This window comes from Rahnella sp. BCC 1045 (assembly GCF_019049615.1).
Taxonomy (GTDB): Bacteria; Pseudomonadota; Gammaproteobacteria; order Enterobacterales; family Enterobacteriaceae; genus Rahnella; species Rahnella contaminans.
In genome coordinates, this window is sequence record NZ_JAFMOZ010000131.1 from 1 (window position 1) to 57,671 (window position 57,671).

The window sequence follows — 57,671 nt, forward strand, 5'->3', positions numbered from 1 at the left end:
AAAGTTCGATTTGCTTAAACACGTTAAGCGGTGCTCAAAGTTTACTTTCGTAATAATTCAACTAAATGAATTACTGCTTGGTCACTCTAAGACTTGATATTTTTTGCCACCGAAGTGGCTGATATCGTCTTGTGAGTGCCCACACAGATTGTCTGATAAATTGTTAAAGAGCAGTGAGTTACGCGCTTTCGCTTGCTAACTCGAGGTGGCGCATATTACGCTTTCCTCATTCAGTGTCAACCGTTTATTTCATCCGGTTGCCGCTGTTTTTAATCTTTCCGACCCGGTCACTTCGTGATGTTGTTCACGTTGTTCCCTGTCGATGGAGCGGCATTATAGGGAGTTCGATTTTAATGGCAAGCGAATAAATACAGTTTTATTTCGTTTGCCGTTTTTTTATCCAAAGACAGTTATTTTTGCGCTTTTGCTATAAAGGAAGGCAATGCAGCAAAGCTTTCCAGTACGGCGTCGGCTGCACTTTCACCCTGTTCGGTAACCGGCTTGCCGGTGCGTACTAAAATCTTATGGCCGACACCCGCCGCCGCAGCTGCCTGCATGTCTTCGAGTTTATCGCCCACCATATAAGATGAAGCCATATCAATATTGAGTTCCTCTTTGGCTGTCATAAACATACCTGGCAGAGGCTTACGGCAATCGCAAACCTGAGTAAACTCTTTAACGGTACCTTCGGGATGATGCGGGCAGAAATAGATGCCGTCGAGATCGACGCCTCTGTCGGCAAGCGACCAGTCCATCCACTCCGTCAGCGTCATAAACTGATCTTCGGTAAACTTGCCGCGTGCGATACCGGACTGATTGGTAACTAATACCAATAAGAAGCCCATCTCTTTGAGTTTAAGGCAGGCATCAATAACACCATCGATAAACTGGAAATCATCGATTTCATGTACATAGCCGTGATCGACATTCAAAGTCCCATCACGGTCAAGAAAGATTGCTGAAACTGGTTGTGCCACGAATTTGCTCCTGATGGCGGGTTAACGGCATCAGTATCGCATGTTTTCACTGCTCGTGAGAACGCTAACCTGGTTGACTTAGACGTCTAGACGCCTTAGCATCCACGACATGCTTCGGGGAAGTGCTCCCGCAGAGTTAATTTCACCACGTCACGGCAAAAAGACAGAATAAAAAAAATATGATTAAACTTTCAAACATCACCAAGGTTTTCCAGCAGGGTTCGCGCCAGATCGTCGCGCTCTCTGACGTGAGTCTTCACGTCCCTGCCGGGCAAATTTATGGCGTAATCGGCTCATCTGGCGCGGGGAAAAGTACATTAATCCGCTGCGTCAATTTGCTGGAACGTCCGACCAAAGGCCAGGTACTGGTTGATGGTCAGGATTTGATGTCCTTCTCCGAGAAAGCGCTGACCCGCGCACGCCGACAGATTGGTATGATTTTTCAGCACTTTAATTTGCTGTCGTCACGTACTGTCTTTGGCAATGTGGCACTGCCGCTGGAGCTGGATAACCTTTCTTCTGCAGAAATCAAAAAACGTGTTTCCGAGTTGCTGAGCCTTGTGGGCCTGGAAGATAAACATGATGCTTACCCGGCCAATCTTTCCGGCGGTCAAAAACAGCGTGTGGCGATTGCGCGCGCTCTGGCCAGCAATCCTAAAGTCTTGTTGTGCGATGAAGCGACCAGTGCTCTTGACCCGGCGACCACCCGCGCAATTCTTGAATTGCTGAAAGATATCAACCGTCGCCTTGGATTAACTATTTTGTTGATCACGCACGAGATGGATGTCGTTAAGCGCATTTGCGATCAGGTTGCGGTGATCAGCGATGGCAAATTAATCGAGCAGGATAAAGTGAGTGAGATGTTCTCACACCCTAAAACCCCGCTGGCGCAGCAGTTTATTCAGTCAACGCTGCACCTGGATGTCCCGGAAGATTACGCCGTACGTCTGGTTCCTGAACCTGAAGCCGGTCGGGTACCTTTGTTACGTCTGGAATTCACCGGCCAGTCCGTTGATGCGCCTTTGCTTTCAGAGGCCGTGCGCCGTTTCGACGTAAACAATAATATTATCAGTGCTCAGATGGATTATGCCGGCGGCGTGAAGTTCGGGATTATGCTGACAGAAATGCACGGTGCAGAAGAAAACACTCAGGCAGCAATTCAGTTCCTGCATGAAAATCAGGTAAAAGTAGAGGTACTCGGTTATGTCTGAGCCAATGATGTGGTTAATGGGTCGGGGGATTTGGGAAACTGTCATCATGACACTGACCTCTGGCTTCTTCGGTTTCGTTCTGGGTCTGCCTTTTGGCGTGCTGCTTTACGTCACCCGTCCGGGGCAGATTGCAGAGAACAAAAACGTCTATCGCGTGATGTCTGCGCTGGTTAACATTTTCCGTTCTATACCTTTTATTATTCTGCTCGTCTGGATGATTCCGTTCACACGTCTGATCGTCGGGACTTCAATCGGTTTACAGGCGGCAATTGTCCCCCTGACCGTTGGCGCGGCGCCATTTATCGCGCGTATGGTTGAGAATGCGTTGCTGGAAATCCCAAGCGGTCTGGTTGAAGCCTCACGCGCCATGGGCGCCACGCCAATGCAAATCATCCGTAAAATCTTGTTGCCGGAAGCTTTGCCGGGTCTGGTCAACGCAGCCACTATCACGCTGATCACTCTGGTGGGTTATTCTGCTATGGGCGGTGCTGTCGGTGCCGGTGGATTAGGGCAAATCGGTTATCAGTACGGTTACATTGGTTATGACGCAACTGTAATGAATACGGTATTAGTCCTGTTAGTCGTTTTGGTGTATTTAATTCAGTTTTGCGGCGACCGCATCGTAAAAGCAGTCACGCATAAATAATGAAACAACAGCTGTAATAGCTAACCCTGCGAATAATTTTTATCCGCTTATTGAGGAAAGGACATGTCTAATAAATTTAAATCCATTGCAGTTGTCGGCGCGCTTCTGGGAACGCTGGCTTTAGTTGGTTGCGGGCCGAAAGAACAGGATCCTAACCATATTAAAGTGGGTGTGATTGTCGGTTCTGAACAGCAGGTTGCTGAAGTTGCACAGAAAGTCGCTAAAGAAAAATACGGTCTTGACGTAGAGCTGGTGACTTTCAACGACTACGTGCTGCCAAACGAAGCGCTGAGCAAAGGCGATATCGATGTTAACGCCTTCCAGCATAAACCTTACCTGGATCAGCAGATTAAAGATCGTGGTTATAAACTGGTTCCGGTCGGCAATACTTTCGTCTACCCAATCGCCGGTTATTCTAAAAAAATTAAATCTATCGATGAGCTGAAAGATGGCGATCAGGTTGCACTGCCAAACGACCCGACTAACCTGGGCCGTTCATTACTGCTGCTGCAAAAACAAGGTTTAATCAAACTGAAAGACGGTGTTGGCTTGCTGCCGACTGTTCTGGATGTCACTGAGAACCCTAAAAACCTGAAACTGGTTGAGCTGGAAGCACCACAACTGCCACGTTCACTGGATGATGCAAAAATTGCACTGGCTGTAATCAACACCACTTACGCCAGCCAGATTAACCTGACGCCAGAGAAAGACGGCATCTTCGTTGAAGATAAAGAATCTCCGTACGTTAACCTGATCGTTGCGCGTGAAGACAATAAAGATGCTGAAAACGTGAAGAAATTCGTTCAGGCTTACCAGTCTGACGAAGTTAACGCCGCAGCGAACAAGATCTTCAACGGCGGCGCGGTGAAAGGCTGGTAATTCGCGAATGTCAGGAACTCAGTATTTATCCTGATAATTACTCTCGCAAATATTCCTTTCACAAATAAATTCAAGGCGGGCTTATGCCCGCCTTGTTATTTCCTCAATACCTTGGTTCAATAACGCCACATTCTTTCCTGTAAACATATTAAAAAAGCAGAGGACATACCATGCGTGCTTTACCTCTCTGTTTGTCGGCACTTTTGCTGGCGGGTTGTTCCCTGACTCAACACACACAGCCAACAACCACTGCACCTGTTGTTAAAGAAGAGCCAAAACCTGTCAAACCAAAACCGGCTCCGGTTCGCCCTGCCCCCGTCAAACTGTATAAAGATGCTGAAGCTCTGGTCGGAACACCTTTCCGCGACCTGGGTGAAGTTTCTGGCGAGTCTTGCCAGAGCGATCAAAACGATACGCCACCAAGCCTTGCGGCTGCGCGTAAAAGAATGCTGACCCGTGCCTCTTATATGAAAGCAAATGCGGTGCTGTTACATCAGTGCGAGATCGTCGGCGGCGTCCCTGGCTGTTTCCAGCAGGCAATTTGTCAGGGTTCGGCTCTGAATGTCACCTTTAAATGACCTCATTTTCTTTTGAGCAAATAGGGACCATTCATTCTCCCTACAAAGAGAAGTTTGCTGTTCCGCGCCAGCCGGGGTTAGTTCAGGATGGAGGCGGCGAATTACATCTTCATGCTCCTTATAACCAGCCCGAGGCCGTACGCGGGCTGGAAGATTTCAGTCATTTATGGGTGATGTTCATCTTTCATCAGACGATGGACGGGGGGTGGCGCCCGACGGTGCGTCCGCCGCGCCTTGGTGGCAATATTCGTACTGGCGTGTTTGCTACACGTTCAACTTTTCGCCCCAATCCGCTGGGCATGTCGCTGGTTGAACTAAAAGGCATTCACTGTCAGGGGCAGAGTGTGATTCTGCAACTCGGCAGTCTCGACCTCGTCGATGGCACCCCTGTTGTTGATATCAAACCTTATCTGCCGTTTGCAGAAAGCCATCCTGAAGCCCGTGCGGGTTTTGCCCAACATGCGCCGCAAGCCGATATGCCCGTGGAATTTCTCCCTCAGGCAGAATCTCAACTGGCAAAACATGCAGGAAAATATCCGCATCTGCGCCGCTTTATTACACAGGTATTAGGGCAGGATCCGCGTCCTGCTTACCGCAAAGGTGAATCTGCTGAACGGGATTACGCCGTTCGTCTGCTGGAATTTAATGTCCGCTGGCGGGTTGTAGGTTCCCTGAATCAGGTAATGTCCCTCGACGAAGACTAAATTTCCTTTGCGTCTCTTTTGGCAACACCAACTCGCTGGTAAACTAAGCCACTTTTCACGTTTTGGCTGCCGCTGGCAGCCCGATTGCAATTTGCAGTGCTAACGGAACCAACACATCATGCGTACTACTCAATATCTGCTCTCTACACTGAAAGAGACGCCAGCCGACGCAGAAGTCATCAGCCACCAGCTGATGCTTCGCGCTGGTATGATCCGTAAACTGGCCTCCGGCCTGTACACCTGGCTGCCAACCGGCTTACGTGTTCTCAAAAAAGTTGAAAACATCGTACGCGAAGAAATGAACAACGCGAACGCCATTGAAGTGTCTATGCCGGTAGTTCAGCCCGCTGATTTATGGCAGGAGAGCGGACGTTGGGAACAATACGGCCCGGAACTGCTGCGTTTCGTTGACCGTGGCGAGCGTCCGTTCGTACTGGGTCCAACCCACGAAGAAGTCATTACGGATTTGATCCGTAATGAAGTCAGTTCCTACAAACAATTGCCGCTGAACTTCTTCCAGATCCAGACCAAATTCCGCGATGAAGTTCGTCCGCGCTTTGGTGTGATGCGTTCACGTGAATTCCTGATGAAAGATGCCTACTCGTTCCACACGACGCAGGAATCCCTTCAGGAAACTTACGATGCGATGTATGCGGCTTACAGCCAAATTTTCAACCGCATGGGTCTGGATTTCCGTGCTGTGCTGGCAGATACCGGTTCTATCGGCGGCAGCGCATCACATGAATTCCAGGTTCTGGCACAGAGCGGCGAAGATGATGTCGTGTTCTCTGATTCTTCTGATTTCGCGGCTAACATTGAGTTCGCTGAAGCATTAGCGCCAACGACGCCACGCGCTGCAGCATCTGAAGAAATGCGTGTTGTTGAAACACCAGATGCTAAAACCATCGCTGAACTGACTGAACAGTTCCAGGTGCCGGTTGAGAAAACCGTGAAGACCCTGATGGTTCACGCTACCCCGGAAAGCGGCCATAAACTGGTTGCCCTGCTGGTTCGCGGTGACCATGAACTGAACGAGATCAAAGCCGAAAAACTGCCACAAATTGCTGCTCCGCTGACTTTCGCAACAGAAGCTGAAATCCGCGAAATCGTTGCAGCAGGCCCGGGGTCACTCGGCCCGGTTAATCTGCCAATGCCAGTTGTTGCTGACCGCACCGTTGCCGCTATGAGCGATTTCAGCGCTGGCGCAAACATCGACGGTAAACATTACTTTGGTATTAACTGGGATCGCGATGTTGCGCTGCCAGAAGTGGCAGACATCCGTAACGTGGTTGCCGGCGATCCAAGCCCGGACGGTCAGGGTACTCTGGTTATCAAGCGCGGTATCGAAGTTGGCCACATCTTCCAGCTGGGTACTAAATACTCAGAAGCGATGAATGCAACAGTTCAGGGCGAAGATGGCCGTAATCAGGTCATGACCATGGGCTGTTACGGCATCGGAGTGACCCGCGTGGTCGCTGCGGCTATCGAACAAAACCACGATGACCGTGGAATTATCTGGCCGGACGCCATTGCCCCGTTCCAGGTTGCGATTCTGCCAATGAACATGCACAAATCTTTCCGCGTGAAAGATGCGGCGGAAGCGTTGTACAAAGAACTGCGTTCACACGGTATCGATGTGATTCTCGACGATCGTAAAGAGCGTCCGGGCGTCATGTTTGCAGACATGGAACTGATCGGTGTTCCACACCACGTTGTGATTGGTGATCGTAATCTGGACGCTGAAGAGCTGGAATACAAAAACCGTCGCAGCGGTGAAAAACAAATGATTAAGCAAGGCGATATTGTTGAATATCTGCTGAGCCAGATCCCGCGTTAATATTTTAGCGACAGACGTTCGCCCATTAAAATGCCCGCATTGCGCGGGCATTTTTGTTTGTACAATCCGATAAAAGCTTAAAGGCTAAGGGCAAACTTTATTGGCATCAAAGCTGATATTCTTATCCGCAACAACCGCCCGTTGCATTTGCCCCTCTTCCATTGAAGGTTCTGTCATAAAGTGGCCGTCCATCGAGATGAAGACCAGCTGGTTCGGCGCTTTACGCGCAGCAAGGTAGCCAGCTTCCAGCGTTTTATTGGCAGACATCGGGAAAATATTACCCGTTGCGCAATCTTTAAAAGAGGCCGCATCGGCGCTGTATTGCATCATGCCGGTCAGTGCCATTGGCGTTTTAGGCAGGCTCTGCTGCACAGGTTTCAGCGTGTAGTTGAAGGAAGAAACGATCGGCTCACCGCTGTGATCAAGCATTTCCAGATTTTCATCTTTTGGATGGAAATAGCGCTTCTCGCCATGGCTGTCAGTCAGAACCAGTTTATCTGCCGTACGCGCCCAACGGCCGTAGCTGGCGAAGCTCTGATCGCCCTCTTTGCTGCCCTGATACACTTCCTGCAAGATGTAAGTCCCGTCCTGTTGCAGGAACAATGAGGTTTTTAAGCCGCTGCAATCTGCGCAAGGCAAAACACCACTGTAACTTTGCTGCATCGCCTGAAGCGGTTTTTCATGATTGAAGGCAGCGGTGTGGCAGCCGAACAGTGACAGCGCCCCGAGCGCCAGCACTGCCGTGATAATGATTTTTTTCACAGTTTCTCCCCTACTGCTTTTTCCTTGTGCTGCGATAAAGATTGTCCTGCAACACGATTTAAGGCTGACGAATTTTGCCTCGTAATGCTTTTGTGGCACCTTTGCGCACTTTACTTTCTACACGACGAATTTTTGACCCTTTGGTCAGCTTCGTCGCCCGGCGAGGTTTTTCTACCACCATCGCCTGCGAAATCAATGTACTCAGCCGGGCTACAGCGGCTTCGCGGTTCTGCTCCTGACTCCGGTATTCCTGGGCTTTAATGATTACCCAACCGTCGGCAGTAATAGAATGGTGATTGAATGCCAGTAACCGCTCTTTGTAATATTCTGGCAAACTTGACGCTTTAATATCAAAGCGTAAATGAATCGCCGTTGATGTTTTATTGACGTTCTGACCACCATTTCCCTGCGCGCGGATCGCCGTTAATTCGATTTCGCTGTCAGGGATTTCCAGTTTTCCGGAAAGGATTAGCACGCTGATTACCTTCCGTCATTTCCGGCAAACTCTTTCCATTCAGAAAAATGAATTTCCAAATTACTCTGAGCATCGGAAAGCCAAATAGTTCCGTCCTGTAAAGTTGCCTGTAAATCCATGGTCCTGCCGCCAAAAGCGGTCAGCTGATTCAGAAGCTCATCTTCTAAATATCGAATGCGAAGGTTGTTAAAACCTCTGACCTTCCCTTCAATTTGTGACCACCAGACTTTTGCCGCTCTCTCACCATAAGCGTAAAGCACGACTTCGCGCGATTGGTTACAGGCCTTTTTCAGACGCTTCTCATCCGGCAACCCTAATTCAACCCATAATTCGATGCCGTTATGATCGTTTTTACGCCAGATTTCAGGTTCGTCTTCCGCACTTAATCCACGGGTAAAAGTCAGGCGTTCATCTGCATGATAAATCCATGCCAGCAAACGCAGCATCATTCGTTGTTCTGTTTCTGAGGGATGCTGGGCCAAAGTCAGGTTGGCGTCATGAAAGAAATTACGATCCATATCAGCAATATTGATTGCTGCTTTATAAATTGTTGCTTTTAGCGCCATGGGAAACCTCTTGATATCAGACGCACAGTGTACTTGAAAGCGTCCTGCCTAAACCAGTTTTCCCCCGATGGACCTTCTGAATAAAGGCTGTACGCAAACGATTTACCTTTACAGGCCTGCTAATAACTCACACTCTCCTGTGCTATAGTCGTTAAATACTGAGAGTTTATCTTTCTGCGCTTTCCTCAGAGGGATACGCTTTTTAGGGAGAACTTATGCAACAATACTGTGAGTTGGTACGCCGTAAATATTCTGAAATCGCCAGCGGCGATCTCGGATATGTGCCCGATGCGTTGGGTTGTGTATTGAAAGCATTGGACGAAGTGGCAGCGAATGCTGAGCTTCCGTCTTCCGTTAGGGACCAGGCGGCCTACGCCGCCGCTAACTTATTGGTGAGCGATTATGTCGATGAATGATGAGTACCAACCCATCAATTGTGATGACTACGATAATCTCGAGCTCGCCTGCCAGCATCACCTGGTTTTGACGCTGAAGCTGCGTAGCGGAGAAGTCGTTGAGGCAAAAGCCAAAGATTTGTTAATGCGTAAGAAAGTGGAGTATCTGGTGGTCGAGGCCAGCGGAGAACAACGCGATCTGCGGCTTGATCATATAGAAAGCTTTAGCCATCCGGAAATTGGCACGGTGGTCGTGAGCGCAGAATAAGCGAAAACCTCCGTGACTATGACTAACGGGCAATCTCAGGGTTGCCCGTTTGCATTTCTGCAACCACCCCATTTCCTATTTAAGCGGCGTCAGACTGGCATAGTAAGCTGCCAGATCACTGACATCCTGCTCAGACAGTGATGACGTAAATGCCTGCATGACACCCGCATGCCCGCCGCTGCGTTCTCCTTTCTGATAAGCACGCAACGCCAGTGCAAGATAATCTTCATTTTGCCCGGCCAGATTTGGGTAAATAGCATTAACCGCTTTTCCCTTTGCGCCGTGGCATGCAGCACAACTTGCCGATTTAGACTGACCATCTGCACTGTTTCCCTGAGCCAGAACCGGTGAACTCAGCAATATCAGCGGCAATAACCCTGCCATTGCCCGCAACAAAATTCTCAGCATTACAACTCCCAAAATTAACCGCTTTCTATTTTATTGAGCAACCGGACCATAACAGCCGCCATTGTCCTTCGTTATTTTCAGCCAGTGCCTGACGGGTGATAAACCAGCCAGGTGCAGCAATAAGCTGTTCATTGTAATAAACCAGCGGAATGCGATCCCGTTGCCAGGGCGGCACGCCTAACTCAGACCACAACTTTTTCGCCTGACGGGCACGATCGCGCCCAACCTTTTCAATCATCCCGGAAGCATGAAAGCGAACGGTGATCGTTTCTCCCGCGCGCGGCTGACGGATGACACAGCTTTCATCACCCGCATCACGAATTGCAGAAACTGATAAAACACCCAGAGCGTCAGGCAACAGAAGTTTGTCAGCAGGATCCCAGCTGATGACCTGATCCTTGAGGGATGAATATTGGGGCAACAGATACAGACGCTGGCGATAACGTCGCACAACAAAACTCCCAAGCTGAAGCTGCGCCTGTGCATCTTCACGGCTTAACGCCACTTCATCCCAAATTCTCTGGAGCTGTTCGCGGGAAGGCATTTTTGCTTCACGGCCAGCCAGCCAGCGGCGCAGCAGCGCGGAACGTCTTGCCGCCGAGAAACTCCCCATGCCCTCAACAGATAAACTTCCCCGTTCATCTGTTAACGCCGTCAGGGACTCACTGAGCAGTTCATCAAGCAGGGATTCCTGTTCCGCACATAACGAAGCGCTGCGGGCGGTGGATTGCGCGAAATGCGGCCAGCGCGCATAGAGCGAAGGAAGAATATTGAGTCGCAAAAAATTACGATCGAAACGGGCATCACAATTGCTGTCATCCTCGATCCACGTCAGCTGATGTTGATCTGCGTATTCCTCAAGCTGATCCCGGCTGAGATCGAGCAACGGCCGCATCAGCCGATAACCCAGTCCCATACTGTTCGCGCTCATCGCCGACAAACCCGCAGGGCCACTACCGCGTTTGAGCGCCAGCAAAAACGTTTCACACTGATCGTTAAGATGTTGCGCTGTCAGTAAGACTTCGCCTTCTTCCAGCTGTGTTGAAAATGCCTGATAGCGCGCAGCTCTTGCTGCCGCTTCAATCCCGCCATCACGGGCATTTACCTGAACCTTGATGACCGACAGCCCGATATTCCTCAGCTGACAAAAATCATGGCAATGTATCGCCCAGCCATCCGCAAACGGGCTTAATCCGTGATGCACATGTAATGCCCGCAGCCGTAAGTCCGGGATCTGGTTGTCCCGCAACTGCGCAAGACCAGCCAGCAAAACGGTTGAATCCAGACCGCCGCTAAATGCCACGCAAAGTTTTCGCGCAGACCCAATTTTGCTGCGCAGATGTTCAGTCAGAAACAGTGCTGACGGATGACGATTCATGAGATTACCGGGATTCGTAAAGCTCTAACGGCAGGCCGTCGGGATCGGTGAAAAAAGTAAACTGTTTGCCGGTATAAGGATCTGTTCTCACCGGTTCGCAAAAGACACCGGCGGCTTCCAGTGCACTGACGGACTGCCCGATATCTTCAACGCTGAACGCCAGATGGCGCAAACCGCAGGATTCAGGCCGGCTTGGACGGGCAGGTGGATTCGGGAAGCTGAACAACTCAATCGTATACTGGCCGTTCAGTGCCAGATTGGCTTTCCATGAATCACGTTCTTCGCGGTAAAACTCGCCAAGTAAGGTAAACCCGAGAATATCGCAATAGAAATGTTTACTGGCCTGATAATCAGAACCAATGACCGCGATGTGATGAACCTGGCGAAGATTAAGCATGATGATTTCCTGTTAATTCCTGCTGTGCACGTTACTCAGGGTGTTCGCAGACGTCAATAAAAAGCCCTCACGAAGAGGGCGGTTTGTTAACCCGCTTCCGGGAGTTTTAAAACTTTTACCAGATAGCGCCCGTCTTCTGTGAGACGGGTTCCATGAATATCCGTTTCAAATCCCGGATAACGCTCACCGATAGAACACAGCATGATCAGAAAATCGAGAACGGCCCGGCTCTCTTGCGTAATCATCTCACCGGGCATCACCACGGGCACGCCCGGTGGATACGGCAGAATCATATTGGCAGAGACTTTGCCAATCAGTTCGTCAATGTCACACTCATCGATATGCCCGCGCACCTGATGCTGGAACATTTCATATGGCGTCATTTTCATTTCCGGCAACACATCAAAAGCCTCGATCATCAGACGTGGAAGATCATGGCGGACAATCAGTTTGTGGATCCCCTGAGCCAGATCCTGAATGCGCATATTACGGTAGAAATCCGGATCTTCTGCATAAAGGTCCGGAAGCATATTTTTGACCCGAAGATTAAGATCATAGCTGCGTTTGAAGTCCGTCAGCCCGCGCATCAGACTCATGGATTTGGTTTTATCAATACCAATGCTGAACAGGAAAAGCAGATTGTACGGACCCGTTTTTTCCACTACCACGCCGCGCTCATCAAGGAATTTCGCCACCAGTGCCGCCGGGATCCCCTCTTCTTCGAGTTTGCCCATTTCATTCATGCCGGGCGTCAGGATCGTCACTTTGATCGGATCCAGATACATATGATTGGTATCGGCATCAGCAAAACCATGCCAGTTTTGATCCGGATTCAGCGGCCAGCACTCTGCTTCATCAATATGCTCAGGTTGCCAGATACCGAAGAACCAGCCGTCAGTTTCCTCACGCAGCCGTTGTATCTCATTACGGAAATGCAGCGCACGTTCCACAGAACGGTTGATGAGCCGCCGTCCGGGGTTTCCGCGCAACATAGCCGCCGCAGTTTCTGCCGACGCCACAATGCCGTAGTTCGGCGATGTGGTGGTGTGCATCATGTAGGCTTCATTAAAGGTGCTTTCGTTATAGTCGCCTTTAATGTGAATCATGGAAGCCTGTGAGAAAGCCGCCAGCAATTTATGCGTCGACTGCGTTTCATAAATCACTTTGCCGGGAACCCGCTCGCCACTCATTCCACTTTTGCCATCATAAATCGGATGGAAATTGGTGTACGGCACCCACGCGGAATCAAAGTGAATCGACGGTACATCCAGCGTATTTTTGATGTAATCCGTGTTGTAAAGCAGCCCGTCGTAGGTGGAATTGGTGATCACCGCATGCACGGGCCAGGTGGCATTTTCGGTCTGCGCGATCTTCTCTTCAATGCTTTCACGTGTGAATTCCCGTTGCGGGATCCCGCCCAGAATACCGTAGGCATTGCGGTTCGGACGCAAATACACCGGCACGATGTTGGTCATCATCATCAGATGCGCCAGAGATTTGTGGCAGTTTCGGTCAATCAGCACGGTGCTGCCCGCAGGCGCGGCGTACATCCCGACAATTTTGTTTGCCGTGGATGTGCCATTGGTAACGATATAGCTTTGCTCCGCCCCAAACGTTCGCGCGATGTATTCCTCCGCCTCTAAATGCGGGCCGGTATGGTCGAGCAGGGAACCGAGTTCCGTTACCGAAATCGACACATCCGCTTTCAGGGTCTTAGCCCCGAAGAAGTCATAAAAAAGCGTTCCGACCGGGCTTTTCAGAAAGGCCGTACCGGCCATATGTCCGGGCGTACAGAAGGTATATTTCCCTTCTTCCACATAGGTAAATAACGCTTTGGTCAGCGGCGGCGTGATGGTGTCGATATATTCATCGGTGTACTGGCGAATACGCTTGGCAATATCATCGGCAGCAGCCAGAGCATACTCGAAGAAATACAAGACCATACGCATCTCATTAACATCAACGTCCAGCGTGGAGTGCGTATTGATGAACGCGTAAAGCGGCAGGTATTCATTCAGTTCATTGATTTCCGTACACAGCTCTTCACTGTGCTGGTCCCAGTCGAAAATCGCCCCGCAGATACGGGCATTATTTTCGATGAGTTTCAGTAAGTCAGCACGATCGCGTGGATAAATAATCTGGAATCCGAGAAGCGTCAGCGCGCTATCCAGTTCACGGATTGGCTCATCTTTATAGTAGGCCCCTTCCGGGCGCATGATAGCGATAATATTCATCTGACAAATCCTTCTGTTGTATATCTCTCAGGTATTTATAGAAACACGGTTAACGGACGCTGTGTACCCTTTACCACCGGGTTTCGACCAAAAAGAGGGAATTTAAGAATGCAGGAAAATCTGAGAAGGAAAAACGGTCAATAAAAAAGGCTATGCCGGAGCATAGCCTTTCGCAATACATTGCTGATATCAGCAGTAACCGTAAGTCATCAAACGCTGATAACGACGGTTGCGCAGTTCTTCAGTGCTCAGAACATCCAGATCGCTCAGGTCAGCTTCCAGTTGTGCACGCAGAGAAGCGGCCATTGCCTCAACGTTACGATGCGCGCCACCCAGAGGTTCCGGGATCACGGAGTCGATCAGTTTCAGCTCTTTCAGGCGCGGAGCAATAATACCCATTGCTTCCGCAGCCAGAGGGGCTTTATCTGCGCTCTTCCACAAGATAGACGCACAGCCTTCCGGTGAAATGACCGAGTAGGTGCTGTATTGCAGCATGTTAACTTTGTCACCCACGCCGATTGCCAGAGCACCACCGGAACCCCCTTCACCAATCACGGTGCAGATAACCGGGACGTTCAGACGCGACATTTCGCGCAGGTTGCGGGCGATCGCTTCAGACTGACCACGTTCTTCCGCACCCACACCAGGGTATGCACCCGGGGTGTCGATGAAGGTGATGATTGGCAGTTTGAAACGTTCGGCCATTTCCATCAGGCGTAACGCTTTGCGATACCCTTCAGGTGCAGGCATACCGAAGTTACGACGAATTTTCTCTTTGGTTTCACGGCCTTTCTGATGACCAATGATCATCACAGCACGTTCGCCCAGACGAGCAATACCGCCAACGATAGCTTTATCGTCCGCGAATGCACGGTCACCCGCCAGTTCATCAAAATCGGTGAAGATATGTTTGATGTAATCCAGGGTATAAGGGCGACGAGGATGGCGCGCCAGTTGGGCAATCTGCCAGGCACCCAGATCAGAGAAAATCTTACGGGTCAGTTCAACGCTTTTCTCGCGCAAGCGTGCAACTTCTTCGTCCAGATTAATATCTAATTTTTCGTCTTGACGGCTGACTGCAGTCAGCGAGTCAATTTTCGCTTCCAGTTCCGCAATCGGCTGTTCAAAATCAAGAAAATTCAGACTCATAGCATTCCTATTTTAGTCAAATTCCAGTTCCACCTGCTCACTACCGACCAGGCCTCGCAAATCCAGCAACAGTTTGTCCGTTGGCGTAACACGCCATGACGCCCCGAATCGCAGCCGGGCTCTTGCATTTTCTCGTTGGTAATACAGATGCACTGGTATCGTCCCCGATCGGTGAGGTTCCAACGATTGGCGGAGACGGTTCAAAAGCTGGTCATCAATTTGCCTGTCAGTCAGCGAGATAGCAAGACCGCGAGCATATTTTTCCCGTGCTTCACTGATGTCCATTACATCGCGGGCCATCATTTTAAGCCCGCCACTGAAGTCATCAAAGCTGACCTGTCCTGTGGCGATAAGGATACGGTCTTTTTCCAATAAATGCTGGAATTTTTCCAACGCTTCGGTGAACAACATCACTTCGAGACGACCGGAACGATCGTCAAGCGTACAGATCCCAATGCGGTTACCGCGTTTGGTGACCATAACGCGTGCAGCGAGAACCAGCCCCACTGCGACGGTCATTTTACCCCGATCCGTCGGGTGCATATCTTTCAAACGCTGTCCGCCGCCATAACGTTCGATTTCTTTCAGATACTGCGTGATCGGATGCCCGGTCAGATACAAGCCGAGCGTTTCCCGTTCGCCATCGAGCACCGTTTGTTCCGGCCACGGCATCACGTTTGAGTAAGATTTTTCAACCTGTTCAGGTGCTTCAGCCAGAACACCAAACATGTCTACCTGACCAATCGCTTCCGCTTTCGCGTGCTGATCTGCCGCTTTCAGCGCGTCACTGAGAGAACTCATCAGAGCGGCTCGATGCGGCCCAAGCCGGTCAAAAGCGCCGGACATAATCAGTTTTTCAAGAATGCGTTTGTTCAGCTTTTTGACGTCGGCCCGCGCGCACAAATCAAACAACTCTTTGAAATAGCCGCCTTCATTACGCGCTTCAATAATCGCTTCAATCGGGCCTTCACCCACGCCTTTTATCGCGCCGATACCGTAAACGATCTCACCTTCGTCGTTAACGTGGAAGTGATACAGACCGCTGTTGATGTCCGGCGGCAGAATTTTCAGGCCCATACGCCAGCATTCATCCACCAGCCCGACAACTTTCTCGGTGTTATCCATATCAGCGGTCATTACCGCCGCCATGAATTCGGCCGGATAGTGCGCTTTCAGCCATAACGTCTGGTACGACACCAAAGCGTAGGCGGCTGAGTGAGATTTGTTAAAGCCGTAACCGGCAAATTTCTCTACCAGGTCAAAGATTTTAATCGCCAGTTCGCCGTCAACGCCGCGTGATTTAGCGCCATCTTCGAAGCCGCCGCGCTGTTTAGCCATTTCGACCGGGTTTTTCTTACCCATTGCGCGACGTAACATGTCTGCGCCGCCCAGCGAATAACCCGCCAGAACCTGCGCAATCTGCATAACCTGTTCCTGGTACAAAATGATGCCGTAGGTCGGCTCCAGTACCGGTTTCAGGGACTCATGCTGCCACTGGATATCGGGGTAAGAAATCTCTTCACGACCGTGTTTACGGTCGATGAAATTATCTACCATCCCCGACTGTAACGGCCCTGGGCGGAACAGCGCCACCAGTGCGATCATATCTTCGAAGCTGTCGGGTTTGAGGCGTTTGATCAAATCTTTCATGCCACGGGATTCAAGCTGGAAAACCGCTGTGGTTTCCGAGCGTTGCAGCATGTCGAAACTTTTCTTGTCATCAAGCGGGATCGCAGCGATATCCAGCGGTGCTTCACCCGCTTTTGCGCGGCGCGCGTTGATCATTTCCAGCGCCCAGTCGATGATCGTCAGCGTACGCAGGCCCAGGAAGTCAAACTTCACCAGCCCGGCATATTCCACGTCGTTTTTATCGAACTGTGTAACCGGATGATTACCTTCGGCGTCGCAATAGAGCGGCGCAAAGTCGGTAATTTTCGTCGGCGCGATAACCACACCACCTGCGTGCTTACCGGCATTTCGTGTAACGCCTTCCAGCTGACGCGCCATGTCGATAAGCGACTTAACTTCTTCATCCGCCTCATAAATCTCAGGCAACTGAGGTTCAGCAGCAAACGCTTTTTCCAGCGTCATACCCGGATCCGGCGGAACTAATTTCGAAATGCGATCGACGAAACCATAGGGATGACCCAGCACGCGGCCAACGTCACGGATAACCGCTTTCGCCGCCATCGTACCGAAAGTAATAATCTGCGAAACGGCTTCACGACCGTACATTTCCGCGACGTGGTCGATAACCCTGTCGCGTTTTTCCATGCAGAAGTCGACGTCAAAGTCGGGCATGGAAACACGTTCAGGGTTAAGGAAACGTTCGAACAGAAGATCGAATTCAAGGGGATCCAGATCCGTGATTTTCAGCGCATAGGCCACCAGTGAACCTGCACCGGAACCACGTCCCGGCCCGACCGGCACGCTGTTATCTTTCGACCACTGGATGAACTCCATAACGATCAGGAAGTAGCCCGGGAAGCCCATCTGGTTGATAACTTTAAGTTCGATATCCAGACGTTCGTCATATTCAGGCCGACGTTGGGCGCGGACTTCAGGATCCGGGAATAAAAACTCGAGACGTTCTTCCAGCCCGATTTTCGATTTTTCGACCAGGAAATCTTCCGTGGTCATATCGCCGGTCGGAAATTGCGGCAGGAAGTATTCGCCCAGACGGATTGTTACGTTGCAGCGTTTGGCGATTTCAACACTGTTTTGCAACGCTTCGGGAATATCTTCAAACAGCTCGCACATTTCGTCTTCACTGCGCATGTATTGCTGCGAAGTGTAATTGCGCGGGCGTTTAGGGTCGTCGAGAGTAAAACCGTCGTGAATTGCGACACGGATTTCATGGGCATCAAAGTCGGTCGGCACCATGAAACGCACGTCGTTGGTGGCCACAACGGGCAAACCGCGCTCCGTCGCCAGCGCCACGGCGGCATGCAGATAGTTTTCTTCCTCTGCGCGGCCGGTGCGGATCAGTTCGAGATAATAACGATCGGGGAAATATTGCTGATAGAACTCCAGGCATTGCTCAACCTGCGGGCCATTTCCGCGGATCATGAACTTGCCGACATCGCCCATTTTCGCGCCAGAAAGCAGGATCAGCCCTTCATTCAGCTCAGCCAGCCACTCGCGGTCAACAATCGGGCCCGCCGCGCCATAGCCGCGCTGATAAGCACGGGAAATGAGCAGTGTCAGGTTCTGATAACCCTGATTGTTCATTGCCAGTACAGTCAGCTGCGCAAGTTCATCGCCGAGGATTTCACTTTGAACATTCAGGTCTGCGCCGATAATCGGCTTAACGCCTGCGCCGTGCGCCGCGCCGTAAAATTTCACCAGCCCGCACAGGTTGGTGAAATCGGTGATAGCCAGAGCAGGCATGCCGAGTGACGCTGCGCATTTCACCAGCGGACCCACTTTCGCGAGGCCATCCACCATGGAATAGTCGCTATGTACGCGCAGATGAATAAAACGAGGTTCGGCCATATCCAGAGTCCAGAAATATGTGAATTAAGAGTTTATGTGCCCGCTAATTTATAAATAAAACTCAGGGGCAGAAACAAAGTGACGCGCTAGGCCAGCCCGAGTGCGCGTTTTACCGGCGCAAAACTGCGGCGGTGATGTGCTGTCGCACCAAGCCGGGCGAGACTTTCAAGATGCACCGGCGTCGGATAGCCTTTGTGTTTCGCAAAACCATATTCAGGGAACTGCAAATCCAGTTCAACCATTTCGCGATCGCGGGTCACTTTGGCAAGAATGGATGCCGCGCTGATTTCAGCGACTTTACTGTCACCTTTCACTACGGCCTGCGAAGCCATTGGCAATTTCGGGCAACGGTTGCCATCAATCAGCACCATATCCGGCGTCAGTGCCAGGCCGGCAACGGCTCTTTGCATGGCAAGCATCGTGGCATGCAGGATGTTCAGTTCATCAATTTCATGCGGTTCTGCCCGCCCGAGACTCCAGGCCAGCGCCTTTTCTTTGATTTCAATGTATAACGCTTCGCGACGTTTTTCGGTGAGCTTCTTTGAATCCGCCAGCCCCATAATCGGGTTGGCAGGATCGAGGATCACCGCAGCCGTCACCACTGCGCCGACCAGCGGACCGCGGCCAACTTCATCCACACCGGCAATACACACGGCCTGCGGATAAACAAATAATTCACTCATCGGTTTGCCAGCTCCATTACGGCCTGAGCGGCCTGCTCATCAGCATCACGGCGAATGCTTTCATGCAATTCCAGGAAAATTTTACGCAATTCCTCGCTTTTTTCATCACCCGCCAGTAACGGCAGAAGTGCGGCAGAAAGCTTTTCCGGTACGCATTCGGTTTGCAGCAATTCGGTGACAATTTCCCGTCTTGCCAGCAAGTTTGGCAGGGATACATAAGGGGTTTTCACCAGACGCTCCGCCAGCCAGAACGTAAAAGGCTTCATGCGATAACCCACGACCATCGGGCATTTCGCCAGCATACACTCGAGCGCAGCGGTGCCAGACGCAAGAAGTGCAGCATCGCTCGCAATCATCGCTTCACGCCCTTTGCCATCGAGCAAATGCGCAGGCAGGTCAGGCGCAATCTCAGCCTTGATACGCTCGAATTGCTCGCGACGCCTGGCGTTAACCAGCGGCACCACGATGTGCAAATCAGGATAAGTCTGTCGCAGCTGTAACGCTGTTTTCAGGAAATCCGCGCTGAGCATTTCGACTTCGGCATGGCGGCTTCCCGGCAATAATGCCAGGCAATGGACGTCCTCAGGGATCCCAAGCGATGCACGAGCCGCCTGCTTGTCCGGATGCAAAGGCATGGCATCCGCCATCGTATGACCGATGAAGCGGCAGGGAACGTTAAATTTGTCGTAAAACGCTTTTTCGAAAGGCAGGAATGCAAGAACTAAATCTGTCGCCTTGCCAATTTTGAATACACGCTTTTGTCGCCAGGCCCACACTGACGGGCTGACATAATGGATGGTACGGATGCCGCGCTGTTTCAGGCGGCCTTCCAGTGTGATATTGAAGTCGGGAGCATCAATGCCCACGAAAACATCTGGCTGAAGTTCGCTGAAACGTCGGGTGAGGTCTTTGCGGATTTTCAACAGGCGTGGCAGCCGTTCTAAAACTTCCACCACGCCCATCACAGCCAGCTCTTCCATTTCGTACCAGGCTTCACATCCTTCCGCCTGCATCAGCGGACCTGCAACACCTACAAAACGGGCATCAGGATGATGTTTTTTCAGGGCTCGGATCAGCCCGGCGCCAAGAATGTCACCGGACGTTTCACCGGCCACCAGGCCAATTGTCAGAACAGGCTTTTGCATTGTTTTCCGTAGCGCAGATCAGCGAATAATGCCGCGGGTAGAGCGGCTAAAGAAATCACTGAAAGGTTTAGCTTTCGGGAATTCAGCGGCGATTGCAGCGATTTCCGGTTGTGCTTCTTCCAGCGTTTTACCGCTGCGGTACAGTAACTTGTAGGCATTACGGATTGCGTGCAGATCTGCTTTCTCAAAACCACGGCGCTTAAGACCTTCGATATTGATACCGAAAGGTGTCGCATGGTTACCCTGCGCAATGACGAACGGAGGGACATCCTGGGCAACGCCAGAACAACCACCTACCATCACATGCGCGCCGATGATGCAGAACTGATGCACTGCGGTCATGCCGCCGATGATCGCAAAATCATCAACTTCAACGTGGCCGCCAAGTGTCGCGTTGTTCGCCAGAATACAGCGATTTCCAATGACACAATCGTGGGCGATATGTGCGTTAACCATCAACAGGTTATCGCTACCCACTTTTGTCAGACCACCGCCCTGAACGGTACCACGGTGAATGGTAACGCTCTCACGAATATTGTTGCGATCGCCGACCTCAACGCGTGTTGGTTCACCGGCATATTTCAGATCCTGGTTAATTTCACCAATGGAGACGAACTGGAAAATGCGGTTATCGCGACCAATTTTGGTCACGCCATTAAGAACTACGTGTGATTTAAGCTCAGTACCTTCTCCGATTTCTACCTGGGAACCCACGTAGCAGAAAGGACCGATATGCACTCCGGCACCGATAACGGCACCTTCTTCAACAATAGCGCTTGGATGAATAAAGGCGGTTTTGTCAATCATGTATTAAGACTCCCGGCGACGGGCGCACATCATTGATGCCTCGCAAGCAATCTCACCATCTACTTTTGCGACACCTTTAAAACGAGCAACACCACGACGCTCTTTAATGAATTCAACTTCCAGAACCATCTGGTCACCCGGAAGGACCGGACGTTTAAAGCGTGCATCATCGATTGCTGCGAAGTAATACAGTTCGCCTGGCTCCAGTTTACCCACGCTTTTAAATGCCAGAATACCGGTGGCCTGAGCCATCGCTTCCAGAATCAATACGCCTGGGAAGATAGGTTTGCCCGGGAAATGGCCCTGGAAGAACGGTTCGTTAAAAGAAACGTTTTTCACAGCACGCAAAAATTTGCCTTTCTCAAAATCCAGCACGCGATCAACCAGTAAAAACGGGTAACGGTGTGGCAATAAATCCAGTATCTCTTCAATACGCAGAGTATGAGTGTCAGTAGTCAAAATACTCTTCCTGTCTATAAAAAACTGATGGCATCAATAACACGGCCTGCCAGACCCCAAAAAAAGGTCATCAGGCAGGCCGCAAATAGGAACGTATGTCGCAGGTTCACTCAACAAAGGGAACACAAAGCGTCACCGTAAATGGTAATTAATCTTTTTCGATTTTACGCTCGACAGCTTTCAAGCGCTTATTCATCTCATCAATATTCATTACCAACGCAGCCGTCTTACGCCAAACTTTATTCGGTTGTAACGGAATACCGGAGGAGTATACCCCAGGTTCAGTGATTGGTCGCATCACCATTCCCATTCCTGTTACGACAGCCTGGTCACAAATCTCCATGTGACCGTTGATAACACTGGCTCCACCGATTTGGCAGTAGCGTCCAATTTTCAGACTACCGGCCATAATAACACCGCCAGCCACCGCCGTATTGTCTCCAATCACGACGTTGTGTGCAATCTGGCATTGGTTATCAATGATAACGCCGTTGCTGATAATGGTGTCATCCAGCGCGCCGCGGTCAATCGTGGTGCACGCACCAATTTCTACGCGATCGCCAATGATGACGGTGCCCAGCTGAGGAATTTTGATCCAGTTGCCGCGGTCGTTGGCATAACCAAAACCGTCAGCACCGATCACCGTACCTGACTGAATCAGGCACAACTCACCAATTTCTACGCGGTGATAAATAGAAACGTTGGCCCACAAATGTGTACCCGCGCCTATTTTTGCCTCTTTACCGATAAAGCAGCCTGCGCCGATGACAACATTGTCACCCAGCACAACGCCCGATTCGATGACTGCATTTGCGCCAACCGAGACATTCTTACCCAATGAAGCACTGTCTGATATCACCGCGCTCGCAGCAATATCCTGTGCCGGTGCTGGCGTAGTATCCAGCAACTGCGCCATACGCGCGTATGTCAGGTAAGGGTTTTTAACCACTAATGCCGCTGTAGGGCAAAATGGCAGATCCGCTTCCGTCAACACTACGGCACCTGCATGACAGGAGGCCAACTGTTCACGGTAGCGGCTGTTTGATAAAAACGTGATTTGCTCAGAGTGTGCGGAATGCATTGAAGCAACGCCGGTGATGGCAATTTCGCCATCACCGTGCAATTGTGCATCCAACTGCTGTGCGAGATCAGCCAGTCGAATTGAAGACATGTTTATTTAACCTGTTTCAGCACATCAGCAGTAATATCTTTGTCATTGCTTGCGTATGCAATAGCGTTTGCATCAATAACAACATCATAACCTTCTTTGCTGGCAACAGATTTCACAGCGTCCTGAATACGGCTCAGGATTTTGTTACGTTCTTCGCCCTGGCGACGACGGTTATCTTGCTCGAACTGCTGCGCTTTAGCTGAGAAAGCTTCGCGCTGAGCCATAACGTCTTTTTCGAGTTTAGAACGATCGCTGGCTTTCATGGTCGAGCCATCACGTTGCAGACGTTGCATTTTGGTTTGCAGATCACGTTCCTGAGATTGCAAATCAGTTGCACGACTTTTGAACTCGTTTTCCAGTTGTTTAGCCACAGCTTCGCGAGCTGGCATCTGTTGGAAAATGCTAGCGACGTTAACGATAGCAATTTTGTCAGCAGCCTGAACGCTAGCTGAAGAAGCCATAACTAAACCGAGGCCTGCGGCATATAACCACTTTTTCACTATAAACTCCTTCCATCACCCGTTTGTGCCAGATGGCACAGTAAATTACACAAAACACCCGACATTAAAACAATACACGGGCCGAAACCCGTGTATCAAATTCAGCATCAGGCCATTGCGATTCAGCTGAATAAACGCTTTGCAAACAAAACGTTACCAGGTTTTACCAATGTTAAACTGGAACTGTTCCGCTTTGTCGCCTTCGTATTTCTTAACTGGCTGTGCGTAAGAGAACACCAGCGGCCCCAGAGGAGACTGCCACTGCAACGCCAGACCAGAAGACACACGAATGTTGCCAGGCTTACTGTAATCAGGCACACCCGCTGCAATAGTTTGCGGCGTGTTTTCCCAACCTGTATCCCAGACTGTACCGCTATCCACGAACAGAGACGTACGCAATGAGTTAGCGTATTTCTCGCTAACAAACGGAGTTGGAACAATCAGTTCCGCACTCAGGATGGCCATTGCGTTACCGCCCACTGCATCGCTCGAATTATCAATCGGGCAGGTGCTGTACGAGGTATTAGCCGTAGTACATTTGTAATAAGCTGCTTTCGGACCGATGGTGTTCGACTGGAAACCACGAACACTGCTTGAACCGCCGGCATAGAAGTTGTCATAGAACGGCACTTCTTTGCCGCCCAGACCATCCGCATAACCTGCGCGCGCACGCCCCATCAGTACCCAATCACGATCCTGATTCAGCGGCATATAGCTGGTTGAATCGAAAGTGATTTTATAATATTCGTTATCTGAACCCGGCACGGTCACTTTACCGTTCAGGCTGGCTTTGGTCCCTGACGTCGGGAAGTAACCACGGTCAAGGTTGTTATAACCCCAGCCCAGATTCACGAAGAAGTCATCAGCACTGAAATCAGCATCTGAGTTATCGCTGGTCGTTACCGCAGGTTTCAGGCCCACAGAGTTCAGATAACGGAACATCGCGATCTGAGGTTCCATATTGGACAGATCGTTGTGTACGTAATCCAGCCCCAGACGCAATGAGTTGTTCTCATTGACAGGGAAACCAAGGTTGCCGCCAATACCGTAACTTCTGTTGGTATAGTCAGACAGGTCCGCATTATCCGCTTTAAAGTCGTTATAGAAAATACGACCGCCCAGACTCACACCGTCAACGGTGAAGTACGGGTCTGTGATCGTGAATTCTGCGTACGTCTGGTAATCATTTTTCGTACCGCTGATGCCTACGGAGTTACCCGTACCCAGCCAGTTGTCCTGCTGGACACCAACCTGGAAGCTGACACCACTTTCAGTACCGTAACCGACACCAAAGTTGAAACTACCGGTGTTACGTTCTTTCACTTTGTAGACCACATCAACCTGGTCCGGTGAACCCGGAACGCGTTGTGTATCCACATCAACAGTTTCGAAGTAACCCAGACGGTTCAGACGCTCTTTACCTTTATCGACCAGATCATTACCTAACCAGGCACCTTCCATCTGACGCATTTCACGGCGCAGAACGCTGTCTTTACTGGTGTCATTGCCTTCGAAACGGATATGACGCACATAGAAACGGTTACCCGCATCTACGTTGATATGCAGTTTTACTGTCTTGTCTGCATCGTTAATTTCAGGCTGAGTAGTCACACGCGGATAGGCATAGCCATAACGGCCCAACATCTGCTTGATGTCGTTTTCCATCTTGGTGACTTTAGCGCCGTTGTACAGCTCGCCTTTATCAATTTTAGTCAGGCTCTGAACTTCAGCTGAGTGACCCGCCATGCTGCCGGTAACTTCAACGCCAGAAAGTTTGTACTGCTCACCTTCTGTGATGTTCAGCGTGATGTAGATGCCTTTTTTGTCCGGCGTCAGGCTGACCTGAGTCGAATCAATGTTGAAACGGGCATAACCGCGATCCAGATAGAAACTGCGCAGGGTTTCAAGGTCACCCGCCAGCTTTTGTTTCTGGTATTTACGGTCACCGACCACGTTCCACCAAGGCACTTCATCGCGCAACTGGAAGCGGGAAATCAGTTCATCAGTCGAGAAGGCATGGTTACCCACGATGTTGATCTGCTGAATTTTGGCAGAAACACCTTCGGTAAACACCAGTTTCAGGTCAACACGATTACGCGGTAAAGGGGTCACAACCGCTTTTACCGACGCACTGTATTTACCGACGCTGTAATAGAAATCTTCCAGGCCTTTTTCAATACTGCCGATGGTTGTACGGTCAAGCGCTTCGCCAACGCGGACGCCAGAGGCTTCCAGGTTTTGTTTCAGCATGTCATCTTTCACCGATTTATTACCGGAGAAAGTGATGCTGGCAATCGTTGGACGTTCCTTGACCTGGACAATCAGAGAATCACCATCGCGAAGGACACGAACGTCCTCAAAGTTGCCAGTGGCAAACAATGCGCGAATGGTATTACTGATGTCATCGTCAGTAACGGTATCACCGACACGAACCGGCATATTGAGTAACGCCGCACCGACGGCAACTCGCTGCAGGCCTTCGAAATGAATATCTTTCACTACGAAACCGTCTGCACCGTATACGGTGGCGCTGCCAAACAGCAGCGACGCTATGAGCAACTTTTTGATCGCCATCGTTGTTATGCGTTCTTCCTAACCTAATCTCCGGTCTTAAAGACGGGAGAAATCATTGAAAAGTGCAAGCCCCATCAACAACACCAGCAAAACTGAACCAATGCGGTAACTGAAGTCCTGAACTCGCTCGGAAACTGGCCCACCTTTGAGCTTTTCTATTGCAAGAAACAGCAGGTGGCCACCATCTAATACCGGTAACGGGAAGAGGTTGATGATCCCCAGATTGACACTGATGAGTGCCAAAAACGTGAGGTAAGACACCAAACCATACTCCGCTGACATTCCTGCGCCCTGTGCGATGGAGATTGGGCCACTCAGATTGTTCAGCTTCACATCCCCGGTAATTAACTTACCCAGCATGCTCACGGTGAGTTTCATCAGTTGCCAGGTTTTATCCCCGGCCTCATAAAACGCCACAAACGGACCATACTGACGGATTGTTTTGTATTCATCAGGCAGCGGCACCACTTTCGGGACCACACCAGCAAAACCCTGTATTTTGCCTTTACCTGCAGACTTCGTATCCGGCGTCAGTGTTAAAGCGACGGGAGAACCACCCCGCTCAACTTCCAGACTGATTGGCTTGCCCGGATTGTCACGCACCTGAATGACAAACGACTGCCAACTTTCCAGAATCTGACCATCGACTTTAACGATCCTGTCTCCGGCTTGCAAACCCGCCTTTTGCGCGGCTGAATCTGGCTGCACTTCCTGCAAGACAGATTCTATCTGCGGACCTCGTGGAATCATACCCAGAGAGACCACCGGATCCTGCTTTTCAGGATCAAACTGCCACTGACGTAAATTCAGTGTTTTCTCAACAACATTATTGGAGCCAAAAGGCGCAACTCCCACTGTCGTTTGATCATCACCAATCTCGCCAATCAACGCCATACGAACTGAATCCCAATCAGGCGTTTCGATACCGGCAACAGACTTTAGTTCCATTCCCGGAGAAATATTGGATTGCGCAGCGATTGAATTTGCAGTGACATTTGCAACAACCGGACGCACGGTCGGCACACCAATCACGAAGATCAGCCAGTATGCAAAAACAGCAAAGATAAAATTGGCAATTGGCCCGGCGCTGATGATAGCAGCACGCTGCCAGATTTTTTTGTTATTAAAGGATTGATGACGAAATTCAGGGGCTACAGCCTCGACGCGTTCGTCGAGCATTTTGACGTAGCCCCCGAGAGGAATAATGGCCAGCACATACTCCGTTCCCTGGCGATCGGTGCGACGCCACAATGCACGACCGAAACCAACAGAGAAGCGTTCAACACGCACACCACAACGACGAGCAACCCAGAAATGGCCGAACTCGTGCACGGTGATAAGCACCCCCAATGCAACGATAAAGGCGGCCAGGCTCCAGAGTATGTTCATCATATGTCCAACTATTCCTTAGAAAACTTCACCGTCTGCGACGGTTAATACACTAACAGCATCAGACAGGCGAATACAGGAACCGCAGCAGTCAGGCTGTCAATGCGATCCAATATTCCGCCATGACCCGGGATCATATGACCACTGTCTTTGATTCCGGCTTCACGCTTGAACATACTTTCCGTCAGGTCGCCCAGCACAGAAGCCAGCGCAGCAACCACAGAACAAATCAATAACGTTGCTGGCTGCACGCTCAAAGGTGCATACCGGCCAAACAACCAGGCTATCAGGGCAGATGTCACCAGCCCACCGATAAACCCTTCCCAGGTTTTCCCCGGAGAAACTTTTGGTGCCAGTTTATGCTTACCGAACAACTTACCAAACAGGTAAGCACCGGAATCAGCACCCCAGACCAGCAGCATGACATATAACAGCCACCACGCGCCTGTGTGAGGATTCTCAGCATAACCGTACTGACGCAACGCAACCATGCCCCAGAAGAACGGCACAATCGTCAGTACGCCAAACAGCACACGCAACACGCGCGAATGACGCCAGAATGCAGCGGAAGCCGGATACGCAACAACCAGAACTAACGCCAGACACCACCACGCCAGCGCTGCCCACAGCGAGCCGCTAACCTGTGGTAAGTAAACACTCTGATGATAAGCCGGAATGCTCAACATCATGGCGGCTAACAGAAAACCACACAGTATCGCCAGCCAGATACGCTGACTACGGGTTGCAAGCCCGGCGAGCTGACCCCACTCCCACGCGGCCAGCATGCACACCACTAGGGTGACAATGGCGAACCCCACCGGCGGCAGCAAAAAGAGTGCTGCAATAACAATCGGTATTAAAATCAAAGCTGTGATAATGCGATACTTCAGCAAATGTTCTCCCTAGGACGCATCGGCGCCGATAGGTGTAGTCCCCCCGAAGCGGCGCTCTCGCTGTGCAAACGCGGTCAACGCACCTTCAAAGGTGTTTTCATCAAAATCAGGCCAGAGGACATCGGTAAAGTAGAGCTCCGCATAGGCAATCTGCCACAGCAAAAAGTTACTGATCCGATGTTCCCCACCGGTTCTGATCACCAAATCGACGGGTGCCAGTTCGCTCATACAGACCGCTGAATTCAGCAATTCTTCTGTAATCTGCTCTGCCCGCAATGTACCGGCTTCAACCTGCCCGGCCAGCGTCTTCACGCCCTGAATAATATCCCACCGGCCACCGTAATTTGCAGCGATGTTCAGGGTCAGACCGTCGTTATTTTGAGTAAGTGTTTCTGAACGACGAATGCGTTCCTGCAGACGAGCACTAAAACGACTGACATCGCCAATGATCCGCAACCTGACATTGTGTTTATGCAGGCTTTTAACTTCGCTGTCTAACGCACGAACGAACAGCTCCATCAAGGCGGAAACTTCCTGAGCCGGACGATTCCAGTTTTCACTGCTAAAGGCATAAAGCGTGAGCGCATCAAGGTGATGACTGGCAGCAAAGCTTACCGCTTTACGCACTGACTTCACTCCCGCTTTATGACCGAATACCCTCATTTTACCCTGACGTTTTGCCCAGCGTCCGTTGCCGTCCATGATAATGGCAACATGGCGAGGTTGAGAGCAACACATATCAGACATCTGTTGATTTTCGAGGGACATAACGCGTACTCATTTCCTTTTATCAGAACACAACGGCTTTCCAGCTGACATAAGCCTGATATGGCTCACGCTACAACGTTTAGCTGACGCTGCACCTTTTACCGAGGGTGCGGCAACACGCGCAAAAAAGCCGTGTCTCCCTTACAGGCACGGCTTACACTGACAGATCACCGATTCACCTTTAACATTCAGGCTCAGAAAAGCCAAATCTACTGTCAGTGTGGCGCAGACTATACCATTTCAATGTGGCGCTAACAAACTGCTGCATAAGCACTAAACCGGTCTTATCGCGCAAACTGAGGAAGTTTATCCTTTGCCGATGCACGTGCGCGAGCGTCAATCTCCAACACTTCCTCAACAGACGTCGGTTCGGCGCTCACTAACTGCTCCATAACCTGACGATTCAGTGAAGCAATGTCAGTAAAACGAATCTCGCCATTCAGGAAAGCCGCCACTGAAATTTCATTTGCTGCATTCAGCGTGGTAGTGGCCGCCTGCCCGGTATTGCTGGCTTCGATAGCAAGCTGAAGGCAAGGATAACGCGCGTAATCCGGATCGCTAAACGTCAGTGCGCCCATCTTACAAAAATCCAGTGCTTCAACGTCAGTCGCCACACGGCGGGGATACGCCATGGCATGCGCAATGGGCGTTCGCATATCCGGTGAACCCAGCTGAGCCAGTACGCTGCCGTCACGGTAGCGAACCATAGAATGGATAACCGACTGCGGATGGATAATTACTTCCATTTCGGCGGCTGACGCATTAAACAGCCAGCGCGCTTCAATATACTCCAGCCCTTTGTTCATCATCGTGGCAGAGTCGACAGAAATCTTGCGTCCCATTGACCAGTTCGGATGAGCGCATGCCTGTTCCGGTGTCACGCGGCTGAATTGATCTAAAGGTAATTCGCGGAATGGTCCGCCGGAACCGGTCAGCACAATGCGCGAAATCCCGTGTGCCTCGAGTGAAGCATAGCCCAGTTGTCTCTGAACGGATTCAGGCAAACTCTGGAAAATCGCATTGTGTTCGCTGTCGATAGGCAAAAGTTGAGACTGACTCTGACGCACGGCATCCATGAAAATGCGGCCGCAGGTCACCAGGGATTCTTTATTTGCCAGAAGAACTTGTTTGCCCGCACGAACGGCAGACAACGTCGGTAACAGCCCCGCAGCGCCGACAATGGCAGACATCACCTGATCGACATCATCCAGCGCCGCCAGTTCGATTGCCGCATCCGGGCCAGACAGGACTTCAGTGTTGATTCCCTGTTCCGACAAGATTGCCCGCAATTTGCGCGTAGAAGACTCATCCGCCATCGACACATAGGCCGGACGAAACTCCAGACATTGCTGGGCCATAACGTCGACATTGCGGCCCGCAACCAGAGCCTTAACAGAGAACGCGTCAGGGTTTGACCGGACAACGGAAAGCGTGCTGGTGCCGACAGATCCTGTCGAACCAAGAATAGTCATTTGTTTCATGAAAATGCCCGGGATAACGCTCGTAAATTCGGAAAGTGCACAGTCTGAAACCTCTTATCGGGCTTGTCCATGAGATTGTGCAGACAGATAAAAGAATTGGAGGCCACTTAAAAACAAAGCGCCGCAATTGCGGCGCTTTGTGAGAGACATAAGCCGGATTAGAAATCCATCAGTTCAGTTTCTTTTTCAGCTAACGCAACGTCGATTTTCTTGATGAAAATGTCAGTCAGTTTCTGAATATCGTCCTGAGAACGGCGATCTTCATCTTCGCTGATTTCTTTATCTTTCAGCAGTGCTTTGGTTTTGTCGTTAGCGTCGCGGCGGACGTTACGCACAGAAACACGGCCCTGCTCTGCTTCGCCACGAACAACTTTGATCAGGTCTTTACGACGCTCTTCAGTCAGTGCTGGCAATGGAACGCGGATGGTCGCTCCCGCAGAAGATGGGTTCAGACCCAAATCAGATGTCATGATCGCTTTTTCCACAGCCGCGCTGATAGAGCGGTCAAATACGGAAATAGCCAAAGTACGGGAATCTTCAACCGTTACCTGAGCCAGCTGGCGCAGTGGTGTAGATGAACCATAGTAATCGACCATGATGCCATCCAGGATGCCTGGAGAAGCACGACCGGTACGGATTTTGCTGATATGTGTTTTGAATGCTTCAACGCATTTATCCATACGGATTTCAGCGTCTTTTTTGATTTCGTTAATCACGTTGTGAACCCTTGAAAGCTGGTTACCTGGCAGACCATAACATCAGTATAGTCCGTGAATACTTATGCCAGCACAGGCTGGCTGAACGGTATGTTCAATTGTGAAGGATCACTCCGCGTTAGAAATCAGCGTCCCTTCATTTTCACCCATCACCACTCGGCGCAGTGCGCCCGGTTTGTTCATGTTGAAAACACGAATTGGCAGATTGTGATCGCGGGCCAGTGTAAACGCCGCCAGATCCATCACTTTCAATTCCTGTTCCAGCACTTCCTGATAGGTCAATTTTTCGTACAATGTCGCGTCCGGATTTTTCACCGGGTCGGCGGAATAAACACCGTCGACTTTGGTGGCTTTTAATACCACATCGGCTTCGATTTCGATACCACGCAGGCACGCTGCTGAGTCGGTGGTAAAGAAAGGATTGCCGGTACCGGCGGAGAAAATCACCACGCGGTTATGACGCAACAGGCTGATCGCTTCAGCCCAGCTGTAATTATCACAAACACCGTTCAAAGGGATTGCGGACATCAAACGTGCGTTAACATAAGCACGGTGTAACGCGTCACGCATCGCCAGACCATTCATGACAGTCGCCAGCATACCCATATGGTCGCCTACAACACGATTCATGCCAGCCTGCGCCAGACCCGCACCGCGGAACAAGTTACCGCCGCCGATCACAACGCCTACCTGAATGCCGAGTTCGACCAGCTCTTTCACTTCCTGAGCCATACGATCTAATACACTCGCGTCGATACCAAAACCTTCACTGCCCTGCAGGGCTTCGCCACTGAGTTTGAGCAGGATACGCTGATAAACGGGTTTCGCATTGGTAGCCATGGTGTCTGTCCTAGAAGCAATGTGTCTTAATGGATAGTCGGTCTTTACATCATAGCGCTGTCTGAATGGCCACACGCACAATGTAATGGGAATTTGGGGCTGGATAAAACGGAACCGCCCTTTCGCAGCGGTTCCATTTTAGGTGTATCAGATACTGATTAAGACTGTTTGGTCATCGCTGCAACTTCAGCAGCAAAGTCAGTCTCAACTTTCACGATACCTTCGCCCACTTCGAAGCGGATGAAGTTAACAACGTCAGCGTTGTGCTCTTTCAGAACCTGGCCCACAGTTTTGCTTGGGTCGATTACGAAAGGCTGACCAGTCAGAGAAACTTCGCCGGTGAATTTCTTCATGCGGCCTTCAACCATTTTCTCTGCGATTTCTTTAGGCTTGCCAGACTGCATAGCGATGTCCAGCTGTACCTGGTACTCTTTTTCAACAACTTCAGCAGACACGTCTTCTGGTTTAACAAATTCAGGCTTGCTTGCAGCAACGTGCATAGCGATTTGTTTAACCAGATCTTCGTCAGCGCCTTTAGCTGCGATCAGAACACCGATACGTGCGCCGTGCAGGTAGCTACCCAACACTTCGCCTTCCAGGGAAGAAACGCGACGAATGTTGATGTTTTCACCGATTTTTGCGACCAGAGCAACACGCTCTTCTTCGAATTGTGCTTTCAGCACTTCAACGTCGGTGATTTTGCCTGCAACCGCAGCGTCCAATACTTTGTCAGCGAAAGCCTGGAAACCACCATCTTTAGCAACGAAGTCAGTCTGGCAGTTAACTTCCAGAATCACACCGTAGTTGCCTTCGATTTTGGTTTTGATCACGCCGTCAGCAGCTACGTTGCCTGCTTTTTTCGCCGCTTTGATCGCGCCAGATTTACGCATATTTTCAATTGCCAGCTCGATGTCGCCGTTAGCTTCAACCAGAGCTTTCTTACAATCCATCATGCCAGCGCCAGTACGTTCGCGCAGTTCTTTTACCAGGGCAGCGGTAATATCAGCCATTGTATTTTCCTCGATTATCTCAGTGCAAAAAGGCTTTTTGCGGTGAGATATTTCTCGCATTTAAGATAAGCAAAGGGGGCCAATAAAGGCCCCCTAACCAACATATTTCAATACCTGGTTAATAAGGGCTCTGCTGAGCTTGCCTTATTATTCAGCTTCTACGAAGCTTTCTTCTGCCTGAACAGCCAGATCTTGCGAACGGCCTTCACGGACAGTAGCAGCAACAGCGCTCAGGTACAGATTTACTGCACGGATTGCGTCATCGTTACCTGGGATAACAAAGTCAACGCCATCCGGATCGGAGTTGGTATCAACAATGGAGAATACCGGGATACCCAGGTTGTTAGCTTCTTTGATTGCAATGTGTTCGTGATCAGCATCGACAACGAACAGAGCATCAGGAAGACCACCCATATCCTTGATACCACCCAGGCTGTTTTCCAGCTTAGCCAATTCGCGAGTACGCATCAGCGCCTCTTTCTTGGTCAGCTTCTCGAAAGTACCGTCCTGAGACTGAACTTCCAGATCTTTCAAACGTTTGATGGACTGACGAACAGTTTTCCAGTTAGTCAGCATGCCGCCCAACCAGCGATGGTTCACGAAGAACTGGTCGCAGTTGTGTGCAGCTTCTTTTACCGCTTCGCTTGCTGCGCGTTTAGTACCAACGAACAGGATTTTGCCTTTACGGGCAGAAATCTTCTGCAACTCAGCCAGAGCTTCGTTGAACATTGGAACAGTTTTTTCCAGGTTGATGATGTGAACCTTGTTACGTGCGCCGAAGATGAATGGCTTCATTTTCGGGTTCCAGTAACGGGTTTGGTGACCGAAGTGAACACCAGCCTGGAGCATGTCGCGCATGGAAACAGTTGCCATGATAAAACCTCTATTAAGTAGTTGGGGTTATGCCTCCACGTATCCCATAACACCGACCCTGCAGAACGAATTCCCAGAGCACCCCGGCGAATGTGTCGATACGTGTGTGTTATTACTTACGTTAATAAGTACACAATGAGTGATTTTGGCTTTAATCCCTCAGCGTCGTTAAGACTCAGAGCGGATTGCCGGCGCGCTTTATACCATAAATAACGACCCGGCAGCAACTTTTGTTCACCGGATGACTTCCCGGAAAATGATAGTTTGGCAGGTAATATCAGGGCTGATACCATAAGCCACAGCTAATTATTGACGACATCGGTGCAGAAATAAAGCACACCCGATGTACAGAACCTGCAGGATTACTCATGGCAATTTCAATCAAAACCCCGGAAGATATCGAAAAAATGCGCGTCGCTGGCCGTCTGGCTGCGGAAGTGCTGGAAATCATTGAGCCTTACGTTAAACCGGGCGTCAGCACCGGCGAGCTCGACCGAATTTGTTCCGATCACATCGTCAACAAACAGCACGCCATTTCTGCCTGCCTGGATTACCACGGCTTCCCGAAATCGGTCTGCATCTCTATCAACGAAGTGGTCTGCCACGGTATCCCGAGCGAAGACAAAATCCTTAAAGATGGCGACATCGTCAATATCGACGTTACCGTGATTAAAGACGGTTTCCACGGCGATACCTCTAAGATGTTCATCGCAGGCAAACCGACCATTCTTGGCGAACGTCTTTGCCGTATCACGCAGGAAAGCCTGTACATTGCTCTGCGCATGATCAAGCCGGGCATCCGCCTGCGCACGCTGGGTAAAGAGATCCAAAAATTCGTGGAAGCGGAGAAATTCTCCGTGGTGCGCGAATATTGCGGTCACGGCATCGGCGAAGGTTTCCACGAAGAACCTCAGGTTCTGCATTACGATGCGGATGACGGTGGCGTTGTGTTACAGGCCGGTATGGCTTTCACCGTTGAACCGATGGTCAATGCCGGTGATTACCGTATCCGCACCATGAAAGACGGCTGGACAGTAAAAACTAAAGATCGCAGCTTGTCGGCTCAGTACGAGCATACTATTGTGGTGACAGATAACGGTTGTGAAATTATGACGCTGCGTAAGGATGACACCATCCCGGCTATCCTGACGCACGACTAACAGTTCCCCGCTCGGCGCAGAGGGGTTAAATCTGTCAATCAAACCGGCGAAAGCCGGTTTTTTTATCCTTAACGTGTAGGAATAGGCTGCGCATCTATGATTGAAAATTTCTCTGCTGAAAAGAGCCTGCTGCCGCAAACGACACAGGAACTCACCCGCGCTTTCCCGCCACAGCCTGTTTCCCCTTCCGCCTACCCGGATGACGACTTAAACCGTCAGAGCCTCAAGCAACACATGGAACAGTTTCAGGTCTGGCTGGCAGAAGCTTTCAATGCGGGACAGCGCGCCGAAGAACTGGTCGATGCACGCACGCATTATATTGACCAGTTGCTGCAACGCCTGTGGACGTTTTACGGCTTTGACAATATCCCGGAAACCGCAATGGTGGCCGTCGGTGGTTACGGCCGCGGCGAATTGCATCCGCTGTCTGATATCGACGTGCTGGTACTCAGCCAGAAGCGCCTCAACGATGAGCAGGCGCAGCGCATTGGCGAGCTGATTACCCTGTTGTGGGATCTGAAGCTGGAAGTCGGTCACAGCGTGCGTACGCTGGAGGAATGTCTGCTGGAAGGGCTGGCCGATTTAACGGTCGCGACCAATCTGATCGAATCCCGCCTGATTTGCGGCGATGTCGCCTTGTTCCTCAACATGCAAAAACACATTTTCAGTGACGGTTTCTGGCCTTCGCCAAATTTCTTCCGTGCCAAAATTACCGAGCAAAAAGAGCGTCACCAGCGCTATCACGGCACCAGCTACGGCCTGGAACCCGACATCAAAAGCAGCCCCGGCGGCCTGCGTGATATCCACACCATATTGTGGGTCGCCCGCCGCCACTTCGGGGCCACATCGCTCGATGAAATGGTCGCGTTTGGCTTCCTGACAAAAGCCGAACGCAACGAACTGCTTGAATGCCAGAGCTTCCTGTGGCGCATTCGTTTTGCGCTGCATCTGGTGCTGCCACGTTACGATAACCGCCTGCTCTTCGACAGACAGCAAAGCGTGGCGCAACTGTTACAATATCAGGGCGAAGGCAACCAGCCCGTCGAACGCATGATGAAAGATTTCTACCGTATGACCCGCCGGGTTGGCGAACTGAATCAGATGTTATTGCAGCTGTTTGATGAGGCGATTCTGGCCATCGGGCCGAATGAAAAACCCCGTCCGCTGGATGAGAATTTCCAGCTGCGCGGTGACCTCATCGATCTGCGTGATGAATCACTGTTTGAGCACCGCCCGGAAACCATCATCAGCATGTTTCAGTTGATGGTTCGCCATCGAGAAATCAAAGGCATTTACTCCACCACGGTACGTTTGCTACGCCATGCACGCCGTCATCTGAAAGAACCGTTGTGCATGATCCCGCAGGCGCGTGAAACCTTTATGTCGATTCTGCGCCACCCCGGCGCCGTCTCGCGAGCGCTGGTGCCAATGCATCGCCACAGCGTTCTCTGGGCTTATATGCCGCAGTGGGGGCAAATCGTCGGACAGATGCAGTTTGACCTTTTCCACGCCTATACAGTTGATGAACACACCATTCGCGTTCTGCAAAAATTAGAAAGCTTCGCCCATGAAGAAACGCGGCCAAAACATCCGTTGTGCGTGGAATTGTATCCGCGCCTGCCGCAGCCTGAATTGCTGCTGATCGCTGCCCTCTTCCACGATATCGCCAAAGGACGCGGCGGCGACCATTCCATTCTCGGCGCGCAGGACGTACTGGAGTTTGCCGAACTTCACGGCCTGAACTCGCGCGAAACACAACTCGTCTCGTGGCTGGTGCGCTGCCATCTGCTGATGTCAGTCACCGCGCAGCGCCGCGATATTCAGGATCCCAATGAAATCCAGCAATTCGCCGCCGAGATGCAGAGCGAGGTGCGTCTGCGTTATCTGGTCAGCCTGACGGTTGCCGATATCTGCGCGACCAACGAAACGCTGTGGAACAGCTGGAAACAGAGCCTGATACGCGAGCTGTATTTCGCCACCGAAAAACAGCTGCGCCGCGGCATGCAAAATACACCGGATCTGCGCGAGCGCGTGCGTCATCACCGCTTGCAGGCGCTGGCGTTGCTGCGTATGGATAATATCGATGAGGAAGCGCTGCACCGTATCTGGAGCCGCTGCCGCGCCGATTACTTCCTTCGCCATTCACCGAATCAGCTCGCGTGGCACGCCAGACATTTGCTTGAGCATGACTCTTCCAAACCTCTGGTGTTAGTCAGCCGTCAGGCCACGCGTGGCGGCACAGAGATATTCATCTGGAGCGCTGACCGCCCGTATCTGTTCGCCACGGTAGCCGGTGAGCTGGACAGACGTAACCTGAGCATCCACGACGCCCAGATTTTCACTAACCGCGACGGCATGGCGATGGACACCTTTATCGTGCTGGAACCGGACGGCAGCCCGCTGGCGCAGGACCGGCACGAAGCCATCCGTTATGCGCTGGAACAATCGATGACGCAGGCTTATCAGCCGCCGCGTGCGCGACGCCCGTCACCGAAACTGCGCCATTTCAGCGTGCAGACCGAAGTCAGCTTCCTGCCGACACATACCGACCGCAGGACGTATATGGAACTGGTCGCGCTCGATCAGCCGGGTCTGCTGGCACGCGTCGGCGAAGTCTTCTCGGATCTGGGGCTTTCGTTACATGGCGCAAGGATTTCGACCATCGGCGAGCGCGTAGAAGACTTATTTATTCTGGCCAATGGCGAGCGCCGCGCGCTGGATAAACAAACTCGCAAGGAAATCACACGCCGATTAACCGAGGCACTCAACCCGGGCGATAAAATGTGATACAAGTACCATTATCTTTTAAAACCAATTCAGGAAAGAGAACAGGATGCAGCAACTACAAACCGTTATTGAACAAGCCTTCGAACGCCGTGCGGACATCACCCCGGCAAACGTTGACAGCGTAACGCGCGACGCCGTGAACCAGGTCATCAACAAAATCGACAGCGGCGAATTGCGCGTTGCCGAGAAGATTGATGGCGAATGGGTAACGCATCAGTGGCTGAAGAAAGCGGTGCTGCTGTCCTTCAGAATCAACGACAACCAGGTTATGGAAGGTGGCGAAAGCCGTTACTTCGACAAAGTCCCGATGAAATTCGCAGACTACGACGAAGCCCGTTTCCAGCGTGAAGGTTTCCGCGTAGTGCCACCGGCGGCAGTCCGTAAAGGCGCGTTCATCGCCCGTAACACGGTACTGATGCCTTCTTACGTCAACATCGGCGCATACGTTGATGAAGGCACCATGGTTGATACCTGGGCGACTGTCGGTTCTTGCGCGCAGATCGGCAAAAACGTTCACCTGTCCGGCGGCGTTGGCATCGGTGGCGTTCTGGAGCCACTTCAGGCTAACCCGACCATCATCGAAGACAACTGCTTCATCGGCGCGCGTTCAGAAATCGTTGAAGGCGTGATTGTTGAAGAAGGCTCTGTGATTTCCATGGGCGTTTACATCGGCCAGAGCACCAAAATTTACGACCGTGAAACCGGCGAAGTATTCTACGGCCGCGTACCTGCAGGTTCCGTCGTGGTTTCCGGCAACCTGCCTTCTAAAGACGGTAAATACAGCCTGTACTGCGCCGTTATCGTGAAGAAAGTGGATGCGAAAACTCTGGGCAAAACAGGCCTGAATGAGTTGCTGCGCACCATCGAGTAAAATTAAATAGCGGGTAATTCAAAAAGATTACCCGCTATTTTTTTATCTTGCAGATGGCGAATTGTGTCATCAGTCAACGATTCGGACCGCTGTTTGGTTCATTATGATCAACAGATATTCTCCTAAACGAAGGTGGCGCTATGTATGACAATCTGAAAAGCCTGGGCATTAATAATCCCGACGATATTGATCGTTACAGCCTGCGTCAGGAGGCCAATAACGATATTCTGAAGATCTATTTCCGCAGAGACAAAGGCGAATTTTTTGCTAAAAGCGTGAAATTCAAATACCCACGTCAGCGCAAAACGATCGTGGCCGATAATGCGGGTCAGGGATATAAAGAAATTCATGAAATCAGCCCGAATCTGCGTTATGTCATTGATGAGCTGGATCAAATCTGTCAGCGCGATCAGGTCGAAGTGGATCTGAAACGTAAAATTCTTGATGACCTTCGTCACCTTGAATCCGTTGTGGCAAATAAAATTTCTGAGATTGAATCCGATCTGGAAAAACTAACTAACGGCCGCTGATTAATCACAATCCAAACCGCCATAAAGCAAAAAGGTCAGGTTTTAAACCTGACCTTTTTTATTACCTTGCGCTGCGCCTGACTGACTTATTTTCAGCAATAACTTATTTCAGCAGCTGGCCCCATTTTTCGGCCCACGGAATTGCCACGGTTTCCGGCTCAGCCGTTTCCATCGCGTCAACTTCCAGCATTTCGCCAATCCGGGAAGCGCCCTGCTCTTGCAATAAATCATCCAGCTTATGACCGCCGCCACAGAAATGATCGTAGCTGCTGTCGCCCAGCGCAATCATGCCATAACGAAGCTCTGGCTGATAACCGACGGTATCTCGAATCGCGGCATAAAGCGGCGCGATGCTGTCGGGCAAATCGCCCTGACCGGTCGTCGACGTCACCACCAGCACAAAATGATGGCGGTAATACTGCCAGGCTTCCAGTGTGCCTTCTTCAAACAGTTTGACGTCATGCCCCTCGCTTTTGAGCACGGTTTCCGCTTCTTCCGCTACCAGTAACGCATTGCCGTAAACCGTCCCGACAAAAATTCCGACTTCAGCCATGAGCTTCACTCCTGTATGATCTTAACGTCTTAAATTTGTGCACTATCCTGACCGTAAGCGGGGTCAAACTCAACCCTTTCAAGCCCGGGGACTTTTCCCTGCCAGCCGAACTGCTTCACGACATTTTGCCAGCGATGATCCCAGCGAGCCTGCAAGCTGAGCAACTCACCCGTCACCGGATGTGGCAGCTGCATATGGCTGGCATGGAGCATCAAACCGGAACAGCCGAAATGCTCGGTCATACCGCGATTCTGCTTTAAATCGCCGTGTGCGCTGTCGCCGATGATCGGATGACGTAAATGCGACATATGACGGCGAAGCTGATGCTTGCGACCGGTTTCCGGCATGAGTTCCACCAGACTGTATCGGGCTGTATTGTAACGCCCGACGGCGACCGGCATTTCTACCTGCGCGAGCGAACGGTAATGGGTCACTGCGGGTTGCGGCGCTTTATCCGGATTCGTAAACTTATCGGCAATTTTATCCAGTTCTTCTGTCAGCGCGTAATCAAGCGTTCCGTCTTCAGTGACATAGCCGCGAACCACGGCGTGGTACACCTTGCTCATCTGCTGATTTTCAAACTGCTGAGACAATAGCCGCGCCACATCGCTCGACAGCGCCAGCAGCAAAACGCCCGACGTCGGCTTATCCAGACGATGAACGGTAAAAACATGCTGACCAATCTGATCGCGTAATGTTTGCATCACAAACACTGTTTCATGTCGGTCCAGCCAACTGCGATGAACCAGCATACCCGCAGGTTTATTCACTGCGACCAGATGTTCGTCCTGATACAAAATTTCCAGCATGTTAGTCTTCTATATTGAGCAAGTCGTCGAGGCGTTGCAGCTGGTTCAGCAACAGAGCTGCTTCAGGCATCGCTTCTTCAAAATAGGGGGTGATGGCAAAACGGGTAGGCAGCGGGGCTTCAGCGGCCAGCAACGCGTACATGCGTGGGATCAAAACCCATTGCAACCACTGATCGGCGGACATGGTATCCACCGAAAATGGCTCTTTGCTTTCAAAAGCTTCTGGTTCCGGCGGCGTGGCATGCCATAGCTTATCGTTGCGCATCGCCTGTTCGATATCTTCTAAAATCTCGCGAACCTGTTTTTCTGTATTCATGGTTACTCTCTTCGTTCATGGCCCGGGCAGCTTCTGCCGGGGGCGCAAAGCATAACATTGAAGGCCGGATGCCCCAACCTTCTGCATCGTATCCAAATTATCAATCAATCTATAAGTTTTTCATGGTGGCGGTAAAAGCCCGATACGGGCAAACTACCGCCACTTTTTTCTTCACAGATGTGTCAACATGTCCTCACAACATCCGCAAAAAACACACGCTACGCCAGCCAAAGCCATGCTGGCTTCCGTCACGGGTTACGCCATGGACGGCTTCGATTTATTGATCCTTGGTTTCATGCTGCCCGCCATCGCCAGTGAATTCGGGTTAACGTCATCACAAAGTGGCTCGCTGGTCACCTGGACGCTGATTGGTGCCGTTCTCGGCGGCGTCATTTTCGGCCCGATAAGTGACCGCTTTGGCCGAATCCGCGTTCTGACGTTTACCATTCTGATGTTCTCCGTCTTCACCGGCCTGTGCGCTTTTGCACAAGGTTACTGGGATTTGCTCATTTACCGCACGCTGGCAGGCGTGGGCCTGGGCGGCGAATTTGGTATTGGTATGGCGTTAATTGCCGAGGCGTGGCCGGTTGAAAAACGTAACCGCGCATCGGCGTATGTCGGGATGGGCTGGCAGTTGGGCGTGTTACTTGCCGCCTTCCTGACACCGATGTTGCTCGGCATTATCGGCTGGCGCGGGATGTTCCTTGTAGGCCTGCTACCGGCGCTGGCTTCTTTCCTGATCCGCCGCACAATGGGCGAACCAGAAGCCTTCGTCAAAAACACGGCCACTGATAACAAGGGGTCGCTGCTGAGCCGCATCAGATTATTGTTTCGTGACAAAGCCACCACCAAAGCCAGCCTCGGCATTCTGATCCTCTGCTCCGTGCAGAATTTTGGCTATTACGGGCTGATGATCTGGATGCCCAGCTATCTGTCGAAAAACTTCGGTTTCTCCCTGACAAAATCCGGTTTATGGACTGCGGTAACGGTGGTGGGGATGACGTTTGGGATCTGGCTGTTCGGCGTATTGTCGGACCGTTTCCCGCGCTGGAAAATCTTCCTGATTTATCAGATTGGCGCGGTCATCATGGTAGTGTGTTACGCGCAGCTTTCTGACCCGACGCTGATGCTGTTTGCCGGCGCGGTGATGGGCATGTTCGTGAACGGGATGATTGGCGGCTACGGCGGACTGATTTCTGATTTGTATCCGGTACGCGTCAGGGCGACGGCACAGAATTTGCTGTTCAATCTGGGGCGCGGTGTGGGCGGTTTTGGCCCGCTGGTGATCGGCCTTCTGGTTTCGCAGGTTTCCTTTACCGCCGCCATTAGCCTGTTGGCCGCCATTTACCTGCTGGATATTTTCGCCACGCTTTTCCTGCTGCCTAAAAAGCAAGGGCAGGATGACGTGCTGGGTGCGATTGGCTGACAAGAACAGATGCTCCTGTTCAATCAGGAGCGTCTTATAACGCGTGGGTTTAAAGCGCATGAATTTGTAGCGGAAAAACAAAAAGTTGGGGGCACTGTTTTCACAGTGCCCCCGGTTCGTTTTATAGCAATCCAGCTACATTAGTGCTCCCTGCTCAATCCTTGAAAACTTTTCCTGCGGTTATCCTAACCGGCTGTCCTTCGCATCGTCCTACTTTCATCCTGACGGGCTATCCTAAGTCATCCTGACTATAATCCCTTGGTCATCTGTGACCCGCTCAGCTTCCTTTGTGAGCTCTCTTCTCCGTCCTGGAGGTGTCCCTGGTTTCGTCCTGAAACATCCTGGCATAATCCGATGCCGTCCTGACTCTTCCTGAGCCGTCCCCTGCTTTATGAATCAGCCATCATCCTGATGTTCTGTTTCATGCTTCCTTGGTGCACGACTAGAATCGTCGATTTCGACCTTTGGAGCAAGACAGTGTGTAAGCCAAAACCAGGGAATGTGAGCCGTCTTACAGGTGGAGAAAACATTATCCATTTGAAATAAAAGGGTTTATTAAATAAAGAGGGAGAGTAATTAAGTCAAATTAGCGAGATCTCTTACAGCCTTTGTGAGAGATCTCTCACATGCTTGTGAGCCATTAGAGCTCTGCGGGAATGGGGGGTTCAGAACAACATCAGGCGGGGTAAACAGCGGTCAGCATTGTAAGGAATTCTGGCAGCGAAGGCGAGAGTATCGTTCTTTTTTTGCTGCCGAACTGTTCCAGAACAACATTTCCGGTCACATTGCACAAAGAAACCATATCCAGCTCGGAATCCGTGGTGGCCAGAAAAACCGTCGGCGTCAGTTTCAGGCGTTTTTGTGTCACCAGATGGCCAATCAGATTCTCCTGCAAACGGGTAAAATCTTCAGGGCTCCAGACCTGAAGCAGGGTCATCGCATTACCCTGCCAGCTGGCCGTCATATCACCAGCGAACTGCGTGGTGTAAAACGCGTGTGCTTCCGGTCGCAACTGCAATTCCATCGCACGTTCCACATTTTCCAGCGTGGCCGCCGGGCTGAAAACCTGAGTCAGCCAGTAAACAACGTCATCATCGGTTTTCACCACACAAGGGGAATCGATGCCGAACAGCGCTTCGCTGGACGGCGGCATACCTGTCTCCTGCTGCCAGACATCGACATAACGCTGAGTAAATTCACGCAATGCTACAGATACTTCAGACTCCATAATTCTCTCATCTTCCGGTAAGGCTGGGTTAAACTGGTGGCTATTCCCTATTGTACCTATCTCTAAGCAAGGTGACAGCATGTCCTCTTATCAGGATAACCCCGCACTGGCGCAACTGACGCTGGGCAAAAGCACGGCTTACGTCGATCACTACGACGCTTCTTTATTACAGGCGGTTCCACGCAGCATGAACCGCGAACCGCTGGGCCTGTTCCCTGACAACCTGCCGTTCCAGGGCGCGGATATCTGGACGCTGTACGAACTGTCGTGGCTCAACGCCAAAGGGTTGCCACAGGTGGCCGTCGGTGAAATCAGCCTGAAAGCCGACAGCCAGAATCTGATCGAGTCCAAAAGCTTTAAGCTCTACCTCAACAGCTTCAACCAGACCGTGTTCCCGGACTGGCAGGCGGTACAGGAAACTTTAACGCGGGATTTAGGCGCCTGTGCTCAGGGCGACGTCACCGTCACCGTCAGCCGTTTGTCCGACATCGAAGGCTCGCCGGTCGGACACTTTGCAGGTATCTGCATTGACGACCAGGACATTGAAATCGACAGCTATGAATTCAGCACGGACTACCTTGCTGAATCCGCCGGTGAAGAAATTGTCGAAGAATCGCTGGTCAGCCACCTGCTGAAATCTAACTGCCTGATCACCCATCAGCCAGACTGGGGCTCCGTGCAAATCCAGTATCGCGGCCCGAAAATTGATCGCGAAGCGCTGCTGCGCTACCTGGTTTCATTCCGCCATCACAATGAATTCCATGAACAATGCGTCGAACGCATCTTTAATGACATCCTGCGTTTCTGTCAGCCAGAAAAGCTGGCCGTCTACGCCCGCTATACCCGACGCGGCGGTCTGGATATCAATCCGTGGAGATCTAACTTCCCGTTTGAACCTGCAACGGCGAGGCTTGTCAGACAATAATGCGGGGCATTGCTCAAGAACTGAGCTAACGCTCTGTCAGCATTGGTAAAAGCCTGATGACAAGGTTACTGTTAATTCAGAGAGAGATTCCGGGGACAGCGTATCCGGCGTTCTCTTTGCTATCAGGCTAGTGTTTTTGTTTGTCTTCCGCGATGCGACGCAAAAAACGTGATCCGAAAAATCATGCGTAGCGGGACTCAGCAGAAACATTCACAGCACCATTTGGTGTCAAGGAGCAACTTTGATTACACATATCAGCCCGTTGGGCTCAATGGATTTGTTGTCGCAGTTGGAAGTCGACATGCTCAAGCGAACCGCGAGCAGCGACTTATACCGTCTTTTCCGCAACTGTTCACTGGCCGTTCTCAACAGCGGCAGTCAGACTGACAGCAGTAAAGAACTCCTCGAACGTTTCGAAAGTTTTGATATCAACGTGCTGCGCAGAGAGCGCGGCGTGAAACTTGAACTGGTGAATCCACCGGAAGATGCCTTCGTCGATGGCCGGATAATCCGTTCATTGCAGGCTAACCTGTTCGCCGTCCTGCGCGACATCCTGTTCGTTAATGCCCAGATTTCCAGCAATTCGCGCTTTGAGAATTTCAACAGCGGGAATTCAGCCCATCTCACCAACATGGTGTTCTCTATTTTACGCAACGCCCGCGCGCTCCATCTGGATGAAGATCCGAACATGGTGGTGTGCTGGGGCGGTCATTCAATTAATGAAAACGAATACCAGTATGCCCGCAACGTCGGCAGCCAGCTGGGCTTGCGTGAACTGAACATTTGTACCGGCTGTGGTCCGGGTGCGATGGAAGCACCGATGAAAGGTGCGGCCGTCGGCCACGCGCAGCAGCGTTATAAAGCCGGTCGTTTTATCGGGATGACCGAGCCTTCTATCATCGCGGCTGAGCCACCGAATCCGCTGGTCAATGAACTGATCATTATGCCGGATATCGAAAAACGGCTGGAAGCTTTCGTGCGTATCGCTCACGGGATCATTATCTTCCCGGGCGGCGTAGGCACGGCGGAAGAACTGTTGTATCTGCTGGGTATTTTGATGGATCCGGAAAACAGCGATCAGGTTCTGCCACTGATCCTGACCGGGCCGAAAGAAAGCGCGGATTACTTCCTCGTTCTGGATGCCTTTATCAAAGACACGCTGGGCGAAGAAGCCGCTAAGTTCTACACCATCATCGTTGACGATCCGACCGAAGTCGCGCGTCAGATGAAACGCGCCATGCCGCTGGTGAAAGAAAACCGCCGAAACAGTGGGGATGCTTACAGCTTCAACTGGTCAATTCGTATTGCGCCGGACCTGCAACATCCGTTTGAGCCAAATCACGAAAACATGGCGAACCTGAATCTGTATCCGAACCAGCCACCACAGGAACTGGCCGCCGCACTGCGTCGCGCCTTCTCCGGGATTGTGGCCGGTAACGTGAAAGAATTCGGTATTCACGCTATCGAAAAGCACGGGCGTTTCAAGCTGCATGGCGACCCGGCATTGATGAAAAAAATGGACAGCCTGTTGCAAGGCTTTGTCGCACAGCACCGCATGAAATTGCCGGGCAGCGCGTACATTCCTTGTTATGAAATTTGCGCCTGACACCATTCAGGCTGCATTTCTGAAACAGTTCCCGGAGCGACGTAAGTCGCTCTGATTTTATGGATTTTGATGACTTGCTTATGGCAATACACCTGCTGATTATTGATGCCCTCAACCTGATCCGCCGCATTCACGCAGTCCAGGGTTCTCCTTGTCTTCTCACCTGCCAAAATGCTGCCAGACAACTCGTTCAGCATACACAGGCGACGCATGCCGTTGCGGTTTTCGATGAAGACGATCGCGCCGACAGCTGGCGTCATCAGTGTCTGCCGGATTACAAAGCCGGACGTTCCCCGATGCCGGACAACCTGTTTGCGGAGATGCCGGAACTGAAAGCGGGTTTTACCGCGATGGGCATCACCTGCTGGCATTCCGCCGGAAATGAGGCGGACGATCTGGCGGCCACACTGGCGGCAAAAGTCTCTTCCGGCGGGCATCAGGTCACGATTGTGTCAACGGACAAAGGTTACTGCCAGTTGCTGGCGCCGAACGTGCAAATCCGCGATTACTTCCAGAAACGCTGGCTGGACATGCCTTTCGTGCGCGAAACCTTTGGCGTTTTACCGCAGCAGCTTACCGATTACTGGGGGCTGGCGGGGATCAGCAGCAGTAAAATTCCGGGTGTGCCGGGAATTGGGCCGAAAACAGCGGTGACATTGCTGACGCAGACCGGTTCGCTGGACGAGCTTTACCAAAATCTGGAAGGTGTTCCGGAGAAATGGCGCAAAAAGCTGGAAGAACACCGCGAGCTGGCTTATGCCTGTAAACGGGTTTCCACGCTGCAAACCGATATCGCGCTGGATGGCAATTTACAGCAACTGCGCTTACCCTGAATTTTGCATTAAAAAAGGCGCTCTCCGAAGAGAAGCGCCTCATTAACAGACTGAATGTTCGAAAGTATCAGCGGTCCCGCTCGTCGCGACGCCCACCAATTGCCGACCAGAAACGGCGGATGTGCACGGTCACTTCTTCGCGGTCATGATAAAGCTGCTTGGCAAAGATCTCCGCGTTCACGCCGTTTTCCTTCAGGCGCTCATCAATGCGTTCAAGAATGTTAGACACTTCCTCATAACGCTTCTTCATCGGCAACTTCAGGTTGAAAATCGCCTCGCGACACCAGCCGTTCACCAGCCAGTCGCACATCAGCGCGGCTACTTTCGCCGGTTTTTCTACCATATCGCAAACCAGCCAGTAGTTTTTGGTACTGGTGGATTTGTAGCGGAAACCATCTTCACGTAAGTGGATGACCTGACCGGTTTCCATCAGGCTCGGTGCCATAGGGCCGTTATCAATCGCCGTCACCATCATGCTGCGCTGGGTCAGCTGATACGTCCAGCCGCCCGGGCACGCGCCCAGATCGACCGCATACATCCCGCTCGCCAGACGCTCATCCCACTCGTCGGCCGGAATAAACACGTGAAACGCTTCTTCCAGTTTCAACGTTGAACGGCTCGGCGCTTCGGACGGGAACTTCAGACGCGGAATACCCATGTAGAACGGGGAATTGTTATTGCTGTAGGAATAGCCTACATAGCAGCAACCTGGCGCGATAAAGAACACGTGAACGACCGGGCGCAGGGCATTTTCTTTCTTACCCAACACGCGGCACTCGCGCATCGCAGAACGCAGCGGAACAGTCAGCTTACGGCAGAACTTGGTCAGCTCTTTGCTTTCGTTGGTGTCAGGCACTTCAACGCGCAGTTCGCCACCGTTGGTAATGACGTTCTGCACCATACCGACGATCGGCGAAACGCGATCCTCCGGCGGTAAATCTTTCAGGAGTTCGCCAACGACAATCAGCTGACGGGCAAAAATCAGCTCGCGGAAAGGCAGATTTTTTGCAATACGGTCAGCGTCATCCGGCTGATAACATTCAAACAGCACATAACCGCTGTTTTCTTTTACGCGGGCAAAACCGAAGATTTCCATCTTCGCGGCTTTGTCGGTAATTTCTGCTGCGCATTCTTTTTCAAAACCCTGACGGCAGTAGAGAGCAACTTTATTCATGGCGTTCGGCCTTTTTCTTCAGGCGCAGTGCGCCGATCAACAACAAAATCCAACCGACCAGAAATAAGGTACCGCCAATCGGAGTTACAAAAACGAATAACCGGAGATGAGACAGCGCCAGGCAATAAAGGCTGCCGCTGAATAAAACGGTTCCCAGCGCTAAAAAGGCGCTGCTCCAGTAGAACCACACATTACGCTGGCGCTGCATCGCAACACCTAAAATCATCACCGCCAGCGTGTGAATACTTTGATACGTTAAGCCGGTATGGATCCATGCCATTTCCGCCTCGCCGAGCGACTGGCTCAGGACGTGTGCGCCGAATGCGCCAAAAGCGACATAAACAAAACCGCTGATCGCGGCAAAGATCAACATTGAACGACTGGTCATTATGCGTTACCTGTTATCGTTGTTTGCTGATAAAGCCGCGAATTATCAGCTTTGTCAGCCTGTTCAGGAAAACCTTCCCCAGACTCAGGCATCACGCCTGATCGAAACGAAAACGCAGTTTTTCCTGCTCGCTGGCAGCGCGGGCGAGGATCCACTGACGAAAGGCGGCTATTTTACCCAGTTCTGCCTGACTGTCATGACAAACCAGATAAAAAGCATTTTTACTGATTAAAACTTCACTGAACGGACACACGAGACGTCCGGCCTCAATTTCCGTCTGCGCCATCACATTATTCACCAGCGCAATTCCCTGCCCGTGAACCGCCGCCTGAACGACCATCGCACTGTGGCTGAAAATTGGCCCCTGCTGAACATTTACCTGCTGCAATCCCAGCTGTTTGGTGTAGGCCAGCCAGTCACGGCGCGAGGCATCGTGCAATAACGTGTGATGACTCAAATCTGCCGGTTCTTTCAGCGGATTATCGCTCATCAGCAAAGACGGAGAACAAACCGGGAGTAAATATTCGGCATATAAACGTTCTGCCCGCAGACCCGGCCAGTTGCCGCGCCCGTGGAAAATCGCCACGTCCACGTCATCGGATAATTTGTCCTCTTCGCGGTCCACAGCCTGGATACGCACATCAATGCCCGGATAAGCTGAGTTAAAGCCAGACAATCTCGGCACCAGCCATTGAATCGCAAAGCTTGGCGGCAAACTGACGGTCAGCGCGCCTTTCGCGCTGCGCGCCTGAAGTTTGCGTGTGGCCTCATTCAGGGCCGAGAATATTTCTTTGATATCCAGATAATAACTCTGCCCTTCTTCGGTCAGTAACAATGACCGGTTGCGCCGGCGAAACAGTTTTAGCCCTAAAAAGTCCTCAAGTGACTTAATCTGGTGGCTAACGGCAGCCTGTGTGACGAACAATTCCTCAGCCGCTTTAGTAAAACTAAGGTGGCGCGCTGCGGCATCAAACACCCGCAGAGAATTAAGAGGCGGTAAACGTTTTGACATAGAATGGATACTTCTTATTCGCCGGTAAGCGGAGCGCCTGTCCGTGGGTTTTGATATTAGTTTTTTTAATCCGAGACATTATAATTTGTCCGTTGAGGATGTACAGGCAAAAACCTATAGTGGCGCCACTTCCTGAGCCGGAACGAAAAGTAGATTGGTATGAGGATGCTGAAATACTTTTGGCTTGTGGTTGTGATGTTGTGTTTGCAATTGTCTGGCAATCCGGACACGTAGCTTGAATGCTACAAACTTTTCACTTCCTGTACATTACCCTGTCTGTCCAAAGTGATTTTTCAGCACCGCAATTTGCGGTGCTTTTTTTTGCCCAAATTTCACCGCAGGCCACGTTTTGTGCTGCGCATAATGTGACAAAACCGGCCACGTCGCAAGAGGGGCCGGTTTTGCCATAAAGCATCTGAGTGAGTGCCCGTCAGGGTCTCACCGGAGGGATCAGTTCCCTTCTGCCATTTCTTTGACTTCAGATTTATTGATCTGCTGCTTGTTGCCATACGCATCGGTATAACTGATCATACCGGTATCACTGTCGGTGCTTGGTTTGCCTTCAGCAACAATGGTCCGGCCATCGTTGGTGTGCATCACATAATTGCTTGAACAGGCGGCAAGTGTTGTTGTCAGCAGTGCGGCTGAAATTACGGCGGCGATCTTCTTCATCATAGACTCCTTGCAGATTAAAATGCTTTAAAATCCTGGGAAAACCCCAGGCTAATGCTTCTAGTCATCGTAATTCAGCATAACAAACCTCTGATAAATTTCCAGGTAACCATTCCTAAAATGAATAAGTGGCTTGTGTAACAGATAAATCTGTACTTTTTCATTCAGGCCGAAGGATCTGATTTCGTATGAAAGACTTTAAACCTGCTGATTTTCGTGAACAATTTCCCGCGCTGTCACAAGGGCAATGCTATCTCGACAGCGCTGCGACGGCGCTCCGGCCTCAGGCGGTAATTGACGCAACCCTGAATTTTTATACTCAGGAAGGCGCGACGGTTCACCGCAGCCAGCACCGCGCAGCGCAAACGCTGACAGAAGAATATGAGCAGGCCAGAACACGGGTTGCTCAGTGGATTAACGCGCCCCGCTCAGAAAATATTATCTGGACGCGCGGCACGACGGAGTCCGTCAATCTGGTTTCGCAAGGCTGGCTGCGCCCGCAATTACAACCGGGCGATGAGATTATTGTCAGCCAGGCTGAGCATCATGCAAACCTGATCCCGTGGCTGATTGTGGCGCAACAATGCCAGGCGCGCGTCGTCACGCTGCCTGTTGATGAGCAGGGTTTGCCGGATATCTCCGCTCTTCCGACCATTCTGAATTCCAAAAGCCGCCTGCTGGCATTGGGGCAGATGTCGAATGTCACCGGAGGGGTGCCGGATCTGGCACGCGCTGTCGAACTTGCCCATGCCAACGGAACGCCGGTCTTTATTGATGGTGCGCAGGGCGCAGTGCATTGTCCGGCTGACATGCAGGCTCTGGACATTGATTTCTATGCTTTCTCCGGCCACAAACTCTACGGCCCGACAGGCATTGGCGTGCTCTATGGCAAAACGGCGCTGCTGGAAAAGATGCAGCCGTGGCAAGGTGGCGGAAAAATGCTGACACAGGCATCGATGACCGGTTTTACGCCTCAGACCGTTCCGCATCGTTTCGAAGCTGGCACGCCGAATATTGCAGGCGTTATCGGCCTGTCAGCGGCGCTGAAATGGCTGGAAACTGTCGATATGCCAGCCGCCGAAATTTATGCACAGCACCTCACGACGCTCGCAGAGCAACAGCTTGCGGAACTTGCAGGTTTCCGTAGTTTCCGTTCGCAAAACTCATCGATTTTATCTTTTGATATCGCCGGTGTGCACCACAGCGATCTGGTGACACTGCTGGCCGAACAGGGGATCGCACTTCGCGCAGGACAGCATTGCGCGCAGCCGTTAATGGAGGCGATGGGCATCAGCGGAACATTGCGTGCCTCATTTGCACCGTATAATAACGAAAACGACGTGTCGCGGCTGGTCGCGGCGGTAAAATACGCCCTGACGCTGTTAGCAGATTAATTTACACCGAGGAAAGCCATGTTAGCCCCACACCCTTTCGGGCATGAAATCACTGAAACGTCCCTGACGGAAAAATTTGCTTCATTCCGTCAGTGGGAAGATCGCTACCGCCAGTTAATCCTGCTCGCGAAATCCCTGCCGCCGCTCGATGTTTCGCTCAAAACACCTGAAAATGAATTATCAGGCTGCGAAAACCGCGTCTGGCTGGGTGCCGAAAAGGCAGAAAACGGAACAATGCATTTCTATGGCGACAGCGAAGGACGGATCGTGAAAGGGTTGCTGGCCGTATTACTGACGGCCGTCGAAGGCAAAACGCCAGCGGAAATCCTGAAGCGGGATCCGCTGGCGCTGTTTGACGTATTAGGTTTGCGCGAACAACTGAGCACCAGCCGTTCCAGCGGGCTGAATGCGCTGGCAGAAGGCGTAACCGCCCTCGCCCGTCAGGCCGCCTGAGCCTGACGCTGAGCTTTCGCCATCATCTTTTTAAGGACATGGGAAACCGCGACAAAACCAAATGTTGCGGTAACCATGGTCGCCGCACCAAATCCGGAAGCACAATCCATACGTTTCGGCCCTTCCGCCGTCGCGCGTGAGGTACATACCGATCCATCCGCCTGCGGGTACATCAGCGGCTCGCTCGAAAATACACAATCAATGCCCAGCTTCCCTTTGCTGTTTTTCATGACATTAAAATCATTTTTCAGGCGTTCGCGCAGTTTCGCCGCCAGCGGATCCTGAATGGTTTTTGCCAGATCGACGACGGCAATTTGCGTCGGATCAATCTGCCCACCGGCACCGCCCGTTGTAACGACTGGGATTTTAAAGCGGCGGCAGTACGCCAGCAAAGCCGCCTTCGGACGCACGCTGTCGATAGCATCAATGACGTAGCTGAAACCTCTGTCGAGCATTTCAGCGACATTGTCGGGTGTAATGAAATCGTCGATGCAGGTCACATTGCACTCCGGATTAATCGCCAGAATACGCTGCGCCATAATCTCAGTCTTCGCCTGCCCGACGTTTTCCCGTAATGCATGAATCTGCCGGTTGGTATTCGTGACGCACACATCATCCATATCAATCAGCGTGATAGCGCCAATGCCGGTTCTCGCCAGCGCTTCCGCCGCCCAGGAACCGACACCGCCAATACCGATCACACAGACGTGCGCCTGCGAGAAAAGCTCCAGCGCCTGCTGACCATAAAGGCGAGCAGTACCGCCAAAGCGTTGCTGATAAGCGTCGGAGTATGTTGCTGTCATGAACGAAAAACCTCAGTGCGTCTGAAAACTTAATTTGATTGTGAATAAGCGGTGAACAGCGGTTTGCCGTTCTGCGCTGATTTTAACACCCAGACGCGGCCGTAGTGATTATAAAATCCTGCTGCATGCCCGGCATCTGTACCAATTCCCTGATACATATCGAAATGTTGTCCTTTGATGGCGCCACCTACGTCCAGCGCAACCATCAGACGCATATGATATTTACCGGTAAACTTACCTTTATCATTCAGTTCAGGCACTTCTGCCAGCAGCGTGGTGCCTGCCGGAATAAGCGAACGGTCGGAAGCCACCGAGGCTTTGGCAATCAGCGGAACACCGCTGGCACCGCGAACCGGCGCGAAAGGTTCAGGTTTAAAGAAGACAAATGACGGGTTTTGTTCCAGTAGTTCACGCACTTCAGCCGCAGAGTGAGTATCAGCCCACTGGCGAATGGCCTGCATCGACATATTTTCGCGCGCCACTTCGCCACGGTCGATGAGCACCTTGCCGATGCTGCGGTAGGCGTGACCATTTTTGCCCGCATAACCAAAGAACATATAAGGACGCCCGTCGCCGTAATCCACATAACCGCTGCCCTGCACTTCCATCATGAAGTTATCCATCAGGGAATTGGTCCAGGCGACCACGTAATTGTCACTTAGCGCACCGGAGTAAATAGAGGCGCGATCCGGCAGGCGACCGCGTTTTGGCGGCATCCGGTATAGCGGATACTGGAATTCGCCCTGACGGGTATAGCGCGCCTGCACAACGGGCGTGTAATAGCCGGTCAGCTGCACGTTACCAAAGTTATCGGCACCTTCCATCTGATAGGCGCTGAGGCCGTACTGGCTCAGGTTACGGGTGTCAGCCCCGGAGCGCAGCCATTGCTCCACGGCCTGAAACGTCGTGTTATTTCTCCCATATAAAGAGGAAGACGCGATTTGTACAGCAGCAACCTGATTTGAATAATCCAGCGCGTTGACCGGTTTTCCTGTGGCGTTCGGCTCATTCACGTATTCCAGCGCGTTGTCCAGACGGCCATCCTTATACTGCTGGCCCCGATCAGTCGGCCGCGAGGAACAGCCCGCCAACACTGCAATCAACAGACCACTCAGCAGATACTTACTCCAACGTCCTTTCATTGTTGCCGCGCTCTCTTACTTTCAGGGAAATGACTGGCGAAACGATAACAAACGGAATATCAGAAAGGAATTGCCACAGTATAAAAAAGTGTACTGAGCCAAATTGCCCCCCAAACGACGATTTTGTGAACAAAAACCCAGCAACTTGGTGCTTTATTTGAATAAATTCAAAAAAGGGTTGCACGAAATCTCATGGGGAGTATAGTTCGCCTCCATCGGACGCGGGGTGGAGCAGCCTGGTAGCTCGTCGGGCTCATAACCCGAAGGTCGTCGGTTCAAATCCGGCCCCCGCAACCAATTCGATTTCGATGTATGAAATGCTCAGTTGAATTGTTCGATGCAATAAAGCAGTATCACGGACGCGGGGTGGAGCAGCCTGGTAGCTCGTCGGGCTCATAACCCGAAGGTCGTCGGTTCAAATCCGGCCCCCGCAACCAATTCGGAACTGATGTACAATGATGTTCAGTTCGGATTCTGTGATGATGTAAAGCAGTACCAAGTAGTGACGGACGCGGGGTGGAGCAGCCTGGTAGCTCGTCGGGCTCATAACCCGAAGGTCGTCGGTTCAAATCCGGCCCCCGCAACCAACTACTTAAACAATGAATTGCATTAAACAATCAGCACCTTAAGGGGTGTTTTTTTGTATCCAAATTTCGGGTACAGCCCGGAACGGCTTCATATTTTCCACCATTCCCCTGCTTATTTCGCCCTTGCCGCCCCGCCTTCTGAAAACCAAACCTTAATTCCTGCCATAATCGATTCCGCGACCTGCTGCTGAAAATGGGCAGTCCTCAATTTTTTCTCTTCGTTGATATTACTGATGAAAGCCGTCTCCACCAGAATGGACGGAATGTCCGGCGCTTTCAGCACGGCAAAACCGGCCTGATCGACTTTGTTTTTGTGCAGATGATTAATCTTCCCCATGCGCGTCAGCACTTCTTTGCCAAATTTTAGGCTGTCGCCGATGGTTGCCGTCTGAACCAGATCGAACATCGTATGATCCAGATAACGATCGCCGCTTTTGCTGACGCCGCCAATCAGGTCAGATTCATTCTGGGTTTGCGCCAGAAAACGTGCAGCAGAACTGGTGGCGCCTTTGGTCGATAAGGCAAAAACGGACGAGCCTTTTGCAGCGCGGTTTGTAAACGCATCGGCATGAATAGAAATAAACAGATCTGCCCGCAATTTTCGCGCTTTCGCCACCCTGACCTTCAGCGGAATAAAGACATCTTCATTGCGGGTCATATGCGCTTTCATATTAGGTTCACGCGTAATCAGTTTTTGCAGACGGCGCGCGATTTGCAAAACCACATCCTTTTCACGCGTTTTGTATTTACCAATCGCACCCGGATCTTCACCACCGTGCCCCGGATCCAGCATAATGACCAGCGGCCTGCTTCGGCCGGCCTGACCGTCTTTGGCCGTTTCAGGCGGCAGCGTTCTCGCCACATCGCCGCGATTGTAATCTTCCAGTAATGCCAGCAGCGGATCATCTTCCGCACTCACGGCACCGTCTTCCGGATACAAATCGACGACCAGACGGTTGTGGAATTCGGCGACCGGCCTGAGAGTAAACACATGAGGATTGATGGCCCGCTTGAGTTCAAGCACCATGCGCACCGTTTTGGTATCAAACTGCCCCACCCGCGCCTGGCGGATATAAGGGTCACTTTGCTGGACCTTTTCTCCCAGCCCTTTCAGAACGCTGTTAAGGTGAACACCTTCAATATCGACGACCACACGCGGCGGGTCGCTCAGCAGAAATTGCTTATATTTTAGTGGCGTACTGGATTCGAGCGTAATGCGGGTGTACGTGGAAGAAGGCCAGATGCGTACTGCAATAACCTGTGAGCTGGCAGCGAACCCCACTTTGCTCACACTCAGCATCCAGGAAGCCGCTACAGTTTGAAGAAGTCGTCGTCGTCCGGGATTGTGGTTATCGTCAGTCATGCAGTCTCAAAAGTATCTAAAAGTAAGAAATTGCTGATAAAAAACTCAGTTTATGGATTCTAACGAATCGTATCCTGCATGTCATTCCTAAACATTTATTCGATTAATCAATTTGTTGTAGGTTTGTAATGGGTGTTAAAACAAAAACAACGATTTCTTACTTGCCACACGCCGACAAAAGAATAAAAATACAAAAATTACGAATAAAAATTCATACGAGGTTTTGCCGTGAAGGAACGTAGTACAGAACTGGTTCAGGGATTTCGCCACACAGTTCCCTATATTAATGCGCACCGTGGCAAAACGTTCGTGGTCATGCTCGGTGGGGAAGCCATAGAACATGAGAATTTTAGCAATATTGTCAATGATATCGGGCTGTTACACAGTTTAGGCATTCGTCTGGTGGTGGTTTATGGTGCACGCCCGCAGATTGATGAGAACCTTTCTGAGCACAATTACGAGCCGATTTATCACAAAAACATCCGCGTGACCGACGCCCGGGCGCTCGAACTGGTGAAGCAGGCAGCGGGTTTGTTGCAGCTTGATATCACCGCGCGGCTTTCCATGAGTCTGAATAATACGCCACTGCAGGGCGCGCATATCAACGTGGTCAGCGGGAACTTTATCATTGCTCAGCCGCTGGGCGTCGATGACGGTATCGATTACTGCCACAGTGGCCGTATCCGCCGTATTGATGAAGAAGCGATTCATCGCCAGCTCGACAGTAACGCTATTGTGCTGCTCGGCCCGGTAGCGGTTTCCGTCACGGGCGAAAGCTTCAATCTGACGTCAGAAGAAGTCGCGACACAGCTGGCAATCAAACTGAAAGCCGAGAAAATGATCGGCTTCTGTTCTTCTCAGGGCGTCATCAACGATGAAGGGAATATTATCTCTGAGTTGTTCCCTAACGAAGCGCAGGAACGTATCGACCTGATGGAATCGGGTGGAGATTATCTTTCCGGCACCGTCAGGTTCCTGCGTGGGGCAGTGAAAGCCTGCCGCAGCGGCGTTCGTCGCAGCCACCTGATCAGTTATCAGGAAGACGGCGCGCTGGTTCAGGAACTCTTCTCACGTGACGGTATTGGTACGCAAATCGTTATGGAAAGCGCCGAGCAGGTTCGCCGCGCCACCATTAACGATATCGGAGGTATTCTTGAGCTGATCCGCCCGCTTGAGCAACAAGGCATTCTGGTTCGCCGCTCACGCGAGCAGCTCGAAATGGAAATTGATAAATTCACCATTATCGAACGCGATAACCTGACCATTGCCTGCGCCGCGCTTTACCCGTTCCACGATGAAGGAATTGGCGAAATGGCCTGCGTGGCGGTTCATCCCGATTACCGCAGTTCTTCACGCGGTGAAATGCTACTGCAACGCGTCGCCAGCCAGGCCAAGCAAATGGGTCTGAACCGGTTATTTGTTCTGACGACCCGCAGTATTCACTGGTTCCAGGAGCGTGGTTTCAAACCTGCGGAAGTTGACGTCCTGCCGATTCAGAAACAGGAAATGTACAACTACCAGCGCAGGTCTAAGATCCTGATTTCAGATCTCTGAAAATCAGAACCCATTATTCTGAGCATAAAAAAGGACGCTTTCGCGTCCTTTTGCTTTTACTGAAGTCTGGAAGTTCTATTTGCTGGTCTGCGATTTCAGAGCCTGCTGCAAGGTTGACGTATCCGGCCAGGTTTTGAAGCCTTCCGGCGCAGCATACTGCGGCGTTTTACTGTCGTTGCCGGAAACCTGAGACAGCATCGCCAGACCATCTTGCGCAATTACAGCCTGATGGAAATAGTCAGCCAGCTGAGTCTGTGTCAATCCGGCAATCACACGGATCACATTAGCCCGGGTATCAAACTGAGCATTTCCACGGCTGAAGTCATTGCCCAGACGATCGGCTTCTTCATCCAGCGTTTGCGGACGTTGCTGCATCTCATTCACCAGTCCCTGCTTATATTGCAGGAATTCATCATC

At 51.3% G+C, this 57,671-nt stretch carries 56 protein-coding genes and 3 tRNA genes (1 of these 59 running past the window's edge); 22 read left to right on the forward strand and 37 right to left on the reverse strand.

All coding sequences use genetic code 11. The features are described from left to right. Positions 1-410 precede the first annotated feature (410 nt). Positions 411-977, reverse strand: a complete 567-nt coding sequence (gene gmhB / locus J1782_RS15120) for a D-glycero-beta-D-manno-heptose 1,7-bisphosphate 7-phosphatase (RefSeq protein WP_152326545.1) — start codon at positions 975-977, stop codon at positions 411-413. Positions 978-1,156: 179 nt separating this feature from the next. On the opposite strand from gmhB, the gene metN reads away from it, so the two are divergent. From metN to proS, 6 genes are all read left to right on the forward strand, one after another. Next, positions 1,157-2,188 carry a methionine ABC transporter ATP-binding protein MetN gene (gene metN, locus J1782_RS15125; protein ID WP_217153451.1) on the forward strand — a complete coding sequence of 344 codons (1,032 nt, stop codon included), beginning with the start codon at positions 1,157-1,159 and terminating at the stop codon, positions 2,186-2,188. Next, positions 2,181-2,834 carry a methionine ABC transporter permease MetI gene (locus J1782_RS15130; protein ID WP_104924647.1) on the forward strand — a complete coding sequence of 218 codons (654 nt, stop codon included), beginning with the start codon at positions 2,181-2,183 and terminating at the stop codon, positions 2,832-2,834. The genes metN and J1782_RS15130 overlap by 8 nt, the downstream gene beginning before the upstream one ends. A 63-nt stretch (positions 2,835-2,897) precedes the next feature. Continuing rightward, positions 2,898-3,713, forward strand: coding sequence for a MetQ/NlpA family lipoprotein (locus J1782_RS15135; protein WP_104924646.1), 816 nt, complete (start codon positions 2,898-2,900; stop codon positions 3,711-3,713). A 170-nt stretch (positions 3,714-3,883) separates the two neighbouring features. Next, a complete protein-coding gene (gene rcsF / locus J1782_RS15140; RefSeq protein WP_152326543.1) occupies positions 3,884-4,291 on the forward strand; it encodes an Rcs stress response system protein RcsF in 408 nt (135 codons plus the stop codon). Beyond that, complete coding sequence (tsaA, locus tag J1782_RS15145) at positions 4,288-4,995, forward strand: tRNA (N6-threonylcarbamoyladenosine(37)-N6)-methyltransferase TrmO (RefSeq protein WP_217153452.1); 708 nt, start codon at positions 4,288-4,290, stop codon at positions 4,993-4,995. Before rcsF ends, tsaA begins: the two co-directional genes overlap by 4 nt. 118 nt (positions 4,996-5,113) lie before the next feature. Next, positions 5,114-6,832: a proline--tRNA ligase gene (gene proS / locus J1782_RS15150; RefSeq protein WP_152326541.1), complete on the forward strand. Its 1,719-nt coding sequence runs from the start codon at positions 5,114-5,116 to the stop codon at positions 6,830-6,832. An 84-nt stretch (positions 6,833-6,916) separates the two neighbouring features. Here proS and nlpE read toward each other — a convergent pair whose 3' ends face one another. From nlpE to J1782_RS15165, 3 genes are read right to left on the reverse strand one after another with little or no spacing between them, the layout of a single operon-like run. Then, positions 6,917-7,594 (reverse strand): envelope stress response activation lipoprotein NlpE, encoded by a 678-nt coding sequence (nlpE, locus tag J1782_RS15155; protein WP_152326540.1) that lies wholly within the window; start codon positions 7,592-7,594, stop codon positions 6,917-6,919. A 58-nt stretch (positions 7,595-7,652) separates the two neighbouring features. Further along, the gene (gene arfB, locus J1782_RS15160) at positions 7,653-8,069 is read right to left on the reverse strand and encodes an alternative ribosome rescue aminoacyl-tRNA hydrolase ArfB (protein ID WP_217153453.1); all 417 of its coding nucleotides are present in this window, start codon (positions 8,067-8,069) and stop codon (positions 7,653-7,655) included. 5 nt (positions 8,070-8,074) lie between these two features. Beyond that, the gene (locus J1782_RS15165) at positions 8,075-8,635 is read right to left on the reverse strand and encodes a YaeQ family protein (protein ID WP_217153454.1); all 561 of its coding nucleotides are present in this window, start codon (positions 8,633-8,635) and stop codon (positions 8,075-8,077) included. A gap of 215 nt (positions 8,636-8,850) precedes the next feature. Here J1782_RS15165 and J1782_RS15170 point away from each other — a divergent pair, with 215 nt between their 5' ends. Together J1782_RS15170 and rof are read left to right on the forward strand one after the other, a co-directional pair. Then, entirely contained in the window at positions 8,851-9,051 is a 201-nt protein-coding gene (locus J1782_RS15170) for a YaeP family protein (protein WP_015696108.1), read from the forward strand. Continuing rightward, positions 9,038-9,298 (forward strand): Rho-binding antiterminator, encoded by a 261-nt coding sequence (gene rof / locus J1782_RS15175; protein ID WP_101079200.1) that lies wholly within the window; start codon positions 9,038-9,040, stop codon positions 9,296-9,298. Before J1782_RS15170 ends, rof begins: the two co-directional genes overlap by 14 nt. 75 nt (positions 9,299-9,373) lie before the next feature. On the opposite strand, the gene J1782_RS15180 is transcribed toward rof, so the two are convergent. The 21 genes from J1782_RS15180 to rpsB all read right to left on the reverse strand — a co-directional run bounded on the left by J1782_RS15180 (position 9,374) and on the right by rpsB (position 33,668). Next, entirely contained in the window at positions 9,374-9,706 is a 333-nt protein-coding gene (locus tag J1782_RS15180; RefSeq protein WP_217153455.1) for a cytochrome c, read from the reverse strand. Positions 9,707-9,731: 25 nt separating this feature from the next. Further along, a complete protein-coding gene (gene tilS / locus J1782_RS15185) occupies positions 9,732-11,084 on the reverse strand; it encodes a tRNA lysidine(34) synthetase TilS (protein WP_208951107.1) in 1,353 nt (450 codons plus the stop codon). A 4-nt stretch (positions 11,085-11,088) separates the two neighbouring features. Beyond that, on the reverse strand, positions 11,089-11,481 hold the full coding sequence (locus J1782_RS15190) for a VOC family protein (protein WP_217153456.1): 393 nt from the start codon (positions 11,479-11,481) through the stop codon (positions 11,089-11,091). Positions 11,482-11,567: 86 nt separating this feature from the next. After that, on the reverse strand, positions 11,568-13,715 hold the full coding sequence (locus tag J1782_RS15195; protein ID WP_208951106.1) for a lysine decarboxylase LdcC: 2,148 nt from the start codon (positions 13,713-13,715) through the stop codon (positions 11,568-11,570). 189 nt (positions 13,716-13,904) lie between these two features. Then, on the reverse strand, positions 13,905-14,864 hold the full coding sequence (gene accA, locus J1782_RS15200; protein ID WP_013574209.1) for an acetyl-CoA carboxylase carboxyl transferase subunit alpha: 960 nt from the start codon (positions 14,862-14,864) through the stop codon (positions 13,905-13,907). A gap of 12 nt (positions 14,865-14,876) precedes the next feature. Continuing rightward, a complete protein-coding gene (dnaE, locus tag J1782_RS15205; RefSeq protein WP_152326533.1) occupies positions 14,877-18,359 on the reverse strand; it encodes a DNA polymerase III subunit alpha in 3,483 nt (1,160 codons plus the stop codon). Positions 18,360-18,445: 86 nt separating this feature from the next. After that, positions 18,446-19,042: a ribonuclease HII gene (gene rnhB / locus J1782_RS15210; protein ID WP_208951105.1), complete on the reverse strand. Its 597-nt coding sequence runs from the start codon at positions 19,040-19,042 to the stop codon at positions 18,446-18,448. Further along, entirely contained in the window at positions 19,039-20,187 is a 1,149-nt protein-coding gene (gene lpxB, locus J1782_RS15215) for a lipid-A-disaccharide synthase (protein WP_217153457.1), read from the reverse strand. Before lpxB ends, rnhB begins: the two co-directional genes overlap by 4 nt. Before the next feature lie 18 nt (positions 20,188-20,205). Continuing rightward, the gene (gene lpxA / locus J1782_RS15220) at positions 20,206-20,994 is read right to left on the reverse strand and encodes an acyl-ACP--UDP-N-acetylglucosamine O-acyltransferase (protein ID WP_165061772.1); all 789 of its coding nucleotides are present in this window, start codon (positions 20,992-20,994) and stop codon (positions 20,206-20,208) included. Between the two features lie 3 nt (positions 20,995-20,997). Next, complete coding sequence (gene fabZ / locus J1782_RS15225; protein WP_095923207.1) at positions 20,998-21,453, reverse strand: 3-hydroxyacyl-ACP dehydratase FabZ; 456 nt, start codon at positions 21,451-21,453, stop codon at positions 20,998-21,000. A gap of 148 nt (positions 21,454-21,601) precedes the next feature. Then, entirely contained in the window at positions 21,602-22,624 is a 1,023-nt protein-coding gene (gene lpxD, locus J1782_RS15230) for a UDP-3-O-(3-hydroxymyristoyl)glucosamine N-acyltransferase (RefSeq protein ID WP_217153458.1), read from the reverse strand. 2 nt (positions 22,625-22,626) lie between these two features. Next, positions 22,627-23,124: a molecular chaperone Skp gene (gene skp / locus J1782_RS15235; RefSeq protein ID WP_056781728.1), complete on the reverse strand. Its 498-nt coding sequence runs from the start codon at positions 23,122-23,124 to the stop codon at positions 22,627-22,629. A 153-nt stretch (positions 23,125-23,277) separates the two neighbouring features. Next, positions 23,278-25,698, reverse strand: a complete 2,421-nt coding sequence (gene bamA / locus J1782_RS15240) for an outer membrane protein assembly factor BamA (RefSeq protein WP_165061770.1) — start codon at positions 25,696-25,698, stop codon at positions 23,278-23,280. A gap of 36 nt (positions 25,699-25,734) precedes the next feature. Further along, positions 25,735-27,090: a sigma E protease regulator RseP gene (gene rseP / locus J1782_RS15245; protein ID WP_152326527.1), complete on the reverse strand. Its 1,356-nt coding sequence runs from the start codon at positions 27,088-27,090 to the stop codon at positions 25,735-25,737. 41 nt (positions 27,091-27,131) lie between these two features. Then, positions 27,132-27,980: a phosphatidate cytidylyltransferase gene (gene cdsA, locus J1782_RS15250; protein ID WP_152326526.1), complete on the reverse strand. Its 849-nt coding sequence runs from the start codon at positions 27,978-27,980 to the stop codon at positions 27,132-27,134. A 9-nt stretch (positions 27,981-27,989) separates the two neighbouring features. Further along, a complete protein-coding gene (gene ispU / locus J1782_RS15255) occupies positions 27,990-28,748 on the reverse strand; it encodes a (2E,6E)-farnesyl-diphosphate-specific ditrans,polycis-undecaprenyl-diphosphate synthase (RefSeq protein ID WP_095923213.1) in 759 nt (252 codons plus the stop codon). 284 nt (positions 28,749-29,032) lie between these two features. Beyond that, the gene (gene ispC / locus J1782_RS15260) at positions 29,033-30,229 is read right to left on the reverse strand and encodes a 1-deoxy-D-xylulose-5-phosphate reductoisomerase (protein WP_217153459.1); all 1,197 of its coding nucleotides are present in this window, start codon (positions 30,227-30,229) and stop codon (positions 29,033-29,035) included. Positions 30,230-30,387: 158 nt separating this feature from the next. Further along, positions 30,388-30,945, reverse strand: coding sequence for a ribosome recycling factor (gene frr, locus J1782_RS15265; RefSeq protein ID WP_152326524.1), 558 nt, complete (start codon positions 30,943-30,945; stop codon positions 30,388-30,390). A gap of 108 nt (positions 30,946-31,053) precedes the next feature. Beyond that, the gene (pyrH, locus tag J1782_RS15270) at positions 31,054-31,785 is read right to left on the reverse strand and encodes a UMP kinase (protein ID WP_217153460.1); all 732 of its coding nucleotides are present in this window, start codon (positions 31,783-31,785) and stop codon (positions 31,054-31,056) included. Between the two features lie 158 nt (positions 31,786-31,943). Next, positions 31,944-32,795: a translation elongation factor Ts gene (gene tsf, locus J1782_RS15275; RefSeq protein WP_152326523.1), complete on the reverse strand. Its 852-nt coding sequence runs from the start codon at positions 32,793-32,795 to the stop codon at positions 31,944-31,946. Positions 32,796-32,942: 147 nt separating this feature from the next. Beyond that, entirely contained in the window at positions 32,943-33,668 is a 726-nt protein-coding gene (gene rpsB, locus J1782_RS15280; RefSeq protein WP_152326522.1) for a 30S ribosomal protein S2, read from the reverse strand. 368 nt (positions 33,669-34,036) lie between these two features. Between rpsB and map the strand changes: the two genes are divergently transcribed. The 4 genes from map to J1782_RS15300 all read left to right on the forward strand — a co-directional run bounded on the left by map (position 34,037) and on the right by J1782_RS15300 (position 39,016). Continuing rightward, positions 34,037-34,828 carry a type I methionyl aminopeptidase gene (map, locus tag J1782_RS15285; protein ID WP_152326521.1) on the forward strand — a complete coding sequence of 264 codons (792 nt, stop codon included), beginning with the start codon at positions 34,037-34,039 and terminating at the stop codon, positions 34,826-34,828. A 96-nt stretch (positions 34,829-34,924) separates the two neighbouring features. Further along, positions 34,925-37,615, forward strand: coding sequence for a bifunctional uridylyltransferase/uridylyl-removing protein GlnD (glnD, locus tag J1782_RS15290; protein ID WP_152326520.1), 2,691 nt, complete (start codon positions 34,925-34,927; stop codon positions 37,613-37,615). A gap of 46 nt (positions 37,616-37,661) precedes the next feature. Then, on the forward strand, positions 37,662-38,486 hold the full coding sequence (dapD, locus tag J1782_RS15295; protein WP_152326519.1) for a 2,3,4,5-tetrahydropyridine-2,6-dicarboxylate N-succinyltransferase: 825 nt from the start codon (positions 37,662-37,664) through the stop codon (positions 38,484-38,486). Between the two features lie 140 nt (positions 38,487-38,626). Next, positions 38,627-39,016 carry a DUF3461 family protein gene (locus tag J1782_RS15300; RefSeq protein WP_013574189.1) on the forward strand — a complete coding sequence of 130 codons (390 nt, stop codon included), beginning with the start codon at positions 38,627-38,629 and terminating at the stop codon, positions 39,014-39,016. Between the two features lie 103 nt (positions 39,017-39,119). On the opposite strand, the gene J1782_RS15305 is transcribed toward J1782_RS15300, so the two are convergent. The 3 genes from J1782_RS15305 to J1782_RS15315 are packed head-to-tail and all read right to left on the reverse strand — an operon-like array spanning position 39,120 to position 40,694. After that, the gene (locus J1782_RS15305; protein WP_217153461.1) at positions 39,120-39,569 is read right to left on the reverse strand and encodes a flavodoxin; all 450 of its coding nucleotides are present in this window, start codon (positions 39,567-39,569) and stop codon (positions 39,120-39,122) included. A 29-nt stretch (positions 39,570-39,598) separates the two neighbouring features. Next, a complete protein-coding gene (truC, locus tag J1782_RS15310; RefSeq protein ID WP_152326518.1) occupies positions 39,599-40,378 on the reverse strand; it encodes a tRNA pseudouridine(65) synthase TruC in 780 nt (259 codons plus the stop codon). Position 40,379: 1 nt separating this feature from the next. After that, the gene (locus J1782_RS15315) at positions 40,380-40,694 is read right to left on the reverse strand and encodes a YqcC family protein (protein WP_152326517.1); all 315 of its coding nucleotides are present in this window, start codon (positions 40,692-40,694) and stop codon (positions 40,380-40,382) included. Positions 40,695-40,881: 187 nt separating this feature from the next. Here J1782_RS15315 and J1782_RS15320 point away from each other — a divergent pair, with 187 nt between their 5' ends. Then, positions 40,882-42,120 (forward strand): MFS transporter, encoded by a 1,239-nt coding sequence (locus J1782_RS15320; RefSeq protein ID WP_152326516.1) that lies wholly within the window; start codon positions 40,882-40,884, stop codon positions 42,118-42,120. Positions 42,121-42,796: 676 nt separating this feature from the next. Here J1782_RS15320 and syd read toward each other — a convergent pair. Then, complete coding sequence (gene syd / locus J1782_RS15325) at positions 42,797-43,348, reverse strand: SecY-interacting protein (RefSeq protein ID WP_217153462.1); 552 nt, start codon at positions 43,346-43,348, stop codon at positions 42,797-42,799. Between the two features lie 79 nt (positions 43,349-43,427). Between syd and queF the strand changes: the two genes are divergently transcribed. The 3 genes from queF (at position 43,428) to xni (ending at position 46,712) form a co-directional block, all read left to right on the forward strand. Beyond that, positions 43,428-44,273 (forward strand): NADPH-dependent 7-cyano-7-deazaguanine reductase QueF, encoded by an 846-nt coding sequence (gene queF / locus J1782_RS15330; protein WP_208951099.1) that lies wholly within the window; start codon positions 43,428-43,430, stop codon positions 44,271-44,273. A gap of 241 nt (positions 44,274-44,514) precedes the next feature. After that, on the forward strand, positions 44,515-45,879 hold the full coding sequence (gene ppnN / locus J1782_RS15335; RefSeq protein WP_152326513.1) for a nucleotide 5'-monophosphate nucleosidase PpnN: 1,365 nt from the start codon (positions 44,515-44,517) through the stop codon (positions 45,877-45,879). A gap of 80 nt (positions 45,880-45,959) precedes the next feature. Continuing rightward, the gene (gene xni, locus J1782_RS15340; RefSeq protein ID WP_165061761.1) at positions 45,960-46,712 is read left to right on the forward strand and encodes a flap endonuclease Xni; all 753 of its coding nucleotides are present in this window, start codon (positions 45,960-45,962) and stop codon (positions 46,710-46,712) included. 67 nt (positions 46,713-46,779) lie between these two features. On the opposite strand, the gene rlmM is transcribed toward xni, so the two are convergent. From rlmM to J1782_RS15360, 4 genes are all read right to left on the reverse strand, one after another. After that, entirely contained in the window at positions 46,780-47,886 is a 1,107-nt protein-coding gene (gene rlmM, locus J1782_RS15345; protein WP_101079232.1) for a 23S rRNA (cytidine(2498)-2'-O)-methyltransferase RlmM, read from the reverse strand. Continuing rightward, positions 47,879-48,274, reverse strand: a complete 396-nt coding sequence (locus J1782_RS15350; RefSeq protein WP_152326511.1) for a DUF423 domain-containing protein — start codon at positions 48,272-48,274, stop codon at positions 47,879-47,881. The genes rlmM and J1782_RS15350 overlap by 8 nt, the downstream gene beginning before the upstream one ends. Positions 48,275-48,365: 91 nt before the next feature. Beyond that, entirely contained in the window at positions 48,366-49,286 is a 921-nt protein-coding gene (locus tag J1782_RS15355) for a transcriptional regulator GcvA (RefSeq protein WP_152326510.1), read from the reverse strand. Between the two features lie 450 nt (positions 49,287-49,736). After that, entirely contained in the window at positions 49,737-49,958 is a 222-nt protein-coding gene (locus J1782_RS15360; protein WP_104924609.1) for a YgdI/YgdR family lipoprotein, read from the reverse strand. Between the two features lie 188 nt (positions 49,959-50,146). On the opposite strand from J1782_RS15360, the gene csdA reads away from it, so the two are divergent. Together csdA and csdE are read left to right on the forward strand one after the other, a co-directional pair. Continuing rightward, positions 50,147-51,352 carry a cysteine desulfurase CsdA gene (gene csdA, locus J1782_RS15365; RefSeq protein ID WP_217153463.1) on the forward strand — a complete coding sequence of 402 codons (1,206 nt, stop codon included), beginning with the start codon at positions 50,147-50,149 and terminating at the stop codon, positions 51,350-51,352. A gap of 18 nt (positions 51,353-51,370) precedes the next feature. Further along, positions 51,371-51,805, forward strand: a complete 435-nt coding sequence (gene csdE, locus J1782_RS15370) for a cysteine desulfurase sulfur acceptor subunit CsdE (protein WP_208951097.1) — start codon at positions 51,371-51,373, stop codon at positions 51,803-51,805. Here csdE and tcdA read toward each other — a convergent pair. Continuing rightward, positions 51,793-52,608: a tRNA cyclic N6-threonylcarbamoyladenosine(37) synthase TcdA gene (tcdA, locus tag J1782_RS15375; protein WP_152326507.1), complete on the reverse strand. Its 816-nt coding sequence runs from the start codon at positions 52,606-52,608 to the stop codon at positions 51,793-51,795. The genes csdE and tcdA overlap by 13 nt on opposite strands. Positions 52,609-52,637: 29 nt before the next feature. Then, complete coding sequence (gene mltA, locus J1782_RS15380; protein ID WP_165061757.1) at positions 52,638-53,750, reverse strand: murein transglycosylase A; 1,113 nt, start codon at positions 53,748-53,750, stop codon at positions 52,638-52,640. Positions 53,751-53,970: 220 nt separating this feature from the next. Here mltA and J1782_RS15385 point away from each other — a divergent pair. The 3 genes from J1782_RS15385 to J1782_RS15395 all read left to right on the forward strand — a co-directional run bounded on the left by J1782_RS15385 (position 53,971) and on the right by J1782_RS15395 (position 54,337). After that, positions 53,971-54,047, forward strand: a tRNA-Met gene (locus J1782_RS15385). A gap of 63 nt (positions 54,048-54,110) precedes the next feature. Beyond that, positions 54,111-54,187 (forward strand) — tRNA-Met (locus J1782_RS15390). 73 nt (positions 54,188-54,260) lie between these two features. Further along, positions 54,261-54,337, forward strand: a tRNA-Met gene (locus J1782_RS15395). Between the two features lie 112 nt (positions 54,338-54,449). Here the strand turns inward: J1782_RS15395 and amiC are convergent. Further along, a complete protein-coding gene (amiC, locus tag J1782_RS15400; protein ID WP_152325441.1) occupies positions 54,450-55,700 on the reverse strand; it encodes an N-acetylmuramoyl-L-alanine amidase AmiC in 1,251 nt (416 codons plus the stop codon). A 228-nt stretch (positions 55,701-55,928) separates the two neighbouring features. Here amiC and argA point away from each other — a divergent pair, with 228 nt between their 5' ends. Beyond that, a complete protein-coding gene (gene argA / locus J1782_RS15405) occupies positions 55,929-57,254 on the forward strand; it encodes an amino-acid N-acetyltransferase (protein WP_152325440.1) in 1,326 nt (441 codons plus the stop codon). 75 nt (positions 57,255-57,329) lie between these two features. On the opposite strand, the gene ptrA is transcribed toward argA, so the two are convergent. Next, positions 57,330-57,671 carry the final stretch of a pitrilysin gene (ptrA, locus tag J1782_RS15410; protein WP_217153464.1) on the reverse strand. 2,544 nt of this gene lie beyond the right edge of the window, so 342 of the gene's 2,886 nt are visible here — the last part of the coding sequence; its start codon lies off the right edge, out of view; its stop codon occupies positions 57,330-57,332.

Coding starts and splice junctions, on each gene's coding strand:
- proS (WP_152326541.1), top strand. CDS start 5,114: ATGCGTACTACTCAATATCTGCTCTCTACACTGAAAGAGACGCCAGCC.
- J1782_RS15320 (WP_152326516.1), top strand. CDS start 40,882: ATGTCCTCACAACATCCGCAAAAAACACACGCTACGCCAGCCAAAGCC.
- J1782_RS15180 (WP_217153455.1), bottom strand. CDS start 9,706: ATGCTGAGAATTTTGTTGCGGGCAATGGCAGGGTTATTGCCGCTGATA.
- J1782_RS15305 (WP_217153461.1), bottom strand. CDS start 39,569: ATGGCTGAAGTCGGAATTTTTGTCGGGACGGTTTACGGCAATGCGTTA.
- tilS (WP_208951107.1), bottom strand. CDS start 11,084: ATGAATCGTCATCCGTCAGCACTGTTTCTGACTGAACATCTGCGCAGC.
- amiC (WP_152325441.1), bottom strand. CDS start 55,700: ATGACTGACGATAACCACAATCCCGGACGACGACGACTTCTTCAAACT.
- J1782_RS15130 (WP_104924647.1), top strand. CDS start 2,181: ATGTCTGAGCCAATGATGTGGTTAATGGGTCGGGGGATTTGGGAAACT.
- csdE (WP_208951097.1), top strand. CDS start 51,371: ATGTTAGCCCCACACCCTTTCGGGCATGAAATCACTGAAACGTCCCTG.
- dapD (WP_152326519.1), top strand. CDS start 37,662: ATGCAGCAACTACAAACCGTTATTGAACAAGCCTTCGAACGCCGTGCG.
- rcsF (WP_152326543.1), top strand. CDS start 3,884: ATGCGTGCTTTACCTCTCTGTTTGTCGGCACTTTTGCTGGCGGGTTGT.
- csdA (WP_217153463.1), top strand. CDS start 50,147: ATGAAAGACTTTAAACCTGCTGATTTTCGTGAACAATTTCCCGCGCTG.
- mltA (WP_165061757.1), bottom strand. CDS start 53,750: ATGAAAGGACGTTGGAGTAAGTATCTGCTGAGTGGTCTGTTGATTGCA.
- J1782_RS15315 (WP_152326517.1), bottom strand. CDS start 40,694: ATGAATACAGAAAAACAGGTTCGCGAGATTTTAGAAGATATCGAACAG.
- lpxD (WP_217153458.1), bottom strand. CDS start 22,624: ATGTCTTCAATTCGACTGGCTGATCTCGCACAGCAGTTGGATGCACAA.
- J1782_RS15170 (WP_015696108.1), top strand. CDS start 8,851: ATGCAACAATACTGTGAGTTGGTACGCCGTAAATATTCTGAAATCGCC.
- bamA (WP_165061770.1), bottom strand. CDS start 25,698: ATGGCGATCAAAAAGTTGCTCATAGCGTCGCTGCTGTTTGGCAGCGCC.
- dnaE (WP_152326533.1), bottom strand. CDS start 18,359: ATGGCCGAACCTCGTTTTATTCATCTGCGCGTACATAGCGACTATTCC.
- J1782_RS15300 (WP_013574189.1), top strand. CDS start 38,627: ATGTATGACAATCTGAAAAGCCTGGGCATTAATAATCCCGACGATATT.
- rof (WP_101079200.1), top strand. CDS start 9,038: ATGTCGATGAATGATGAGTACCAACCCATCAATTGTGATGACTACGAT.
- J1782_RS15355 (WP_152326510.1), bottom strand. CDS start 49,286: ATGTCAAAACGTTTACCGCCTCTTAATTCTCTGCGGGTGTTTGATGCC.
- rseP (WP_152326527.1), bottom strand. CDS start 27,090: ATGATGAACATACTCTGGAGCCTGGCCGCCTTTATCGTTGCATTGGGG.
- J1782_RS15165 (WP_217153454.1), bottom strand. CDS start 8,635: ATGGCGCTAAAAGCAACAATTTATAAAGCAGCAATCAATATTGCTGAT.
- J1782_RS15350 (WP_152326511.1), bottom strand. CDS start 48,274: ATGACCAGTCGTTCAATGTTGATCTTTGCCGCGATCAGCGGTTTTGTT.
- J1782_RS15135 (WP_104924646.1), top strand. CDS start 2,898: ATGTCTAATAAATTTAAATCCATTGCAGTTGTCGGCGCGCTTCTGGGA.
- queF (WP_208951099.1), top strand. CDS start 43,428: ATGTCCTCTTATCAGGATAACCCCGCACTGGCGCAACTGACGCTGGGC.
- xni (WP_165061761.1), top strand. CDS start 45,960: ATGGCAATACACCTGCTGATTATTGATGCCCTCAACCTGATCCGCCGC.
- tsf (WP_152326523.1), bottom strand. CDS start 32,795: ATGGCTGATATTACCGCTGCCCTGGTAAAAGAACTGCGCGAACGTACT.
- J1782_RS15360 (WP_104924609.1), bottom strand. CDS start 49,958: ATGAAGAAGATCGCCGCCGTAATTTCAGCCGCACTGCTGACAACAACA.
- J1782_RS15195 (WP_208951106.1), bottom strand. CDS start 13,715: ATGAATATTATCGCTATCATGCGCCCGGAAGGGGCCTACTATAAAGAT.
- rnhB (WP_208951105.1), bottom strand. CDS start 19,042: ATGAGTGAATTATTTGTTTATCCGCAGGCCGTGTGTATTGCCGGTGTG.
- lpxA (WP_165061772.1), bottom strand. CDS start 20,994: ATGATTGACAAAACCGCCTTTATTCATCCAAGCGCTATTGTTGAAGAA.
- pyrH (WP_217153460.1), bottom strand. CDS start 31,785: ATGGCTACCAATGCGAAACCCGTTTATCAGCGTATCCTGCTCAAACTC.
- tsaA (WP_217153452.1), top strand. CDS start 4,288: ATGACCTCATTTTCTTTTGAGCAAATAGGGACCATTCATTCTCCCTAC.
- syd (WP_217153462.1), bottom strand. CDS start 43,348: ATGGAGTCTGAAGTATCTGTAGCATTGCGTGAATTTACTCAGCGTTAT.
- rlmM (WP_101079232.1), bottom strand. CDS start 47,886: ATGAATAAAGTTGCTCTCTACTGCCGTCAGGGTTTTGAAAAAGAATGC.
- map (WP_152326521.1), top strand. CDS start 34,037: ATGGCAATTTCAATCAAAACCCCGGAAGATATCGAAAAAATGCGCGTC.
- metN (WP_217153451.1), top strand. CDS start 1,157: ATGATTAAACTTTCAAACATCACCAAGGTTTTCCAGCAGGGTTCGCGC.
- lpxB (WP_217153457.1), bottom strand. CDS start 20,187: ATGCAAAAGCCTGTTCTGACAATTGGCCTGGTGGCCGGTGAAACGTCC.
- tcdA (WP_152326507.1), bottom strand. CDS start 52,608: ATGACAGCAACATACTCCGACGCTTATCAGCAACGCTTTGGCGGTACT.
- accA (WP_013574209.1), bottom strand. CDS start 14,864: ATGAGTCTGAATTTTCTTGATTTTGAACAGCCGATTGCGGAACTGGAA.
- ispC (WP_217153459.1), bottom strand. CDS start 30,229: ATGAAACAAATGACTATTCTTGGTTCGACAGGATCTGTCGGCACCAGC.
- J1782_RS15190 (WP_217153456.1), bottom strand. CDS start 11,481: ATGCTTAATCTTCGCCAGGTTCATCACATCGCGGTCATTGGTTCTGAT.
- truC (WP_152326518.1), bottom strand. CDS start 40,378: ATGCTGGAAATTTTGTATCAGGACGAACATCTGGTCGCAGTGAATAAA.
- rpsB (WP_152326522.1), bottom strand. CDS start 33,668: ATGGCAACTGTTTCCATGCGCGACATGCTCCAGGCTGGTGTTCACTTC.
- glnD (WP_152326520.1), top strand. CDS start 34,925: ATGATTGAAAATTTCTCTGCTGAAAAGAGCCTGCTGCCGCAAACGACA.
- ispU (WP_095923213.1), bottom strand. CDS start 28,748: ATGTCCCTCGAAAATCAACAGATGTCTGATATGTGTTGCTCTCAACCT.